Origin of the sequence: Mitsuaria sp. RG, from assembly GCF_028369275.1 — a bacterium.
Lineage (GTDB): Bacteria > Pseudomonadota > Gammaproteobacteria > Pseudomonadales > Pseudomonadaceae > Aquipseudomonas > Aquipseudomonas peradeniyensis.
The window spans coordinates 57,243-97,874 of record NZ_JAQMYQ010000020.1 but is presented as its reverse complement, the minus strand read 5'-3'; the positions used below and the strand labels follow the sequence as shown (position 1 = coordinate 97,874).

Sequence of the window (40,632 nt, the reverse complement as noted above, 5' to 3'; positions counted from 1 at the left end):
CCGCGATGACCATTACCGCCCCGGCATCAGGGCCATGGCCCGGAAATCCTTCGGCGACTGCTCGAAGTGCTTCTTGAATGCCCGGCTGAAATGCGCCGAGTCGGTGAACCCCCACTTGTAGGCGATCGAGGTGATCGACTCGCGCTTGAGGAACGGGTTGGACAGGTCGTCCGCGCTGCGCTTCAGGCGTGAGCGCTGGATGTAGCGGCAGACGCTGTCGCCCTCCTCCTCGAACAGGCGGTACAGGTGGCGTACCGAGATGCTCAGGCGTTCGGCCAAGTTGGCCGGGGTCAGGCCCGGCTGGCCCAGCGACTCGTCGATGACCTTCTGCACGTAGCCGCGCAGGCTGGCGCCGCTGAGCCCGGCGAGCGACCCGGGATTGTCGTCGCCGCGCTCGAACCCCGGCTCCAGCAAGGCGATGAACGCCGCCTGCAGCGCCTCGCCCTGGGTTGCCCCGGCCTCGTCGCCCTCGCGGCACAACTGGTCCATCAGCAGGTGCAGCATGCGCCCGCAGGCGTTGGTCGAGGAAATCTTGCCGAAGGTCGCGCCCTGCCCGGTCACGTGCTTGCGCACCTGCTCGCGGGACAGCGACAGCGAGACATGCTCGATCAGGCCGAACGGGGTGATCTCGCACGGGCCTACCGAATCCATCAGCAGCAGCTCGCCCGGTGACAGCTGGATACTCACGCCGTCCTGGGTGATCTGCGAGTAGCCCATGCGTTGGCTGACCAAAAAGCAATGCTGGTCGTCGTCGCGGTCGGGGTTGTCGCCAAAGCGGCGGATGGTGCCGGCGTTGGTACGCAGGTTGGCCAGGGCCAGGCCGGCGCGGTTGTAGGTCGAGATCTCGCCGATGAACAGCGAGCGGTTGAAGGCCAGTTCGGTCTGGAACCGGCCGCAGACCTTCTGCATGGCCGTGGTCCAGCGCTCCAGGCCGTCCAGGGCGGGTCTGGCGTTGCACTGAGTGACGGGTTGGGGCATGGCAACCTCCACACGCGGGCGTTGTTGTTATGCGCTAATTGTTAACATGTTATCAATGAGCGTACAACTATCATTGTTCGCGGGAGGCTTTAGGACGGTGGGAGCGCTTCGCGGCGCAAGGCCGCTCCTACACAAGGATGCGATCGTCTGTAGGAGCGGCCTTGTGCCGCGAAAGGGGCGCGAAGCGGCCCCAGGTTCAAAGATCGCGAAGCATGCGCTCCAACGCATCAAATACCTGCCAGAGGTGCTTGCGCTGTTCAGCGTCGAGGGGAATGTAGCGACGCAAGGCGGGCATCCGGTTGACCACCTCGCTGGCGCCCATGTGCTCCAGGGTGACCTGCCACAGGCCGTCCTGGCAATCGATGGCCAGGCGCTTGAAATCCAGGGGCATCAGGACGGTGTGAACCGCTGCGAGACGCGCGTCGAGGCGCTCGAACAAGGCCTGGTCGCCGCCCCGCCGTCGGCAGGTAACACCACTGCGGCGCAGCGCGCCGGTGTGGTGCAGTTCCGCCCGCAGCCTGCCCTGGTCGCGGGCAGGCACGCGCAGGATGAACTCGCACATCACCAGGTGCATCAGCAGATGACTCTCGGTGCGCTCACGCACTTCGATCCGAGGGCCATCCTCGCGGTAGGTAAACGATGTTGCGGATTGCAAATCCGTCAATCCCAGGTTTCGCCACACCCGCTGCAAGGTCGCCCCAGGCCGGTATCCAGCCGGGGCACGCGGCCCGGTCAGGCGTTCAAGCCAGCTTGCCGACATGCTGCACCTGCTCGTTGAGAGAATGACCGGGCTCGGCGGCGAACTCCTTCTCCAGCACGTCCTCGACCCGCGCCGGGCGGAACGGGTTGACCTTCTGCACGCACAGCGTCCAGAACAGCGCATAGGCCGCAGTGGCGCCGAGCATCACGGCGAACGGCTGGTAGACATCGGCCGGGTTCATCCCCGGCGGGGTGATGAACCACATGCCCAGCAGGATGCCGATGCTGGAGACGATCTGCGGCAGCGGGAACAGCGGCGAACGGTAGGCGCGCGGCAGGTCCGGGCGGCGGATGCGCAGGATCACCACCGACAGGGTCACCAGCAGGTACGCGGTGCTCCAGGCGCATACCGCCGCCAGCACCAGGTGCAGGATGTTGTCGGTGTTGCCGCCCAGGTACCAGGCGTGCAGGCACGGGATCAGCGCCACCACCAGGATGCACAGCAACGGCGTCTTGAAGCGCGGGTGCAGGTAGGTGAACACCTTGGGCAGCGCCCCGTCCACCGCCATGCCGTAGAGAATCCGCGGCACCCCGGCCATCAGCGTGTTGATGGTGGCGGCGCCGGCGAAGAGGAAGCCGATGCCCAGCCACACCGGGCCGATATCGCCCATCACCTGCTCGGCGAAACGCGGGATGGCCATGGGCGTGTCCAGCAGGTGCACGCCGCTGGCGGCGTCGAGCACGACGTTCTCCACCTGGCGCTTCATCGCCGCGCCGTAGATGAACATGCAGCTGGCCACGCCGAACAGGCCCAGGGCCATGGCCTTGGGCATGACCCAGGCCGAGCGGCGCAGTTCCGGGGCCAGCGGGGTGACGAATTCGCAGCCGACGAACATGAACATGGCCATGCCCACCAGCGACAGGATGGTCATCAGGTCGGTGCCAACCAGCGACACGCCGAACGGCCCGTCCAGCTCCACGGCCGGCGCGGCAATCAGGCCAAGCACGCCGAACACCATCAGCGTGGTCCACATGCCGAAGGTCAGCACCACTTCGGCGCGGCCAAAGGCGCTCACGCCGAAAGCGTTGAGCACACCGAACACCAGCACGAAGCCCACCCCCAGCAACCAGGATCCGCCAGCCGACTCGGCCAGGGTGTTGAGGTGCTCGAAGTTCACCAGGGCCATGACCCCGGAGAGGATGGTCTCGGCGGTGCCGGCGAACACATGCACGATCAGGTAGGCCGAGAGGGTGCCGGTGATGGCGAAGAAACGACCCAGGCCGCAGTTGATGTAGTCGTAGACGGAGCCGGTGGTCGGCAGGATCGCCGCCGCCTCGGCGAAGGTGGTCGACTGCGCCAGCATCATCACCGCGGCGATCACCATGGCCACGGCGAAGGCGCTGCCGCCAATGCCGAAACCCATGGTCGCGGTGAGGATCACGGGGCTGGCCATGATCAGGCCGACGGTGCTGGCCAGCGCGGTGGGAAAGCCGACGCTGCCACGGTTGAGGTGCTCGGTGAGCTTATTGTTTATTGTCATGGGTAGGCCCTGGGTGGACGAGGGAAAGATGATCGCTTGCCCGGCGCGCCGCAAGTGCTGGCGAACGCCGGGCCTGCCCCGCGATGAGCTTGACACCCATTGCCGGCATTACCCCTTCACTTTGCGGCCTCCTCCCAGGCGGGTCTTGCCACAGCCTGCCGCCGATCTTGCCGCTCCCTGCCAGCCCAGCTGCATGCCCTGGGGCCTGCGTGCCGACGATTGAACCTCGACGCGATCCTCGCCAGCTCTATTCCACCGCCTCGAATGGCAGCCCCACATAGTTCTCGGCAATATTGGCAAGGCCGACCGACGAGCCCAGGTAATACTCACGATCCGCCTCCTGCATCTTGCGCTCCCAATCATCCTGGTGCTCGCCAAAATCGTGCAGCAGCCGGGTCATGAACCAACTGAATCGCTCGCCCTTCCATACCCGTCGCAAGGCCATCGGCGAATACTCGGCCAGCAGGTCGGTGCGACCCTCGCGGTACACCTTGACCAGGATCCGGTACAGATAGTTGACGTCCGACGCTGCCAGGTTCAGGCCCTTGGCACCGGTGGGCGGGACGATATGGGCAGCGTCACCGACCAGGAACAGGCGGCCATGCTGCATGGGCTCGAGCACATGGCTGCGCAGCGGCGCGATGCTCTTCTCCAGCGCCGGCCCCGTGACCAGCTGCGCGGCCACCTCCGCCGGCAGGCGTGCCTTGAGCTCTTCCCAGAAGCGCGCGTCGGACCAGTCCTCCACCCGCTCCTGCAAGGGCACCTGCAGGTAGTAGCGGCTGCGGGTCTGGGAGCGCTGGCTGCACAGCACGAAGCCACGTTCATGGTGGGCGTAGATCAGCTCGTGGTTGACCGGCGGGGTGTCGGCCAGCAGCCCCAGCCAGCCGAACGGGTAGACCCGCTCGTACACCTTCAGCACATCGGCCGGAATGCTCTGGCGCGCTACACCGTGGAAGCCGTCGCAGCCGGCGATGTAGTCGCAGTCGACCCGCTGCTGGCGACCGTCCTTGTCGAAGGTGAGGTAGGGACGCTCACCGTCGATGGCATGGGGCCGGACATTGTCCGCCGAATAGATGATCGGCGCCCCGCTGGCCTGGCGCGCCTGCATCAGGTCGCGGGTGACCTCGGTCTGGCCGTACACCATCACCGTCTTGCCGCCGGTCAGCGCCTTCAGGTCGAGGCGCTGGCGACGGCCATTGACCAGCAGTTCGACGCCTTCATGCACCAGCCCCTCACGGTCCATGCGCTCGGCCACCCCGGCTTCGCGCAGCAGGTCGACCGTGCCTTGCTCGAGCACCCCGGCGCGGATGCGCCCCAACACATAGTCCGGGGCCTGGCGTTCGACGATCAGCGTGTCGATGCCCGCACGGTGCAGCAGCTGGCCCAGCAGCAGGCCAGAGGGGCCGGCGCCGATGATTGCAACCTGAGTCTTCATTGTTGTTGTCTCGCGATGACGATGCCGGCCGGTACTGGCAATGGCCGTACACCTGCTGTTAGGGTTTGCACCTGTATTTTTACTGGCTAACCTGGCGCGAAACGTGTGATATCTGCGCTAAAAACTGCACTTTTACAAAATTCGTTCGATTAACGGACAGCCTTTCATGAACACCCCGCTCCCCGGTATCCCGCTGTTCCAGCTGTACGGCGAACACCACGCCTGGCCGGACACCGACCTGCTGCACTGCGAGTCGATCCCGGCGCGCAGCCGCCTGCACCATTGGGAAATCAAGCCGCACCGGCATGCCGAACTGTTCCAGCTTCTTTATGTGCAACGGGGCGAGGCCCAGGTGGAGATCGAGGGTGAGCGCCGGGTGATTCGCGAGGCGGCGATCCAGGTGGTGCCGCCGCTCACCGTGCACGGCTTTCGCTTCAGCGCCGATATCCAGGGGCATGTGCTGACCTTCGGCACGGCCCTGGTGGTCGACCTGGAGCAGCGCCTCGGCGCGCCCTTGAGCGTACTGGCGGCCCCCCGCTGTTACCCGCTGGGCCAGGACCGTGTGCGCCTGCACGGGCTGATCGACACGCTGCAGCAGGAGTACCAGGGCAGCGCACCGGCGCGAGGACCCATGCTGCAGGCGCTGGTCACCGCGTTGATGGTCTGGATTCATCGCCAGCAGCGCGCCCTGCCGGCGCGCAATCAGGACGAACGGGACCAGCAACTGCTGGGGCGTTACCTGCGCCTGGTCGAGGCGCATTACCGCGAGCACTTGGCCGTGGACGTATTCGCCGGTCGGCTGGGCATCACCAGCCTGCAGTTGAACCAGCTGTGCCGCACGCTGGCCGGGCAATCGGCGTTGCAGGTGATCCACCAGCGCCTGCTGCTCGAGGCGCGGCGCAACCTGGCGTATACCCGCATGAGCATCGGCCAGTTGTCCGACAGCCTGGGGTTCAGCGATCCGACCTACTTTGCGCGGTTCTTCAAGCGGCTCGATGGCCAGACGCCCAAGGAATATCGCAGGTCGGTCAATACCTGAACTTGCGCAGTCCCGGTAGGAGCGGCCTTGTGCCGCGAAAAGGGCCGCAGAGCGGCCCCGGCGATCTTTGCTTAAAAGCTGAATCCTGGGGCCGCTCAGCGGCCCTTTCGCGGCACAAGGCCGCTCCTACAGAGAGCCAAATCCCTTGGCAGCCTGCTTGACGTATACGTCAACCTGGCATTAGGTTACTCGCATTCCCTCCCCCGAGCCCAAGCATGAGCAGCCAGACCTACAGCATCTCCGACCTGTCCCGCGAGCTGGACATCACCACCCGCGCCATCCGCTTCTACGAGGAACAGGGCCTGCTCAGCCCCGAGCGCCGTGGCCTGGAGCGCATCTACTCGGCACGCGACAAGGTCACCCTCAAGCTGATCCTGCGGGGCAAGCGCATCGGCTTCTCGCTGGCCGAGTGCCGGGAGCTGATCGAACTCTACGACCCCACCAGCGGCAACCAGAAGCAGCTCACCAGCATGCTGGCCAAGATCGCCGAACGCCGTGCCCAGCTCGAACAGCAGATGCTCGACATCCAGCAGATGCACCTGGAGCTGGACACCGCCCAGGAGCGCTGCGAGCAGGCCCTGGCCGCCACCCTGAACCCGTCGCACCCCCACCGTTGATCCGCCACAGGAAGCCCGCCATGTCATTGCCCAAGAATGTCCGCCTGGTCGAAGTCGGCCCGCGCGACGGCCTGCAGAACGAAGCCCAGCCCATCAGCGTCGCCGACAAGGTGCGGCTGGTGGACGACCTCACCGACGCCGGTCTCGGCTATATCGAAGTGGGCAGTTTCGTCTCGCCCAAGTGGGTGCCGCAGATGGCCGGCTCCGCCGAGGTGTTCGCCGGTATCTACCAGCGCAAAGGGGTCACCTATGCGGCCCTGGCACCCAACCTGCGCGGTTTCGAGGATGCCCTGGCCGCCGGGGTGAAGGAAGTGGCGGTGTTCGCGGCGGCCTCGGAAGCCTTCTCGCAGCGCAACATCAACTGCTCGATCAGTGACAGCCTCAAGCGCTTCGAGCCGATCATGGACGCCGCCCGCAGCCAGGGTGTGCGGGTGCGCGGCTATGTGTCCTGCGTGCTCGGCTGCCCCTACGAGGGGCGTATCAGTGCCGAGCAGGTCGCGCCGGTGGCCCGCGCCCTGCACGACATGGGCTGCTATGAGGTGTCGCTGGGCGACACCATCGGCACCGGCACCGCCGGTGATACCCGCCGCCTGTTCGAGGTGGTCGCGGCCCAGGTACCCCGCGAGCAACTGGCCGGGCACTTCCACGATACCTATGGCCAGGCCCTGGCCAATGTCTACGCCAGCCTGCTGGAAGGCATCAGCGTATTCGACAGCTCGGTGGCGGGCCTGGGCGGTTGCCCGTACGCCAAGGGTGCCACCGGTAACGTCGCCAGCGAGGACGTGGTGTACCTGATGCAGGGGCTGGGCATCGAGACCGGGATCGACCTGGACAAGCTGATCGCCGCCGGCCTGCACATCAGCGAAGTGCTGGGGCGCGCCACTGGTTCGCGGGTGGCGCGGGCACGTGGCGTGCGCTGAGTCATACGCCTGTCACACAGGTGTGGGCGGAGTGTTACCGCCTACACGCTTTGCAGAAAAAAATCGGGTAACAGGGAAACAATTCGACAGAATTTCACGTGCCAGCTTTCCCTCAAAAATCATCAAACCATTGATTTTAAAGGACTTTAAAAAGTTGGCACGCCACCTGCTATATCTTTTGGCATAACAAGAACAAAAAACGCGATACCCAATAAAAACAACAGTAAACGGCTCTGACATAACAAGAACAACACGGCAGAGGCGTAGCAAGCAGATTTTTTTGGAGTCGACGTGCTTTCCAGGGGTTTCGACCCCGCAGCCTGACACAGAACAATAAAACTACCTCCAAGGTAGCGGCAGTCAAGGTTGGATCACGTTGCATGAACGCAGGTCAGCGCTCAAAAAAATACGTTTGCTCTTGGCCCCGGTTGGGGGCCCCGCAATGCAGAGACAACCGCCGACAAAAACAACAACAGGCCCGTCTCCAATAATAAGAAAAGAGCAGGCAACAACGCTTATGAGGGGAGCTTCGGCTCCCCTCAGTGCTTCCTGCCCTCCTCGTCTTCCTCGCCTTTCTTTTCCCTCGCCTCGCCCTCGACCTTGTCCACCAGCAGCGGCATGCTGGCCAGTACCAGCAGCGCCAGCACGGTGCTCACCAGTGCCGTGGCCTCGCGCCCCATACCTGCGGCCGTACCGATGGCGGCAGTCATCCACAGCCCGGCGGCGGTGGTCAGGCCCTTGACGTGGCTGGCGTCCTGGCCGTTACCCTTGAGAATCGTGCCCGCCCCGAGAAAACCGATGCCGGCGACGATACCCTGGATCACCCGGCTCAACGCCTGCTCGTCGGCGCCGGCCATGCTCGGCGCCAGCACGAACAACGCCGCCCCCATCGACACCAGCATGTGCGTGCGCACTCCGGCCGCCTTGCCCTTGCTCTCGCGCTCGAAGCCCAGCACCGCCCCCAGCAGGGCCGCCATCAGCAGGCGGATCAGGATGCGGGCGACCTCGCGCTCGTCGGTGACATCGGCGAACTCGGTCTGCAAGGCCTCGAGCACCGATTGCCAGAATGTGTCCATCGCTTGCCTCCGGTGTCCCCGATCCTTGTGGAAGATCGCCTGTCGCGCAGTTCGCGCCCCTGTGGGAGTGGGTTTATCGGACCGCCGCGAACACCGGCGCAGCCGGTGCCATCCACCTCTTTGGATTCTTCGCGGGTAAACCCGCTCCCACAGGGTGTGCTTCCCTGTGCGATCTCCTACAGATGACCGCGGCACAAGCACCTCGTGCCTTGCACCCCGCCCAACGGCCCCAAGCACGCTGCGACGAAGGTGCGGTGGATAGCCGCAGGCATCTGCAACCAATTGCTCAAGGCTGCTAAATCCAAGGCCTGAGCAAATCAACCCATCATCTGATATGGTTTTTCTCTCAATACCTGGGCCTGTGCTGAAAACAGATCGGGGGCCATAGTGCCCTGGCCTGATCGAGGCCTGATGAGCGATGAACCATGAGCGATAGAATCCCCTTCCGAGTCATCGAGATTGCCCCCGCCGCCAACAAGAGCAAAAGCCAGGTGGCCGATGGCATCCACACCCGCAGCTTCACCGGCTTCTACCGCAACCTGCGGATCGCCTTCGCCGGGTTGCTGTTCGTACTGTTCTTCGGCACCGCCTGGTTGCAGTGGGGCGACCGCCAGGCCGTGCTCTGGGACCTGGCCGAAAGCAAGTTCCACATCTTCGGCGCGACCTTCTGGCCGCAGGACTTCATCCTGCTGTCGGCGCTGCTGATCATCTGCGCGTTCGGCCTGTTCGCCATCACGGTGTTCGCCGGGCGTGTCTGGTGCGGCTACAGCTGCCCGCAGAGCACCTGGACCTGGCTGTTCATGTGGTGCGAGAAGATCACCGAAGGCGACCGCAACCAGCGCATCAAGCTGGCCGCCGCGCCCTGGGGCGTCGAAAAGATCGCCCGGCGCGGCCTCAAGCACGGCCTGTGGCTGGCCATCGGCCTGCTCACCGGGCTGACCTTCGTCGGCTACTTCACCCCGATCCGCCCACTGGCCGCCGAGCTGTTCAGCTTCGAGCTGGGCGGCGTTGCGCTGTTCTGGATCCTGTTCTTCACCGGCGCCACCTACCTCAATGCCGGCTGGCTGCGCGAGGCGGTGTGCATGCACATGTGCCCCTATGCGCGGTTCCAGAGCGTGATGTTCGACAAGGACACCCTGGCGGTGGCCTACGACCCCAGCCGCGGCGAAGCCCGTGGCCCGCGCAAGAAAGGCAGCGACCCGCGCGGCCAGGGCCTGGGCGACTGCATCGACTGCACCCTGTGCGTGCAGGTCTGCCCCACCGGCATCGATATCCGCGAGGGTCTGCAGATGGCCTGCATCGGCTGCGCCGCCTGCATCGACGCCTGCGACGGGGTGATGGACAAGATGAACTACGCCCGCGGCCTGATCGGCTACAAGTCCGAGCACAACCTGCAAGGCGGCAAGACCCACTGGCTGCGCCCTCGCCTGCTGGGCTACGCCGCCGCGCTGACGGTGATGATCGGCGCCCTGGTGGTCGCCCTGCAGATGCGCCCGATGGTGTCGATGGACGTGATCAAGGACCGTGGCCTGTTCCGCGAGAACGCCCTGGGCCAGATCGAGAACATCTACCTGCTCAAGATCATCAACAAGACCCAGGAACCGCAGCACTATCGCCTGCGCCTGGTGGACGCCGATGGTTTCGAACTGCACGGGCGCACCGAGTTCACCATCGCCGCTGGCGAAATGAGCGAGCTGCCGGTGTCGGTGGCGATGCTCGCCGACCGCCCGAGCAGCAGCTCCCAGGAGCTGACGTTCGAGATCCAGGACAGCGACCAGCCGGGCATCCGCAGCACCGCGCACAGCCGTTTCGTCGCGCCGATGAATCGCTGATCCCTTAAACTGACCACCACCTTGCCTGCCCAGACCATAATGAAACGCTACGAACGATTCGCCGACGACATTGCCGAACTGATCCGCTCCGGGGTGCTTGGCCCCGGCCAGCGGGTGCCTTCGGTACGCTACGCCAGCCAGACCCACGGGGTCAGCCCGTCCACGGTGTTCCAGGCTTATTACCTGCTGGAGCGGCGCGGCCTCATCCGCGCCCGGCCGCGCTCGGGCTACTTCGTCAACGCCCATGCGCCGCGCCCGTTCAGCGAGCCGCAGCCCCAGGCGCCGGCCAGCGAGTCCACCGATGTCGATGTCAGCGGCCTGGTGTTCTCGATCCTCGACTCGATCAAGGATCCGCACACCGTGCCGTTCGGTTCGGCCTTCCCCAGCCCGACCCTGTTCCCCCTGCAGCGCCTGTCACGCTCGCTGGCCAGTGCCAGCCGGGCCATGGACCCGCGCATGGTGGTCACCGACCTGTCGCCGGGCAACCCGCAACTGCGCCGGCAGATCGCCCTGCGCTACATGGTCGCCGGGTTGATGCTGCCGATGGAGGAACTGCTGATCACCAACGGCGCCCTGGAAGCGCTAAACCTGTGCCTGCAGGCCGTCACCCAGCCCGGCGACCTGGTGGCCATCGAGGCACCGGCCTTCTACGCCTGCCTGCAGGTGCTCGAGCGCCTCAAGCTCAAGGCAGTGGAGATCCCGGTGCACCCGCGCGAGGGCATGGACCTCGGCGTACTGGCCCAGACCCTGGAGAAACACCCGGTCAAGGCCGTGTGGTGCATGACCAACTTCCAGAACCCGGTGGGCGCCAGCATGCCGGAGACCAAGAAGCAGGAACTGGTCGAGCTGCTGCGGCGCCACCAGGTGCCACTGATCGAGGACGACGTCTACGCCGAGCTGTACTACTCGCAGCAGGCACCGAAACCGGCCAAGGCCTTCGACACCGAAGGCCTGGTGATGCACTGCGGCTCGTTCGCCAAAAGCCTGGCCCCCGGCTACCGGATCGGCTGGGTGGCGGCCGGACGCTTCGCGCAGAAGATCGAGCGGCTCAAGCTGATGACCTCGCTGTGCGCCTCGATGCCGGCCCAGGCGGCGATTGCCGACTACCTGCAACATGGCGGCTACGATCGCCACCTGCGCAAGCTGCGCTACGCCCTCGAGGGCCAACAGGCCAACATGCTGGCCGCCATCGCCCGCCACTTCCCGGCGCAGACCCGGGTCAGCCAACCCTCCGGGGGCTACTTCCTGTGGCTGGAGCTGCCCGAGCAGATGGACGCCCTGAAGCTGTTCCACATGGCTTTGGCCCAGGGCATCAGCATCGCGCCGGGGCCGATCTTCTCGCCGACCCGGCGCTTCGGCAACTGCATCCGCCTGAACTACGGCAGCCCCTGGGGGGATGGCGCGGAACAGGCCATGGAGACCCTGGGGCGGATCGTGCGATCATTTTGACGGCTTGATGGCTGGGAACAAGGACCACAACTATAGTATTAGGGTCCATCGGATGGATCCAGCCTATGCCAGCCCCGTTGCCGCCTTCAGAGCAGTTGCAGGCCCGTATCCAGACCCTCGAGACGCAGGTGGCGAGGCACGAGCTGGAGTTGGTTTGTTTCGAGTTGTTACGCTCCTGCATGGCCGAAGGCTTCTGTGTTTTGGAACTGCTTGATGGCCCCCAAGGGCCATTGAGCGACTACCGCTACATCCTCAGCAACGACGCCTGCCTGCGCCATACAGGCCATGACAAGCGGATGGGGCAGACCGTACGCGAGCTGATCCCGGACGAAGCCGATGCCTGGGTGCCGCGCTTTGCCGAGGTGCTGCGCAGCGGCCAGCCGGTACGCTTCGAACAGCGCCTGGACATCACCGACCGTTTGCTCAACGTCACCGCCTATCGCTTGGGCCCAGCCAGTGACAGACGAGTGGCCGTACTGTTTACCGGTGTCCCGGCCAGCGAACAGGCGCGCCAGCTGCTGCACGAACAAACGGAAGAGCGCATGGACAAGGCCGAAACCAACAACAGGTTGCTCGGCGAGCTGGTGGACCACAGCCTGGCCAATGTGTTCGCCGCAGACTGCAACTTACGCCTGGTGGCGATCAACCGCACGGCGCGCGAAACCTTCGAGCGCCTGCATGGCATTTCGCCCAAGGTTGGCGACCATGTCCATGACATCCTGGCAGGTCTGCCACAGATCATGGAGAAGCTCCAACCGATCTGGCCCCGCCTTATCACCGGGGAGTCTTTCGTCGAGATGGTCAGCCTGGGCATGCCTGAGCAGCCCCGACATTACGAAATGCGCTACAACCCACTGCGCGACGGCAAAGGCCAAATCCGTGGCGGCTATCTGTTCGCCTACGACATCACCGCCCGCGTGCAGGAACAGGAGCGCCTGAGGCAGGCCGAGGAAGCCTTGCGCCAGTCGCAGAAGATGGAAGCCATCGGCCAATTGACCGGCGGCATCGCCCATGACTTCAACAACCTGCTCGGCAGTATTCTCGGCGCGCTGGAGCTGGCCGACAAGCGCCTGACGCAGGGGCGTCAGCAGGACAGCAGGCATCTGCTCGACATTGCCCGGCAGAACACCTCGCGCGCGGCTTCTCTGGTCCAGCGCCTGCTGGCTTTCGCCCGCCAGCAGGCGCTGACGCCACAGCCGCTGGATGTGCACCACCTGGCCGCCGGTATGCGCGAACTGATCCGCAGTTCCCTTGACACCCATATAACGTTCGTCGATGCCACCCGCGCCGGCCAATGGCTGGTCTGCGTCGATCCATCGCAGCTGGAAAGCACACTGCTCAACCTGTGCATCAACGCCCGGGACGCGATGGCGCGGGGCGGCACCCTGCGCATCAGCTCCGACAACTGCCAGCTGGATGCCGCGCAGGCTGCAGCCCTTCAGCTCGAAACCGGACAGTATCTGCACATTCAGGTCGAAGATACCGGCTGTGGCATGACCCAGCAGATCAGCGAGCGTGCCGCCGAACCTTTCTTCACCACCAAGCCCCTGGGGCAAGGCACCGGGCTGGGCCTCTCCATGGCTTATGGCTTCGTGCGCCAGTCAGCCGGCCAACTGAGCATCGACAGCTCACCAGAGCGCGGCACCTGCATCCACATGTATTTACCACGTGCTCATGCAGGCAGTGCAGCGCAAGCAGACGATATGCAGCAGGTGATCACGCAAGCAAGGCCCAGGCAACCGCTCATCCTGCTGGTAGAAGATCAAGCGACACTGCGCCTGGTGATACGGGAAACCCTCGAGGAACAGGGCTTGCAGGTTCAGGACTTCAAGGACGGCCGCACAGCGTTGTGCGCCTTGAATGAAGGTGTTCGACCAGACTTGCTGGTGGTGGATATCGGACTGCCGGGGAATATCGACGGATACCAGGTCGCCAGAGCCTGCCGGGCTATCGACGAGCATCTGCCCACCCTGTTCATCACTGGCTACGATGGTGCCATCGATACCCGCCGGATCATGGGCTCGCCCCCCATGCTCCTGTTGCACAAACCCTTCGAACTGAAACTGCTGACCTCCAAGGTGGAGGAGCTGCTGAACGCCACGCGAAGCAAGCCCGTGCAAGACCGTGAGCCGCGTGACTGGACAGGCACACCAGCAGGCGATTAGCGTATCTGACCCCACCTCAACGGATGCCCGCATGCCCTCGCGCGAACTGCAGTCCCTGCGCCTGGAAGTTGAACGCCTACGCCAGCGCAATGCCTTGCTGGAGGCCGAACTGGCCAATCCACCACGGCATGATCCCGACCTGTTCCGCTTTCTCTTCGACACGATGGACGAAGGGTTCTGCGTCATCGAATTCTTCGACGGCCCGCACGGCCCGCTGAGCGACTACATCCATATCCTCGCCAACGCCGCCTATGCCCGCCACGCGGGGATTCCCAACGTGGTGGGGCAGAAGCTGCGCGAGATGGTGCCGGACGAGGCCGACGACTGGGTGGCCCGCTATGGCCAGGTGCTACGCACCGGTGAGCCTCTGCAGTTCGAGCAGGAATTGATTGCCACTGGCCGGGTGCTGTCGGTCACCACCTTCCGGATCGAGCCCGCCGGGAAACACCAGGTGGCGGTGCTGTTCAAGGATGTCACCGAACGACGCCGCGCAGAAACCGCCTTGCAACAACTCAACGACCAGCTCGAGCAACGGGTCACCGCAGCCCTGGCCGAGCGCAGCCTGTTTGCCGAGCTGGTCGAACACAGTGTCGCCCGGGTGCAGGTGGTGGACACCGCGTTGCGCTTGCTCGCGATCAATGCCCGTGCAGTCAAGGATTTCGAGTACCTGTTCGGACGCAGGATCAAGGCGGGCGACAGCCTGCTCGAAGGCCTGGAGGGATTCCCCGAGGAATGCGAACGATCAGTGGCGCTATGGCGCAGGGCATTGTCCGGTGAAAGCTATACCGAAGTGATCGAATACGGTCGCGGCAATGACAGGCGGCATTTCGAACTGCGCTTCACCCCCTTGCGTGACCACACCGGCGGGATTGTCGGTGCCTATCTGTTCGTCTACGACATCACCCGCCAGGTCAGCGAGCAGAAGCGGCTGCTCGAGGCCGAGGAGGCCCTGCGCCAGGTCCAGAAGATGGAGGCCGTAGGCCAGCTCACCGGCGGCATCGCCCATGACTTCAACAACCTGCTTGGCGGCATACTCGGTGCCCAGGAACTGATACGCCAACGCTTGCAACAGGCCCGTCACGCTGAAATCGCGCCCTTGTTGAACAGTGCCTGTGAATCCGCGCAACGGGCCGCCACGCTGGTGCAACGCCTGCTGGCGTTCTCCCGCCGCCAGACCCTGCTGCCCCAGGCCACCCGCCTGAGCACACTGGTAGGGGGCATGGAAGACCTGATCAGCCGCAGCGTCGGCCCGGCCATCGAGGTGAGCAGCGATTTCGAGCAGGAAAACGGCACGGTGTTCATCGATCCACCGCAACTGGAAAGCGCCCTGCTCAACCTGTGCATCAATGCCCGCGACGCCATGCCTGCCGGCGGTCGCATCGACATCCGCTGCGTCGCGCTGGAGGTGACGCAGGTTACAGCCCAATCACTGGACCTGCCTTCCGGGCCCTACCTGCGCTTGAGCGTCAGCGACACCGGACGCGGCATGCCAGCGGAGGTGATCGATCGCGCGATCGAACCCTTCTTCACCACCAAGCCCATGGGGCAAAGCACCGGACTGGGCCTTTCCATGGTCTATGGCTTCGTCCGTCAGTCAGGTGGGCAACTGCAGATCTGCTCCCAGCCGGGCGAAGGGACCTGCATCCACCTCTACCTGCCCAGGCATGACACCGTTGCCCAGCCTGCGCCTGCAAAAGCTGCGTCACTGCTGTCCGCTCGCGGGCCCGGAAAGCGGGTACTGCTGGTCGAAGACCAGGCCGCGTTGCGCCTGGTGATCGCTGAAGTGCTCGAGGAGCTGGGCCACCAGGTCGATGGCTACGCCACCGGACCTGCGGCACTCGAGGCAGACCTGGGGTTCGACCTGCTGATCACCGACATCGGCCTGCCCGGCGGCATGAACGGCCGCCAGGTCGCCCAGGCCATGCGCGGGCGACTGCCTTCGATCCCGGTGCTGTTCATCACCGGCTACGATGCCAACGCGGTGCTTGAGGATGGGCCCCTGCCGCAAGGCATGCGTGTACTGACCAAGCCCTTCGACCTCGAAAAGCTGGTGGATCAGGTCGATCTGTTGCTGCGCGACTGACGAGCCTAGGGTCTGTACGAAATGTGTCTGCGCGAAGGCCAGACAAGGCGAAACGGGGGGAGGAACGGCCGGGGTCGCGCCCGACTGTACTGGAGTACATGAGCATTCCGAGCCCCGTTTCAACGCAGTATGGGCGAGTGCAGATACATTTCGTACAGAGCCTAACGTCCGCCACTCAGGTCGATGAAGGTGCCGGTCGCGTAGGACGCCTTTTCCGACAGCAACCACAGGATCGCCTCGGCCACTTCCTCGGGCTGGCCACCGCGCCCCATCGGCAAGCCCGGCTCGAGCTTGCTGACGCGGTCCGGGTCGCCGCTCAGGGCATGGAAGCCGGTGTGTATGTAGCCCGGCCGCACGCCGTTGACCCGCACACCCTCGCCGGCTACTTCCCTGGCCAGGCCCACCGTGAAGGTGTCCAGGGCGCCCTTGGAGGCGGCATAGTCGACGTACTCATTGGGCGAGCCCAGCCGCGCGGCCATCGACGACACGTTGACAATCGCCCCGCCCTGGCCGCCATGGCGGCGGGCCATGCGCAGCAAGGCGTGCTTGGCGCAGAGGATCGGGCCGACCACATTGGTCTTCATCACCTTGAGCAGGCGGAACTCGGACATGTCCTCGACGCGACTCTGCTGGCCGATGGTGCCGGCATTGTTGACCAGCGCGGTAACCGGCCCGAGCTCCTGGTCGACGCAGCGGAACAGCCGCACCACTTCGTCCTCGACGCTGGCGTCGGCGCGCACAGCAATGGCCTCGGCGCCCAGCGCACGGACCTGCGCCAGCATCGCCTCGGCGGCCTGGTCGTCAGCGTGGTAGTTGATGCAGATGCGGTAACCCTGTTGCGCCGCCAGCAATGCGGTGGCGGCGCCGATGCCCCGGCTGGCGCCGGTGATGACGATGACCTTGTCCATGAGTCTGCCAAGTAGCCAGGTAAAGGCCTACAAGATTAGGGGAAATGCCATCATTTGAAAACGGGGCAGGTGCTGCATGGACAGGATCATTGGTTCAATGCCCCGCCGAAGCCGGCCCGGCCTTGGCGGTAAAGGGCGGCTTGGCCAGCCATACCAGCAGGATCAACCCGGCGAACACCCAGGTGAGCAAGGTGAAATAGTCCACCGTCGACATCATGTAGGCCTGGCTGTTGAGGATCTGTTCCAGCTTCGCGTAACTCTGCGGAGTGGCCCCGCCCAGCTGCTCCAGGGTCTGCCGGGTGGCCGGATCGAAGCTGCTGATGTGCTCGCTCAGGTAGGCGTGGTGCTGGTCGGCCCGGCGAATCCAGATCCAGGTGGTCAGCGACGCGGCAAAGCTGCCGCCCAGGGTGCGCAGGAAGGTGGCCAGCCCGGAACCGTCGGCGATCTGGTGCGGCGGCAGGTCCGACAACAGGATGCCCAGGGTCGGCATGAAGAACAGCGCCACGCCGATGCCCATGAACAACTGCACCAGGGCGATGTGCAGGAAGTCCACCTCGTTGGTGAAGCCGGCACGCATGTAGCAACTGGTACCGATCGCCAGGAAGGCGATGCCGGCCAGCAAGCGCAGGTCGAAGCGATGGGCGTACTGGCCGATGAAGGGCGACATGAGCACCGGCAGCAGGCCGATCGGCGCCACCGCAAGGCCTGCCCAGGTGGCGGTGTAGCCCATCTGGGTCTGCAGCCATTGCGGCAGGATCAGGTTGATGCCGAAGAACCCCGCGTAGCCGCCCACCAGCACCAGGGTGCCGATGCGGAAGTTGCGGTGCACGAACAAACGCAGGTTGACCACCGGATGGCGATCGGTCAGCTCCCAGATGACGAACACCGCCAGGAACACCACCGAGATCAGCGTGCCAATCACGATGAACGACGACTCGAACCAGTCCAGGTCGTTGCCTTTGTCCAACACCACCTGCAACGCGCCGACACCGATGATCAGGGTCAGCAGGCCGATGTAGTCCATCGGCTGGCGGCTGGTGACCACCGGCCGCGCACGCATCTGCTGGCGTACCACGGCGGCGGCGAACAGGCCGATCGGCACGTTGATGAAGAAGATCCACGGCCAGCTGTAGCTGTCGGTGATCCAGCCACCGAGGATCGGCCCGGCAATCGGCGCGACCACCGTGACCATCGCCAGCAGCGCCAGGGCCATCCCCCTTTTCGCCGGCGGGTACACGGCGATCAGCAGGGTCTGGGTCATCGGGTACAGCGGACCGGCTACCACGCCCTGGACCACGCGGAACAACACCAGCTCGGGCATCGACTGGGCGACGCCGCACAGGAACGAGGCCAGCACGAACAGCAGCGTGGCCCAGATGAACAGCTTCACCTCGCCGAAGCGCCGGCTGAGCCAGCCGGTCAACGGCAGGGCGATGGCGTTGCTCACCGCGAACGAGGTGATCACCCAGGTGCCCTGCTCCGAACTCACGCCGAGGTTGCCGGAAATGGTCGGCAGCGCCACGTTGGCGATGGTGGTGTCGAGCACCTGCATGAAGGTCGCCAGCGACAGGCCGATGGTGGTCAGCAGCAGGCTCGGCGGGGTGAACTGCGCGGGGGCCTGCTGGCTCATCGCTGAGCCGTCTTGCCGGTGGCGCTGTTCTCGTGGATCAGCCGGGCGATCAGGTCGTCGGCCTCGACCAGCTGACGGTCATACACCTGGGTGGTGTAGCTGGCCTGCTGCGGTGGCTGCTGGGCCAGGGCCGGGCCGCTCTGGTCGTGCAGGTCGACCTCGGTGACGGTGGACAGGCCGATGCGCAGCGGGTGCTTCTTCAGTTGCTCGGGATCAAGGTGGATGCGCACCGGTACGCGCTGGACAATCTTGATCCAGTTGCCGGTGGCGTTCTGTGCCGGCAACAGGGCAAAGGCGCTGCCGGTGCCCGCGCCGAGGCTGTCGACGGTGCCGGTGTACCTGACTTCGCTGCCGTACAGGTCGGCGGTGATCTCGACCGGCTGGCCAATGCGCATGTCGCGCAGCTGGGTTTCCTTGAAGTTGGCGTCGATCCACACCTCGTCCAGCGGGATCACCGCCATGGTTGTCGTGCCCGGTTGCAGGCGCTGGCCCAGTTGCACGGTGCGTTTGGCGACATAGCCGGTCACCGGCGCCACCAGCGTGGTGCGGGCATGGTCGAGGTAGGCCTGGCGCAGGTCTGCTGCGGCGGCCATCACTTCCGGATGCGAGGACACCACGGTGTCGTCGACCAGCGCGGTGCTGGTGTTGAGCTGTTGGCGAGCGCTGTTGACGGCGGCCTGGGCCACGGTCAGGTCATCGCGGGAGTGGGCCACTTCCTCGGCGGCAATGGCGCCGCTGTCGGCCAGCACCTTGCGTCGGTTGTAGTCCTGCTGGGCCTTCTGCAACTCGGCCTGGCGGGTCTGCAGTTGCGCCTTGAGCGAGTCGACATTGCTGTACAGCCCGCGCACCTGGCGCACGGTACGCGCCAGCTTGGCCTCGGCCGACTGCAGGGCGACTTCGCTGTCGGCCGGGTCGAATTGCAGCAGTACCTGGCCGGCATGGACCAGGTCGCCGTCATCGGCGCCGATACTGGTGACGGTGCCGGTCACCAGCGGGGTGATCTCCACGACATTGCCGTTGACGTAGGCGTCGTCGGTGCTTTCGTACCAGCGCCCGACCAGGCTGTACCAGGCCCAGGTGCCTGCACCGGCAAGGACCAGTATCAGCAACAGGGCGAGCAGCCAGACCTTGCGCTTGCGTGTGTTGTCAGGCGCGGGGGCCGGGGTGGAGGTGTCAGCGGGAGTGGCCATGACAATACCTTGGAAGATGCGTGACAGGGATCAACGATCGCCGAAGCGGCGGATCGTCAGGGGGTCGCCGGCGTTGATCAGGACCTTGGCGAGCAGTTGCTCGAGGGTCTTGAGTTCCTCGGGCTGCAGCACGCCGACCAGTTCGTTCATCGCCGCCGCGCCGACCTGCGGGAGGCGGTCGGCCAGGCGCTGGCCATCGGCGGTGAGGGCCAGGCGCACCTGGCGGCGGTCGTCGGGGCAGCGGTTGCGCAGGATCAGGCCCTTCTGCTCGAGGCGATCGAGCATGCGGGTCATCGAGCCGCTGTCCAGGCCCAGGTAGCGGCACAGTTCGGCCGGGGTGTCGACCTGGTACTGGGTGACGATGATCAGCACCTTGAACTGGGCGGCGGTGACGCCGTCGGCTTCCAGGTGCCAGTCGAGGATGCGGTCCTTGAGGAGTGCGGCGCGGCCGAGCAGCATGCCTATGGCGCAGGTCTGGAAGGTTTCCGGAGTGTAGTGGGGCATTGGGGCTGCTCGTTGAATTGTGTGAAAATATTACTGCTTAGGCAGTGAATGTCAAAGCTTTGATTAGGGGGCTAAAGGAATTTTTTTGTTTGGAGTCAGGATTGGATGTGATTGTTTTGAATTTTGCATTCATATTCTTTGAATATGTCGACATCTAGTCACCTTTCCGCCCTTACGGCGGGTCCCTTTTTGAAGGATCAAAAAGGAACCAAAAAATCCTCGCTCCATTCATACGGCCCCTACGCTTCGCTCCGGGGTTCCCTCGCTCCGTTCTTGCTCCCGGGAGGACCGCGCTGAACGCCCCATCCTGGGGCGCAGCGCTTGACGGCCATCCATGGCCGTCACCTCCCTCCGCAAGAACTCCGCTCGGCCTCCTGAAGTCGCAATTGGCGGCGCCTGAACTACCGCGCGCTTAGAAGCAAGAGCAAGAGCACCCCCGGTGTCAGGATAGTTGTCGCGTCTCCGAACAGACCTGAAACCAGCTCCGGGGGCGGAAAGAGAGCCGATGTGCCGTACTATTCACCCGAACGCAAAGCCGAACTACTAAAGATGCTGCTCCCTCCACATAACCTGACAATGGCCGAGGTTGCGAGGCGCGAGGGAGTGACTGAAATGACACTACGTACCTGGCGTAAACGAGCCAGTCCTGAAGGAGGTGTGGTGACCGATCCCAACCACCCGACCGAAAGCTGGTCGGCAGAAATGAAGTTCGCAGCTGTCATCGAATGTGCCAGCCTGTCTGAAATTGAGCTGGGCGAGTACTGTCGGCGCAAGGGTTTGTACCCCGAACAGATCATGGCGTGGCGACAAGCGTTCCTGAGCGGAATGGTGGCCGAAAAGCTTCAACCGAAGGCTGATCGGGAACAGGGTCGCCAGGATAAGCAACGTATTCAACAGCTGGAGCGCGAACTGCGCCGTAAAGAAAAGGCGCTGGCTGAAGCAGCGGCGCTGCTGGTCCTTCGAAAAAAGCTCAACGACTACTGGGGAGTCGACGACGAGGACAATTGACCGCTCTGCCGGAACGGCAACTGTTGGTCGACTGGCTAAACGAAGCGATCAGTGCTGGAGCACGAAAGCGGATGGCATGCCAGGAAGTCGGCCTGACACTCAGGACACTACAGCGCTGGACTCAGACCGAGGAGGTTCGAGCTGACGCTCGAACCACAACGACTCGGACAACGCCTGCGAATGCCCTGAGCGAGCAGGAGCGCCAGGCAATTCTTGATCTATGCAACAGTGCTGAATACGCGCATTTGCCACCGAGCCAAATTGTCCCGCGCTTGGCGGACAAACAGTGCTATCTAGCCTCGGAGTCAACCTTTTACCGGGTGCTGCGCGCGGCCGGACAGCGACAGCATCGGGGCCGGAGCCAGCAGCCTGGACGCCAAGCTGCTCCAACCACCCATGCGGCACATGCACCTAATCGGGTCTGGTCGTGGGACATTACGTATCTACCTACAGCGGTACGCGGGAAGTATTACTACCTGTACCTGATCGAGGACATCTACAGCCGGAAATGTGTCGGCTGGGAAGTGCACGAGGATGAAGACGGAGCGAAGGCCGCGACCTTGCTACAGCGAAGCGTGATCAGCGAGCAATGCTTGCGTGAGCCGTTGGTATTGCACTCTGACAATGGAACTCCAATGAAATCATCAACCTTGCTCAGCAAGATGCATGAGTTGGGTATCACCCCTTCCAGGGGCAGACCAAGAGTGAGTAACGACAACCCATACTCGGAGGCTTTATTCAGAACACTGAAGTACTGCCCGCAATGGCCAACCAAAGGTTTCAGTAGCCTGGAGGCAGCCAGGCGCTGGGTAAGAGACTTCATCAGCTGGTACAACCAGGAACACCGACATAGCCGCATTCGTTTCGTTACGCCAGCAGAACGACACCGAGGCGTGGACAAACAGATCCTTGCCCGACGTCATGAGCTGTACCTACGGGCCAGAGAAAGAAATCCTGCGCGTTGGTCAGGCCAGACACGCAACTGGCAGCCTGTGGGGACCGTACTGCTGAACCCTGATCGAGAGCAACAATACGATAAGCAAGCAGCGTGATTTAGAGGTCAGACGCGACAACCACCTTGAAAAACGCCGAGCAAGAGCAAGAGCAAGAGCAAGAGCAAGAAATGCGAATTTAGTTGTTTGACAGTTAGTTATGCATTGACTGTTCCATCCCTTTCGCGGGGCAAGCCCGCTCCTACAGGGTTATATATAACGGCGACTATTGCGTGGGAGCGGGCTTGCCCCGCGATGCGATCGAGAGATTAATTAAGTTTAAACTAGCGACAGCTGCGCCAGTTCAGGCGCCGCTCGTAACTTCGCGACTTCAGGAGGCCGAACGTAGGACTTGCGGAGGGAGGTGACGGGCATGGATGCCCGTCAAGCGCTGGGGCCTAGGATGGGCCCTGCAGCGCGGTCCTCCCGGGAGCAAGACCGGAGTGAGGGAACCCGGAGCGAAGCGTAGGGCCGGATGAATGGAGCGAGGATTTTTTGGTGACTTTTTGATCCTTCAAAAAGTTACCCGCCGTAAGGGCGGAAAGGTGAATAAGCGTCGACATCGCAAATGAATGCGCATAAAGCTTCAAAAACAAACACCAACCAACCAACTAATAAACAAACGCCAGAGATCCATAAACACCCCCCCGGCGCAAAACACAAAACCCACGTCAACCAAACGGCCGTAACCCCTGCCTCATCCCAAACAAGAACAACAGAAGATCATGATCCGGCTCAGCCCGCCCCTGCTCCACCTTGGCCACCCGTGGCAACGGACACACCCCACCGACCTCAGCCTTGCTGAACACCGTAGGCCGCGGCTGTTCCCAGGCCGCCGCCGCCGCCGTGGTCACCGCCAACGCCGCGACCAGGAACAAAGCTCGAGCGATTTCTAGTTTCATTGCTCTAAACCTTTGACCGCGCTGCCAAACGCCATTTGGTAAAAATAGAGCAAGGTCTGCCATTCCGCCTCGTTGAACGACGAGTGGCGGCGCAACTGCCGCAGGTCGTTATAGGCCGCCCGCTGGCAACTGATCCGCCGCCGGCACTTCTCCAGGTCCAGCAACGCCACTTCCACCCGCGCCTGTTCACCCTCGCCCAGCACCTTGACGAACACATGCTTGCCGTACAGGCAGCCATGCTGCCAATGCCCCAGGTGCATGCGCGCCAGGTTGTCGGCCAGATCCTTGAGCATGCGCTCGTGCACCGCCTGCGGGTAATGCTCGCGGGCCCCGGCGGCATGCCAGGCATCGAGGTCGACGAAACCATCGAGCGCCTCGCTGACCAGCAAGGCCCGCCACTGATGATCCGCGTCCCGCTCGGCCCCGGCATAGACAATCCGCGGTACCCGCACACCCAGTTGCTCGAAACTGTTCAGCGCATCGAGTTCGCGCAACACCGTGGGGCGCCCGAACGGATGCAGCAGGCTGCGGTAGATGTGCCCGACCTGGCGTTTGGCATACAGCAGATGCCCATCACCGTCGCTCAGGCGCTGCACGCCACTCTCGCCACCACGCCGCTGGTTGGGCTCCTCGACCCACTCCCCCTGCTGCTGCCAGTAGTAGTCGAACTGCCTGGACTGATTCTGGGCTACCGCCATCACTCATTACCCCTTGCGCAATACGTACACTCGCCACATGGCATAGAACGGCAGAAAGTCGAGTCGTTCCTGGATTCTGAATCCCGCTGACACAAATTCTTCTTCAACTGTAGCCGCCGGTAACACGAAGCGGTTCTGGTAGCTGTCCTGCGCGGCCCGGGCACTGCGCCTGGCTTCGAGCTTGCGGCGGCGCCAGGCCTTGAAATTGCCATCCACCCACAGTGAAAGGATCACGCTGTCGCGGCTAACTCGTTGAAACTCAGAAAGAATTGTCTTCCGATGGGCCGGATCACCGATATGGTGGAACAGGCGCATGCAAAAGATGCTGTCGACCGCGTTGTCCGGCAGGTCGATGGCGAACGCGGAAGTCTGCAAGGGGCGTACCCGTGCAACCACCTCTGGCGGTTGTGACGCACAGGCTGTCTCGATCATCGCCGCCGAATTGTCGGCACCGATGATCACGCGGTTGGCCTTTTCCGCCAGCAGCGGCCAGAACCGCCCGGCACCGCAGGGCAGGTCGAGCACCAGGCCAGGCTCACCGGCCAGCGCCAGGGCGCGGCGGGCCAGTTGCTCGTCACGCTGGTGGGAAAGGCGTCGAGCCAGGCCATCCTGATGCTTGAGGAAGTATTCCCGGGCGTGGTTGCGGTCGTACTTGTCCGAGAATTCGAGTTTGATGGGGCTACGCATTGGACATCTCCTGACTCCAGTGCGCTCACCTTAGGCAGGCAAGCGTTGGAATCAGGTCATGTCCGTGTGAAAAATCTGTCAGCGACCAATGCAGGTGTTACTGGACGTTAATCAGGATCCAATAGCCCATCCCGGCCTTCACCATCCTGCACCACTTTCGTGCCTTGGCTCAGGTCGACCTGGAAGCGGCAGCCATGGGGAAGCGTCGCGGTCAGGGTTACGCGCCAGCCCTGGTCGTCACAGATGCGTTGCACCAGCGACAAGCCCAGGCCCAGGCCCTCGCCACGGCGCTCGTCGCCACGCACGAACGGCCGGAACATCGCCTCGCGCTGCTCCTCCGGAATCCCCACGCCACTGTCCTCGACACTGAAGCCATTGGCCTCCAGGCTAAGGCGAATGTAACCGCTGTCGGTGTAGTGCGCCGCATTGCGCAGCAGGTTACCCATCACCGACTGCAGGAACGTGGCGTTGTACAGCACCGGGCTGGCACTGATCCGACCATCGTAGTAAAGCGCCAGCCCCTTCTGCTCGATGGTGTCGCGCCATACGCCGATCAGATCGTCGCCCACCTCGCGCAAGCTTGCCCGTGAAGCGACGGCACCTTCATCGCGCTGGGCACGGGCCAGCATCAGGAAGGTCTTCACCAGTTCGCGCATTTCCTCGGTTGCCCGGGCAATACGTTCGACCTGGCTGCGCGCCCGCCCATCGAGGCCGGGGTTTTCCATCAACAGCTCGCACGAGGTCGCCAGGACCATCAACGGTGTGCGCAGCTCATGGCTGACGTCACTGGTGAACAGCCGCTCGCGGGTCAGGGCATCGCGCAGGCGCCCCAGGGTATCGTCGAAGGCAACGGCCAGCTGGCCGACCTCGTCCGCCGCGTAGTCCGGCGCCAACGGCGGCGCCAGCCCCAGCAACTGGTCACGGTGACGCACCTGGCGCGCCAGGCGGATCACCGGCGCCATCACCCTTCGTGCCAGCAACCAGCCGAGGATCACCGCCAGGGCCAGGCTGAGCACGAAGCCGACCACCACCACGGCGAACAGTACCCGTTCACGCTCCTCGAAATCGCTCTGGTCCTGCAACAGCACATAGCGCCGACCGTCGACGATCTCGACCATGGCATGGTACGAGAGCTGGTCGCGAAACACCTCGTGGAAACCCGCCTCCAGGTGACGCAGGTCCTTGGGCAACTCGAAGTCATCGCGCCCGCCGCTGAAATAGAACAGCTGGTCGGGGCGTGGCCGGTGGCTCCAGTCACTGACGCTGTCCATGCGCAGCAGGCGCTGCAGGTCGCCACCGAGCACCGACGAGATCAAGCGTTCCTCGACCAGGTGTACCGTGGCGACGATGCCGAAGGCGAAGGCCCCGGCCACCAGCGCGCTCATCAGCGCGAAGGCGATGATGATGCGCTGGGCAAGGCTCTGCTTAAACTCCATCGCGGCCCTCGGCGAGGCGATAGCCGACGCCATGGACGGTATGCAGCAGGGGCTTGTCGAACGGTTTGTCGATCACCTGGCGCAACTGGTGGACGTGACTGCGCAGGCTGTCGCTGTCCGGGCAGTCGTCGCCCCACAGGGCTTCCTCCAGCACTTCCCGACGCAACACATGGGGGCTCTTCTGCATCAGCACGGCCAGCAGCTTCAAGCCGACCGGGTTGAGCTTGAGCAGGCGCCCCTGGCGGGTCACCTCCAGGGTATCGAGGTCATAGCTCAGGTCGGCGACCTGCAGGGTACGCCGGCCACCGCCCTGGGCGCGACGCAGCACCGCCTCGATACGCGCCGCCAGCTCGGACAGCGCGAACGGCTTGAGCAGGTAGTCGTCCGCACCCGAGCGGAAGCCTTGCAGACGGTCGTCCAGCTGGTCGCGGGCGGTGAGCATGATCACCGGCGTGTCACGACGAGCATCCTCGCGCAGGCGCTTGCACAGCGTGTAGCCATCGATGCCGGGCAACATGATGTCGAGCACGATCAGGTCGTAGTGTTCGGTCGCGGCCAGATGCAGGCCGGACAGGCCATCCTGGGCACAGTCGACGGTGTAGCCCTTCATGCCGAGGTAGTCGGCCAGGTTGGCCAGAATATCGCGGTTGTCTTCAACCAAAAGAATGCGCATCGAGGTCTCCTGTGCGGCGCTTCGCCGGGCGCGGCAGGCGCAGCTTACGGCCAATGCCTGCATGGTGCCATGCCCTGGCTCGAAATCTCCGAACTTGACAGTTTTTTCACCGATCATTCACGCACACAGGATAGCGGGCACCTGACAATGCACGGTCTTTTCCATCCTCTGGAGTCACCATGCAGGCATCCGTGCGCCCTCGCCCGATCAACCCGTGGCTGTACCTGGGCATTCCTTTCGTCACCGCCGTGGCCTTGGTCCTGCTTGAATGGACATCGCTGGACATGGACGTGGCCAACCTGTTCTACGACCCGGTTGCCAGTCAGTTCATCGGTCGCCACAGCTACCTGCTGGAGACCATTCTGCATGACCGGGTCAAGCAGGGCGTGATCGTCTTCGGGCTGCTGGCCGTGGTCGGCTTCGCCTTGAGCTTCTTCTGGAAACGACTGGTAGGCTGGCGCCGCGAGCTGGGTTGCCTGGTGTTGGCGCTGGGGCTGTCGACCGCCTTCGTCACGCCGCTGAAGAAGGTGACCCAGGTGCAATGCCCGTGGAGCCTGACCCAGTTCGGCGGCAAGGAGACCTACAGCAAGCTGCTGGAGCCACGCCCGGCCACCGACAAGCCCGGACTGTGCTGGCCGGGTGGACACGCCGCGACCGGGTTCTGTCTGTTCGGCCTGTTCTTCATGCTGCGCGACCGGCGTCCGCGCCTGGCGCGGGTGGCGCTGGCGGTAGCCTTCGTGGCCGGCTCGGTGCTGTCAGTCGGACGGATGATGCAGGGCGCGCATTTCCTGTCGCACAACGTGTGGACGGCGGTGTTCTGCTGGTTGATCGGGCTGGGGTCGTATTACCTGGTGTTGTATCGCCGGGGCCGCTTTGCGGCCCTTTCGCGGCACAAGGCCGCTCCTACAGGATAATGCGATTTCCTGTAGGAGCGGCCTTGTGCCGCGAAAGGGCTGCAAAGCAGCCCCACTGCACCTCGAGGTAAATGAAAAAGCCCCGGCTCTCGCGAACCGGGGCTTTCCTTGGTGCAGGGGGTGAGGCTGGCTTACATCATGCCGCCCATGCCACCCATGCCACCCATACCGCCCATGTCTGGCATGCCGCCACCAGCAGAGGCTTCTACAGGAGCGTCAGCGATCATAGCTTCGGTGGTGATCATCAGGCCACCGATCGAAGCGGCAGCTTGCAGCGCCGAACGGGTAACCTTGGCCGGGTCCAGGATGCCCATTTCGATCATGTCGCCGTACTCGCCGGTGGCGGCGTTGTAACCGAAGTTGCCCGAACCTTGCTTGACCTTGTCAGCGACAACGCTTGGCTCGTCGCCGGCGTTGGCAGTGATCTGGCGCAGTGGCGCTTCAACAGCACGGCGCAGCAGGGCGATACCGACGTTCTGCTCTTCGTTGTCGCCTTTGAGGTCCTTGATGGCTTCCAGGGCGCGCACCAGGGCAACGCCACCGCCAGGCACCACGCCTTCTTCGACGGCTGCACGGGTAGCGTGCAGGGCGTCTTCGACGCGGGCTTTCTTCTCTTTCATCTCGACTTCGGTGCCGGCACCGACCTTGATCACGGCAACACCGCCAGCCAGCTTGGCCAGACGCTCTTGCAGCTTCTCACGGTCGTAGTCCGAAGTGGTGTCGGCAACCTGGGCGCGGATCTGGGTGACGCGAGCCTGGATGTCGGACTCTTGGCCAGCACCGTCGATGATGGTGGTGTTTTCCTTGGACAGGATCACGCGCTTGGCGTTACCCAGGTGCTCCAGGGTGGCGGTTTCCAGGGACAGGCCGATCTCTTCGGAGATCACGGTAGCGCCGGTCAGGACGGCGATGTCCTGCAGCATGGCCTTGCGGCGGTCGCCGAAGCCCGGGGCCTTGACCGCGGCAACCTTGACGATGCCGCGCATGTTGTTGACCACCAGGGTGGCCAGGGCCTCGCCTTCGACGTCCTCGGCAACGATCAGCAGCGGACGGCCGGCCTTGGCAACGGCTTCCAGTACTGGCAGCAGCTCACGGATGTTGGAGATCTTCTTGTCGACCAGCAGCAGCAGCGCGCCTTCAAGCTCCGCAACCATGGTGTCCGGCTTGTTGACGAAGTACGGCGACAGGTAGCCACGGTCAAACTGCATGCCTTCTACGACGGACAGTTCGTTTTCCAGGCCCGAGCCTTCTTCAACGGTGATCACGCCTTCTTTACCGACTTTTTCCATGGCTTCGGCGATGATTTCACCGATGGAGTTGTCGGAGTTGGCGGAGATGGTGCCGACCTGGGCGATGGCCTTGGAGTCGGCGCATGGCTTGGACAGGTTTTTCAGTTCGGCAACAACGGCAGCAGTGGCCTTGTCGATACCGCGCTTGAGGTCCATCGGGTTCATGCCGGCAGCGACGGCTTTCAGGCCTTCGTTGACGATGGCCTGGGCCAGGACGGTAGCGGTGGTGGTGCCGTCACCGGCAGCGTCGTTGGCCTTGGAAGCGACTTCCTTGACCAGCTGGGCGCCCATGTTCTCGAAAGCGTCCTTGAGCTCGATCTCTTTGGCGACGGAAACGCCGTCCTTGGTGATGGTCGGCGCGCCGAAGCTCTTGGCCAGGACCACGTTACGGCCTTTCGGGCCCAGGGTCGCTTTTACCGCGTCAGCCAGAACGTTGACACCAACCAGCATTTTCTTACGGGCGGAATCGCCGAATTTTACGTCTTTAGCAGCCATGATCGTTTAATCCTTGGAATTCTTTGGAATAACGGGAAGTCGGGGAGAAATCAGGCTTCGATAACGGCCAGGATTTCGTTCTCGGCCATGACCAGCAGGTCTTCGCCATCGACTTTCACGGTGTTGCTGCCCGAGTAAGGGCCGAAAACCACTTTGTCACCCACTTTCACGGCCAGCGCGCGTACTTCGCCGTTGTCCAGGATACGACCGGTGCCGACGGCAACGACTTCGCCGCGGTTTGGTTTTTCAGCGGCCGAACCCGGCAGGACGATACCGCCAGCGGTTTTCGATTCTTCTTCGCTGCGACGGATGACGACGCGGTCATGCAGAGGACGAAGCTTCATTGTCGATCTCTCCCAAATTGTGGTTTTCATCGGCCGGTGTCGACACCGGCGGGTTGATTCGATCCGGCGTTGCCGGTCAGGGCTCGCCTTCAGCGAACCCTGTGTGTCATGCCCGGTGAACTCACCGGAAACCTTGCGGTGACCACTACATGCGGCCAGTGAAATCAATTACAAGGCTTTGCATGGAAATTTTTTTGAATGCGTCGTCGTGGGAGCGGGCTTGCCCCGCGACGGGGTAGGCAGATGCGAGCGCCTATCGCGGGGCAAGCCCGCTCCCACGCCTTCCAAGCCCTTTTCGGGGGTTACTTGTCGCGGCGTTCGTACTCGCCCTCGATCACGTTCGGACGATGGCCACCATCGCGGGGCTGGGCCTGGAATGGGTCATCCTGGAACGCCCGCTGGCGCAGGGTCTGCTCCTCAGCACGGCGACGCAGCTTGCCGGCCACCAGGCGGCGGGTAAACGGCAGCAGGCAGAGCAGGCCCAGCACATCGCTGATGAAGCCTGGCAACAGCAGCAGGCCACCACCGACGGCGAGCATCAAGCCCTGGAACATGTCCTCAGCTGGCAGCTCGCCGCGCTGCAGGCTCGCCCGGGCACGCAGGGCGGTGGCCAGGCCGGCCACACGCATCACCAGCACACCCAGGGCGGAACCGGCGATGATCAACAGCAGCGCCGGAAAGAAACCGATGGCCGCGCTGACCTTGACGAAGACGAACAGCTCCAGCACGGGGAAAAGCAACAACAGCAGTAGAAAAGCACGCATCAAGGGTTCCTCGACGGAAGAGAGTCTTCCTGTAAGACCATCAGATGGATGCCTCGATGCCTGTTTTCAACCCTCGACCTGCGTCGAATCCGGCCATTTGTCAGCGCGCGCCAGCAAAACCAGGGCCTCACGGACTTGTGTCGGCGTATTGCAACTAGACGGGAAAGGCAGCCAGTAAATGCCCTGGCCAATACGCAGGTGCATGCCCTCGCTGTCGATGCCGACCATGTGCGCCGAGCGCGGCAACCCCGCCAGTTTTACGTAGTGATCAATGGCATTGGCATGGTCATCGTTCATGTGCTCGATCATGCTTTTTTCGGCCTCGCCCGCAAACGGGTTGGCCAGGGTCACCTGGTCGAGCCAGTGGATCGCACCGAAACCGCCGATGTAGCGGTGGCGTACCGGCTCGAGCACCCAGAAATCGAAGTCGTGAGCCTTGTGGTAATTGGCCGATTCAGGGAAGTACCGGTAGTAGCGGGCCGCGGCAGCCTCGATGGCCGCGTCGTCGCTCAGCTTGCGCGCCTCGGCCATCACCGTCAGGCGCCCGACTGCCTGGACGTCCTCGGCATCGCGCTCGCCCACCAGCAGCGAACATTTGGGGTCTTTCTGCAGGTTGTGGGTGTGCTGGGCGATACGGCTGATGAGGATCAGCGGATGGCCCTCGGCGTCCAGGCAATAAGGCACCACCGAGCCGAAGGGATAGCCGGGCATGGACTTGGAGTGGGTCGAGAGAACGCCACGATATTCCTTGAGCAGCAGTTCCCGGGCGGGGCGGAGGGCGTTGGTACTCACTGGAGAGTCTCCTGGCGACAGACTGGATGGGTGACAAGATAAGCATTATCACCCGCCGCTGCCACTGGGTCCGCTGCCGTGTAGATCTACGCATACCCCTGTAGGAGCGGCCTTGTGCCGCGAAAGGGCTGCATAGCAGCCCCAGGATCTCAGCGATGAGGCAGACATCGCCGGGGCCGCCTTGCGGCCCTTTCGCGGCGCAAGGCCGCTCCTACAAAGAGCACGCGCAGCGCGTTACCGGATCGACTTACCAGGTAACACCAAACCCGGCGGTATAGCGGGTCTTGTCCAGGTCGCTGTCGCGGGTGCCCTTGATCAGGTCCTTCTCCGCCTTCAGGTTGAGCGAAGCCCACTCGGTCACCTTGTAACGCAGCCCCATCTCGGCATCCAGCGCGTACTCGGCCACACCGCCCAGCGGCTTGCCGACCTCGCCATTGGTGAAGAACTCCACCTTCTTGCCGATCAGGTAGCGGTTGTAGTCCCACTTCACCGCGGCGGAATAGAAGTTGTCCTTGCCGCCATCGCGGTATTCGAAATCGGTTCGGTTGATCAGCGAACCGAGCGAGAACGCGCCCAGCTCGTCATCCCAGAACTGGTAGCCTGGGCCGGTACCAACGGTACGCTGGCGCGCCAGGTCCTCGATATGGTCGCGCTTGTACTCCAGGCGCCCCTGCCAGAACCACTTCTCGGTGATGAAGCGGTCCAGGGCGTACTCGGCGCTCCAGTTGTTGGTGGTGGTGACGTCGTCCTTGGTCTCGCGGTTGTACTCGCCCTCGGCGTTGTGCCGCCAACGACCGTGGCGGGCGGTGGTCTTGAAGCTGACGTCGTAGTCGTCGGTATTGTTCTCGGCGCGCTTGTAGTCCATGGCCACATCGACATTGCCCTTCCACAGGAAGTCCTCGACCACCGGCCGTGGCTTCATGATCTGCTCGATGCTGGCCAACTCGACGGTCTTCGGCGCATCGCCGTTGGCCAGGGTCACCTTGCCCGGTTCGGCGGCCTTGAGCGACTTGGCCTTCTCGCCGGAGTAGGCGTCCTGCTTGACCAGCAGTTCCTGGTCGCTCTCCAGCGTCTTCACCTGTTTCCAGTCCAGGGCGATCGAACCGCCGTAGGGCGTCTCCAGCAGCAGCCTGCCGCCGTCGAAGACCTTGATCTTGCCGCTCAGGCGGTCACCGTTCTTCATCCACACGGTGTCGGCGAGCACGGGAGTACAGAGGGACGCGGCGATGAGGCAAAGCAGGGTTCTAGAAGACATAAGCGCAATATGGGTTCGATTCGACGAAAAAGCCGGGCATTATCCAGATACCGACAACCTGAGCAAGGACAGACCCAGAGCATGCCGATGAGTTCCACTCGCATTTGCCCGGACCGCCTGTCCGGTTTCATCCGCAGGCCAGGTACCCCGTGATGTCCATGCCACCACCCTCCCCGCCGGAAGACGCAGAGGCCCGACGAATGGCACTGTACTCGGTGCTGGGCCAAGTGCCCGCCGGCAAGGTGGTCAGCTACGGGCAGCTGGCCGAACTGGCCGGCCTCGGCCGTGCCGCACGCTGGGTCGGGCGTACCCTCGGGCAGTTGCCGGCGGACACCCGCCTGCCCTGGCACCGGGTGCTGGGTGCCGGCGGTCGGCTGAGCCTGGCCCTGGGCACGCCGTCGGGCGACGAACAACGCGCCCGTCTACGCGCAGAAGGGGTGAATGTGGCCAATAATCGTGTGGATATGGCGCGCCATGGCTGGCGTCCAATGGAGCACAGCGGTTAGAGTGCGCGCTTTGTTTTCGCAAACCTTGAGGCAGATGTTGGCCCATGCCCCGTAAAACCTGGCGCGCTGCGCTCGCTGCCTATGCCAGCCCGTCAACTTTGGTGCTTTTGCTGCTCGGATTCGCCGCCGGCCTGCCGTACATGCTGGTGTTCTCGACGCTTTCGGTCTGGCTGCGCGAGGCGGGTGTGGCGCGCGAGACCATCGGCTATGCCAGCCTGATCGGCCTGGCGTACGCCTTCAAGTGGGTCTGGTCGCCGCTGCTCGACCAATGGCGCCTGCCGCTGCTCGGCGGCATGGGCCGTCGTCGTTCGTGGCTGCTGTTGTCCCAGGTGCTGGTGGTGCTCGGGCTGATCGGCATGGGCTTCTGCGACCCGCAGAAGCACCTGTCGTGGCTGATTGCCCTGGCGGTGCTGGTGGCCTTCGCCTCCGCCACCCAGGACATTGCCGTCGACGCCTACCGCCTGGAGATCGCCGACGATCAGCGCCAGGCCGCCCTGGCCGCCAGCTACATGGCCGGATACCGGGTTGCCGCCCTGCTCGCCACCGCCGGTGCGCTGTTCTTCGCCGAGTGGTTCGGCTCCACCGGATTCAGCTACCTGCACCAGGCCTGGACCGGCACCTACGTGCTGTTCGGCGTGCTGATGCTGCCCGCGCTGTTCACCACCCTGGTGATGCGCGAACCGCCGGTGCCCCTGCGCACCCAGCTGTCGGCGGCCCGCTACGGGCTTATGCACCAGCTGGCCTCGGTGTTCGTGCTGATCATCCTGCTGGTCTCGGTGCCCGCCAGCTTCACCCAGCTGTTCAACACCGACTGGGCCAGCGTGGTGTTCGGCGACTCGACCATGCTCGACCTGCTGCTCGAGGACCGCGCCTTCCTGCGCCTGATCCTCTACGTGCTGCTGACCTGGGCGTGCCTGTCGTCCCTGGGCCGACGCGGCCTGGCACCGGTGCTCACACCGGTCAACGACTTCATCGCGCGCTACCGCTGGCAGGCCCTGCTGCTGCTCGGGCTGATCGCCACCTACCGCATGTCCGACACGGTGATGGGCGTGATGGCCAACGTGTTCTATATCGACATGGGCTTCACCAAGGACCAGATCGCCAGCGTCAGCAAGATCTTCGGCCTGATCATGACCCTGGTCGGCGCCGGTGCCGGTGGCCTGCTGATCGTGCGTTTCGGCATCCTGCCGATCCTGTTCATCGGCGGCGCGGCCTCGGCGGCGACCAACATCCTGTTCCTGATGCTGGCCGACATGGGCCCGAACCTGGAAATGCTGGTGGTGACCATTTCGCTGGACAACTTCAGCTCGGGGCTGGCCACGTCGGCCTTCGTCGCCTACCTGTCGAGCCTGACCAACCTGAAGTTCTCGGCCACCCAGTACGCCCTGCTGAGCTCGATCATGCTGTTGCTGCCGCGCCTGATCGGTGGCTATTCCGGGGTGATGGTGGAGAAGTTCGGCTACCACGACTTCTTCCTGATCACCGCGCTGCTCGGCGTGCCGACGCTGGTGCTGATCGCCCTGCACTGGCGGCAGGAGGTTGGTCGGGGAAAGCCGGTGCCGGTGAATAACTCGACCGCCGAGCAACCCTGACCTGTAGGAGCGGCCTTGTGCCGCGAAAGGGCCGCATAGCGGCCCCGGCACTCAGAGCGTCCACATGACTATTGCAGGGGGCGCGCTGCGCCCCTTTCGCGGCGCAAGGCCGCTCCTACAGGACTCGGGTTTACTGAGTGACAGCCCCTTCCCCCGAACGCCTGCCCACCACGAACCACAATGGCCACAACGCCAGTGCCCCCGCCACGCCCGCCGCCACGGCAAAGTGCATCAGGCTCGCACCCGCGCCGAGCATCGCCAACACCGCGCCGCCCAGCCCCAGCAAGGCGATGGTGATCATCCCCAGCATCGCCGATACCAGGCCCTTGCTCTGTTCGCTGGAGAACAGCGTCATGCGGTACAGCACGGCGTTGGCCACGCCCAGGCCCAGCGCGTACAGCGACATGCCGGCCACCACGCTGGGAACCGTCGGCCAATACCAGGTCGCCGCGACCATCAGCGACAGCCCCGCCAGGTATGGCCACAGGGCCCCGCGCACCAGTGCCGGCAGCGGGTAGCGATCGGCGATGCGGTTGATGATCAGGTTGCCCATGATCAGCCCGCCGAACACCGGCAGCTGCCACAGCGCGTATTCCAGGGTGCTCAGGCCTTCGTCATGGATCAGCAACACTGGCGACAGGCCGATCCAGCCAATCAGCGGCAGCCCCACCAACCCCAGCGCCGCACTGCCGGCCACGAAGCGCCGATTGCCCAGCAACTGGCCGTAGCCAGCCAGCAACGGCAGCAGGTGGATGGGCGTAAACGGCAGGCGCGAACCGTCGCGCCGCTCCACGCCAAGGGTTTCCGGCATCAGCCGGTAGAGCAGCAACCAGCACAGCACCGCGCCTGCGGCAAACGCCACGAACAGCCAGCGCCAGTCCAGCCACTGCAGCATCAGGGTACCCACCAGCGGGCCGAGCAGCGGCGACAGCAGGGCGATATTGGCCAGCAGGGCCATCATGCGCACCGCATCGGCCTCGCTGAACGCCTCATTGAGCGCCGGATAGCTGACCGTGACCACGAAGCCCAGACCGATGCCCTGCAGCAGGCGCAGCAGGTTGAACAGGCCGATGTCCTGCGCCCAGAAGGTTGCAAGGCAGGCCAGGCCGAAGAAGATGCAGCCGACCAGCAGCAAGGGGCGCCGGCCATAGCGATCCGCCAGCGGGCCGATCAGCCATTGCAGCAGCACCCCGCCCAGCAGGTAGAGGTTGAGGGCGTGGGGAATGTATTCGGGACTGGCCTGAAGATCGCCAACCACCACCGGCATGGCGGGCATGACCGCGTCGCTGGCGAGGTAGGTCAGCAGTTCGAACAGCGCCAGGGTCAGACCGAACAGCAAGGCGCGCAAGGGAGTGATATACAGCAAAGGTTTCATGGCGGACATCGGGTTTGTAGGCAGGATCAAGGTATATGCCAGAAATGACAGTACCCGGCTGTGAACAAGTGTAAGGGTCTTGAAAAGCATCGCGGGGCAAGCCCGCTCCCACAAGACCGTTGCTGGCCATGAGGGAGCGGGCTTGCCCCGCGATAGGAAGCGACGCGGCGTTACTGGACCGCCGCCTCCTGCACCACGCGGATCACCCGCTGCGGAAACGGAATGTCGATGCCTTCGGCCTTGAGACGGTCGCGGGCATGCTCGTTGAGCATGAACAGCACGTCCCAGTAGTCGGCAGTCTTGACCCAGATACGCAGCGACACGGTGATCGAGCTGTCACCCAGGGTCGAGATCACCGCCTGTGGCGCCGGATCCTGCAGCACGCGCGGATCCTGGGCCAGCTCCAGCAGCACGTTGCGCGCCTTCTGCAGGTCGGCGTCGTAGTCCACGCCCACGTCGAACACCACCTTGCGGGTCGGCTGGCGGTTGGTGTTGGTGATGATGCCGTTGGACAGGCTGCCGTTGGGCATGATCACGGTCTTGTTGTCACCGGTGCGCAGCACGGTGTGGAAGATCTGGATGCTGTCCACGGTGCCACTGACACCTTGCGCCTCGATCCAGTCACCGATGCGGAACGGACGGAACATCAGGATCAGCACGCCGCCGGCGAAGTTCGCCAGGCTCCCCTGCAGGGCCAGGCCGATGGCCAGGCCCGCGGCACCGATGGCGGCGACGAACGAAGTGGTCTCGATGCCGATCATCGAGGCCACGCTGACCATCAGCAGCACCTTCAGCACGATGTTGGCCAGGGTGCTGATGAAGCCCTGCAGCGCCGCATCGGCACGCAGGCCGACCAGCTTGCCCAGGCGGGCGCTGAGCTTGTTGATGATCCACCAGCCGATGGCCAGAGTCAGCAGCGCCAGCAACAGGCGGCTGCCGTACTCCATGATCAAGGGAAGCCAGGTTTGCGATTGGCGGACCAGCTGATCGACTTCAGCGTTCAAATCCATGTTTATCTCCTGATGCCGAACGGCAAGTACACAATGAGGCGGGCAACGCAAAGCAAGCGGCCCGGACCCCGATGGACATCACTGCGCCATCAAGGTTCCGGGCCGCCGCGGATCAGTCGCGGAAGTTGTTGAACTGCAGCGGCATGTCGAATTCCTTGGCGCGCAAGGCAGCAATGGCCTCTTGCAGATCATCACGCTTCTTGCCGGTAACACGTACCTGCTCGCCCTGAATGGCGGCCTGGACCTTGAGCTTGGCGTCCTTGATGTGAGCGACGATCTTCTTCGCCAGCTCCTTGTCGATGCCTTCGCGGAACTTGGCTTCCTGCTTCATTTCCTTGCCGGAGGCATAGGCGTCCTTGGCTTCCAGGCATTTGACGTCGATCTTGCGCTTGACCAGCGCCAAGCGCAGGATCTCGATCATCGCCTCGAGCTGGAACTCGGCCTCGGCAGTCAGCAGTACGGTCTGCTCCTTCTCCTTGAACTCGAAGCTGCCCTTGCCTTTGAGGTCGTAACGGCGGTCGAGCTCCTTGATGGCGTTTTCGACGGCGTTCTGCACTTCGTGCTTGTCCAGTTCCGATACCACGTCGAACGAAGGCATGGTTGTTCTCCATAAAAAAAAGCGCGCTCGGCCTGAAGATGGAGCGCGTCGGGTTTGATGGTTAAAATGCGGACTCATTATAACGGGTTGCGAAACGCAGATGAGCAGCACCTGGCATATTCTCGGCGCCGGCAGCCTCGGCAGCCTCTGGGCCTGTCGCCTGGCCCGCGCCGGCAAGGCGGTCCGCCTGATCCTGCGCGACCAACAGCGTCTGGCCGCCTATGAGCACGGCGGTGGGCTGACCCTGGTCGAACAGAACGGCGCCCACCACTACGCGATCCCCGCGGAGACTGCCGACGCCCGCGGCCCGATCCATCGCCTGCTGGTCGCCTGCAAGGCCTACGACGCCGCGCCCGCCGTGGCCCGTCTGGCCCCGCGGCTGGCCAACGGCGCCGAGCTGGTGCTGTTGCAGAACGGCCTGGGCAGCCAGGACGAAGTCGCCGACCAGGTGCCCCACGCCCGCTGCATCTTCGCCTCCAGCACCGAGGGCGCGTTCCGCGAGGCCGACTGGCAGGTGCGCTTCGCCGGCCACGGCTTCAACTGGCTGGGCGACCCGGCCAATCCCAACGTCCCGTCCTGGTTCACAGACCTGCACGACGCCGGCATCCCGGCCCAATGGGCGCTCGACATCCCTACCCGCCTGTGGCGCAAGCTAGCGCTCAACTGCGCGATCAATCCGCTCACCGTACTGCACGACTGCCAGAACGGCGGCCTGCTTGGCCACCTGGCCGAAGTCGACCAACTGTGCGACGAACTGGCCGACCTGCTGCGCCGCTGCGGCCAGCCCGAGGCCGCCAACGACCTGCACGAGGAAGTGCAGCGGGTGATCATCGCCACTGCGGCCAACTACTCTTCCATGTACCAGGACGTTCGCCATGGCCGGCGCACCGAGGTCCACTACCTGCTCGGCCACGCCTGCCGCGCCGCCGCACGGCATGGCGCCAGCGTGCCGCATCTGGAAAAGTTGCGCCGGCGCCTGGCGGTAAACCTCGAGGCGCGCGGTTTGCGCAGCGACTGACGCCCCTTATCCACAGGACAGGACACCTCTTCACCCATGACCTTGCGTCAACGCCTGGAAAACCTCCCGGTCGGGCAGAAACTGCTGGCGGCCCTGCTGGTGCTGCTGGTGACCATCCTGCTGGTGGCCAACCTTGCCTTCATCAGCGCCGCCTACTGGATCACCCAGGAGAGCATGGCGCCCCAGGCCCTGCAGACCATCGGCCGGCTGGTCTCCAACCCGCAGCTGTCCGCGCGCGCCGGCGACTCGACACAGAACGCCACGGCGCTGCTCAAGGAGCTCGACAGCTACTCGCCGTTGCGCGCCGCCGCAATCTATGGCGGCGACGGGCAGATGCTGGCCCAGCTGCAGCACGGCGACCCGCTGACCCTGCCCAAGCGCTACCGCAACATCGATGGCTGGCGCCTGATGGAGTTTCGCAGCACCCAGCTGATCCGCCTGCCGCGCAGCGCCGCCCCGCCCGCGCACCTGCTGCTGGTGGCCAGCAGCGAGCTGCCCACCGCGTTCTACACCGGCACGCTCTCCGCCAGCCTGGCCATCCTGGTGTTCAGCATACTGCTGTGGCTGGTCATCGCCCGGCAGATCAAGCGCCTGATCACCGTGCCGATCAATCGCCTCGAAGAGCTGACCCGCCAGGTTACTCGCGAGGAGAGCTATGCCCTGCGCGCCAAACGCGGCAACGATGACGAGATCGGCAGTCTGGCCGAGGCGTTCAACACCATGCTGTCGCGCATCGAGGCCCGCGAGCAGCAGCTCAAGCGCACCCGCGACGAGTTCCAGGACGCCTACGACCAGGCCCAGGGCCTGGCCGAGGAAACCCGTCACACCAACCGCAAGCTGGAACTTGAAGTCCAGGTGCGCAGCAAGATCGAGAAAAAACTCACGGGCTTTCAGAACTACCTGAACAGCATCATCGACTCCATGCCCTCGGCACTGATTGCCCTCGACGAGCAGCTCTACGTCACCCAGTGGAACCACGAGGCCACGGTGCTCTCCGGCACACCGCTGGACGAAGCGCTGAACCAGCCGGTGTTCCTCGCCTTCGAGCCGCTCAAGCCCTTCCTGCCGCAGCTCAAGGAGAGCGTGGAGAAACACCGGGTGGCCAAGATCGAGCGGGTCACCTGGCCCAAGGGCGAGGACCTGCGCCACTATGCCCTGACCTTCTACCCGCTGATGGGTGGCGCTGGACGTGGCGTGGTGATCCGCATCGACGACATCACCCAGCGCCTGTCCCTGGAAGAAATGATGGTGCAGTCGGAAAAGATGCTCTCGGTCGGCGGCCTGGCCGCGGGCATGGCCCACGAGATCAATAACCCGCTGGGCGCCATCCTGCACAATGTGCAGAACATTCGCCGGCGCCTGTCGCCAGACCTGCCGCGCAACCAGGAACAGGCCGACGAGCTGGGCATCGACCTGCCGGCCGTCAACCGCTATCTGGAGAGCCGCGAAGTGCCGCAACTGCTCGACGGCATCCAGCAGGCTGGCGCCCGGGCGGCCAAGATCGTCACCCACATGCTCAGCTTCAGCCGCCGCAGCAACCGCCAGTTGGCCCCCTGCGAACTGCCGGCGCTAATCGACCAGGCCGTGGAAATTGCCGGCAACGACTTCGACCTGGCCATCGGCTTCGACTTCAAGGGCCAGGCCATCGTCCGCCAGTTCGACCCGCAACTGGGCCCGGTGCCCTGCACCGCCAACGAGCTGGAACAAGTGCTGCTCAACCTGCTGAAGAACGCCGCCCAGGCCATTCACCAACGCCCGCAGCCCAGCGAACCGGGGCGCATCACCCTGCGCACCCGCCTCAATCCGCCGTGGGCGGAAATCCAGGTCGAGGACAATGGCGTCGGCATGCCCGAGACGGTGCGCAAGCGCACCTTCGAGCCGTTCTTCACCACCAAGGAGATCGGCCAGGGTACCGGCCTGGGTCTGTCGGTGTCGTACTTCATCATCACCAACAACCACAAGGGGCAGATGGAGGTGCAGTCCACCCCCGGCCAGGGCACCTGCTTCACCCTGCGCCTGCCCCTGAGCCCGGCCCAGCCGAGCACTACTCAGACGGAGACATGACATGGGCTATCGCCTGTCGAAGATCTACACCCGCACCGGCGACAAAGGCGAAACCGGCCTGGGCGACGGGCGCCGAGTGCCCAAGGACCATCCGCGGATCGAGGCGATCGGCGAGGTGGACAGCCTCAACAGCCAGTTGGGCGTGCTGCTGGCC

Annotated in this window: 36 protein-coding genes (1 of these 36 cut by a window edge); 14 read left to right on the top strand and 22 right to left on the bottom strand. The window is 64.0% G+C overall.

Going from position 1 to position 40,632, the window contains the following annotated elements; translation table 11 throughout:
• Positions 1–12 precede the first annotated feature (12 nt).
• From feaR to pobA, 4 genes are all read right to left on the bottom strand, one after another.
• Positions 13–978 (bottom strand): transcriptional regulator FeaR, encoded by a 966-nt coding sequence (gene feaR / locus POF53_RS13480; protein ID WP_203646983.1) that lies wholly within the window; start codon positions 976–978, stop codon positions 13–15.
• Between the two features lie 196 nt (positions 979–1,174).
• Positions 1,175–1,633, bottom strand: coding sequence for a DUF3156 family protein (locus POF53_RS13475; RefSeq protein WP_498968076.1), 459 nt, complete (start codon positions 1,631–1,633; stop codon positions 1,175–1,177).
• Positions 1,634–1,718: 85 nt separating this feature from the next.
• Positions 1,719–3,218, bottom strand: coding sequence for an APC family permease (locus POF53_RS13470; protein WP_498968074.1), 1,500 nt, complete (start codon positions 3,216–3,218; stop codon positions 1,719–1,721).
• A gap of 247 nt (positions 3,219–3,465) precedes the next feature.
• Positions 3,466–4,653: a 4-hydroxybenzoate 3-monooxygenase gene (gene pobA / locus POF53_RS13465; RefSeq protein ID WP_498968072.1), complete on the bottom strand. Its 1,188-nt coding sequence runs from the start codon at positions 4,651–4,653 to the stop codon at positions 3,466–3,468.
• A 166-nt stretch (positions 4,654–4,819) separates the two neighbouring features.
• On the opposite strand from pobA, the gene POF53_RS13460 reads away from it, so the two are divergent.
• The 3 genes from POF53_RS13460 to POF53_RS13450 all read left to right on the top strand — a co-directional run bounded on the left by POF53_RS13460 (position 4,820) and on the right by POF53_RS13450 (position 7,229).
• Positions 4,820–5,692: a helix-turn-helix domain-containing protein gene (locus tag POF53_RS13460; protein WP_234562912.1), complete on the top strand. Its 873-nt coding sequence runs from the start codon at positions 4,820–4,822 to the stop codon at positions 5,690–5,692.
• A gap of 215 nt (positions 5,693–5,907) precedes the next feature.
• Positions 5,908–6,309: a MerR family transcriptional regulator gene (locus POF53_RS13455; RefSeq protein WP_028692177.1), complete on the top strand. Its 402-nt coding sequence runs from the start codon at positions 5,908–5,910 to the stop codon at positions 6,307–6,309.
• Between the two features lie 20 nt (positions 6,310–6,329).
• Positions 6,330–7,229 (top strand): hydroxymethylglutaryl-CoA lyase, encoded by a 900-nt coding sequence (locus tag POF53_RS13450; protein ID WP_232855374.1) that lies wholly within the window; start codon positions 6,330–6,332, stop codon positions 7,227–7,229.
• 539 nt (positions 7,230–7,768) lie between these two features.
• On the opposite strand, the gene POF53_RS13445 is transcribed toward POF53_RS13450, so the two are convergent.
• On the bottom strand, positions 7,769–8,305 hold the full coding sequence (locus POF53_RS13445) for an MgtC/SapB family protein (protein ID WP_232855375.1): 537 nt from the start codon (positions 8,303–8,305) through the stop codon (positions 7,769–7,771).
• 425 nt (positions 8,306–8,730) lie between these two features.
• On the opposite strand from POF53_RS13445, the gene ccoG reads away from it, so the two are divergent.
• The 4 genes from ccoG to POF53_RS13425 all read left to right on the top strand — a co-directional run bounded on the left by ccoG (position 8,731) and on the right by POF53_RS13425 (position 15,834).
• Positions 8,731–10,137, top strand: a complete 1,407-nt coding sequence (gene ccoG, locus POF53_RS13440) for a cytochrome c oxidase accessory protein CcoG (protein WP_498968069.1) — start codon at positions 8,731–8,733, stop codon at positions 10,135–10,137.
• A gap of 39 nt (positions 10,138–10,176) precedes the next feature.
• On the top strand, positions 10,177–11,586 hold the full coding sequence (gene mapR, locus POF53_RS13435; RefSeq protein ID WP_267812217.1) for a GntR family transcriptional regulator MpaR: 1,410 nt from the start codon (positions 10,177–10,179) through the stop codon (positions 11,584–11,586).
• A gap of 65 nt (positions 11,587–11,651) precedes the next feature.
• Positions 11,652–13,751 (top strand): PAS domain-containing hybrid sensor histidine kinase/response regulator family protein, encoded by a 2,100-nt coding sequence (locus POF53_RS13430; RefSeq protein WP_498968066.1) that lies wholly within the window; start codon positions 11,652–11,654, stop codon positions 13,749–13,751.
• A 31-nt stretch (positions 13,752–13,782) separates the two neighbouring features.
• Positions 13,783–15,834, top strand: a complete 2,052-nt coding sequence (locus POF53_RS13425) for a hybrid sensor histidine kinase/response regulator (RefSeq protein WP_498968064.1) — start codon at positions 13,783–13,785, stop codon at positions 15,832–15,834.
• A 161-nt stretch (positions 15,835–15,995) separates the two neighbouring features.
• Here the strand turns inward: POF53_RS13425 and POF53_RS13420 are convergent, their stop codons facing one another.
• From POF53_RS13420 to POF53_RS13405, 4 genes are all read right to left on the bottom strand, one after another.
• Positions 15,996–16,742 carry an SDR family oxidoreductase gene (locus tag POF53_RS13420; RefSeq protein ID WP_203646991.1) on the bottom strand — a complete coding sequence of 249 codons (747 nt, stop codon included), beginning with the start codon at positions 16,740–16,742 and terminating at the stop codon, positions 15,996–15,998.
• A gap of 94 nt (positions 16,743–16,836) precedes the next feature.
• Positions 16,837–18,372, bottom strand: coding sequence for a DHA2 family efflux MFS transporter permease subunit (locus POF53_RS13415; protein WP_254465261.1), 1,536 nt, complete (start codon positions 18,370–18,372; stop codon positions 16,837–16,839).
• Entirely contained in the window at positions 18,369–19,562 is a 1,194-nt protein-coding gene (locus POF53_RS13410; RefSeq protein ID WP_203646993.1) for an HlyD family secretion protein, read from the bottom strand. The genes POF53_RS13415 and POF53_RS13410 overlap by 4 nt, the downstream gene beginning before the upstream one ends.
• A gap of 30 nt (positions 19,563–19,592) precedes the next feature.
• Positions 19,593–20,066 (bottom strand): MarR family winged helix-turn-helix transcriptional regulator, encoded by a 474-nt coding sequence (locus POF53_RS13405; RefSeq protein WP_186714554.1) that lies wholly within the window; start codon positions 20,064–20,066, stop codon positions 19,593–19,595.
• Positions 20,067–20,573: 507 nt separating this feature from the next.
• On the opposite strand from POF53_RS13405, the gene POF53_RS13400 reads away from it, so the two are divergent.
• Positions 20,574–22,126, top strand: a protein-coding gene (locus POF53_RS13400) for an IS3 family transposase (RefSeq protein WP_498968060.1) whose coding sequence is annotated in 2 segments (ribosomal slippage) — positions 20,574–21,036 and positions 21,036–22,126 — 1,554 coding nt in all. Because the reading frame shifts where the segments join, the coding sequence is not laid out codon by codon here.
• Between the two features lie 611 nt (positions 22,127–22,737).
• On the opposite strand, the gene POF53_RS13395 is transcribed toward POF53_RS13400, so the two are convergent.
• The 5 genes from POF53_RS13395 to colR form a co-directional block, all read right to left on the bottom strand.
• Complete coding sequence (locus tag POF53_RS13395) at positions 22,738–22,968, bottom strand: hypothetical protein (protein ID WP_028689699.1); 231 nt, start codon at positions 22,966–22,968, stop codon at positions 22,738–22,740.
• Positions 22,965–23,666: a lipopolysaccharide kinase InaA family protein gene (locus tag POF53_RS13390; protein WP_203647888.1), complete on the bottom strand. Its 702-nt coding sequence runs from the start codon at positions 23,664–23,666 to the stop codon at positions 22,965–22,967. Before POF53_RS13390 ends, POF53_RS13395 begins: the two co-directional genes overlap by 4 nt.
• Positions 23,667–23,672: 6 nt before the next feature.
• Complete coding sequence (locus tag POF53_RS13385) at positions 23,673–24,353, bottom strand: class I SAM-dependent methyltransferase (RefSeq protein ID WP_050703871.1); 681 nt, start codon at positions 24,351–24,353, stop codon at positions 23,673–23,675.
• A 107-nt stretch (positions 24,354–24,460) separates the two neighbouring features.
• Complete coding sequence (locus POF53_RS13380; protein ID WP_232854657.1) at positions 24,461–25,789, bottom strand: sensor histidine kinase; 1,329 nt, start codon at positions 25,787–25,789, stop codon at positions 24,461–24,463.
• Positions 25,779–26,462: a two-component system response regulator ColR gene (colR, locus tag POF53_RS13375; RefSeq protein WP_028689695.1), complete on the bottom strand. Its 684-nt coding sequence runs from the start codon at positions 26,460–26,462 to the stop codon at positions 25,779–25,781. The genes POF53_RS13380 and colR overlap by 11 nt, the downstream gene beginning before the upstream one ends.
• A gap of 179 nt (positions 26,463–26,641) precedes the next feature.
• On the opposite strand from colR, the gene POF53_RS13370 reads away from it, so the two are divergent.
• Positions 26,642–27,376: a phosphatase PAP2 family protein gene (locus POF53_RS13370; RefSeq protein ID WP_498968057.1), complete on the top strand. Its 735-nt coding sequence runs from the start codon at positions 26,642–26,644 to the stop codon at positions 27,374–27,376.
• Between the two features lie 131 nt (positions 27,377–27,507).
• On the opposite strand, the gene groL is transcribed toward POF53_RS13370, so the two are convergent.
• The 5 genes from groL to POF53_RS13345 form a co-directional block, all read right to left on the bottom strand.
• A complete protein-coding gene (gene groL / locus POF53_RS13365) occupies positions 27,508–29,160 on the bottom strand; it encodes a chaperonin GroEL (protein WP_203647890.1) in 1,653 nt (550 codons plus the stop codon).
• A 50-nt stretch (positions 29,161–29,210) separates the two neighbouring features.
• Positions 29,211–29,504, bottom strand: a complete 294-nt coding sequence (locus tag POF53_RS13360; protein ID WP_028689692.1) for a co-chaperone GroES — start codon at positions 29,502–29,504, stop codon at positions 29,211–29,213.
• Positions 29,505–29,806: 302 nt separating this feature from the next.
• Entirely contained in the window at positions 29,807–30,268 is a 462-nt protein-coding gene (locus POF53_RS13355) for an FxsA family protein (RefSeq protein ID WP_254464489.1), read from the bottom strand.
• A 66-nt stretch (positions 30,269–30,334) separates the two neighbouring features.
• On the bottom strand, positions 30,335–31,060 hold the full coding sequence (locus tag POF53_RS13350; protein WP_232854660.1) for a HugZ family pyridoxamine 5'-phosphate oxidase: 726 nt from the start codon (positions 31,058–31,060) through the stop codon (positions 30,335–30,337).
• 247 nt (positions 31,061–31,307) lie between these two features.
• Complete coding sequence (locus POF53_RS13345) at positions 31,308–32,264, bottom strand: DUF481 domain-containing protein (protein ID WP_498968053.1); 957 nt, start codon at positions 32,262–32,264, stop codon at positions 31,308–31,310.
• A gap of 251 nt (positions 32,265–32,515) precedes the next feature.
• Here POF53_RS13345 and POF53_RS13340 point away from each other — a divergent pair, with 251 nt between their 5' ends.
• Positions 32,516–32,821, top strand: a complete 306-nt coding sequence (locus POF53_RS13340) for an MGMT family protein (RefSeq protein WP_050703864.1) — start codon at positions 32,516–32,518, stop codon at positions 32,819–32,821.
• 44 nt (positions 32,822–32,865) lie between these two features.
• Positions 32,866–34,413 carry an AmpG family muropeptide MFS transporter gene (locus POF53_RS13335; protein WP_203647893.1) on the top strand — a complete coding sequence of 516 codons (1,548 nt, stop codon included), beginning with the start codon at positions 32,866–32,868 and terminating at the stop codon, positions 34,411–34,413.
• A gap of 130 nt (positions 34,414–34,543) precedes the next feature.
• Here the strand turns inward: POF53_RS13335 and POF53_RS13330 are convergent, their stop codons facing one another.
• From POF53_RS13330 to POF53_RS13320, 3 genes are all read right to left on the bottom strand, one after another.
• Positions 34,544–35,788 (bottom strand): MFS transporter, encoded by a 1,245-nt coding sequence (locus POF53_RS13330; protein ID WP_232854662.1) that lies wholly within the window; start codon positions 35,786–35,788, stop codon positions 34,544–34,546.
• Positions 35,789–35,958: 170 nt separating this feature from the next.
• Entirely contained in the window at positions 35,959–36,798 is an 840-nt protein-coding gene (locus POF53_RS13325; RefSeq protein WP_203647895.1) for a mechanosensitive ion channel family protein, read from the bottom strand.
• Positions 36,799–36,910: 112 nt separating this feature from the next.
• Positions 36,911–37,396: a YajQ family cyclic di-GMP-binding protein gene (locus POF53_RS13320; RefSeq protein WP_203647896.1), complete on the bottom strand. Its 486-nt coding sequence runs from the start codon at positions 37,394–37,396 to the stop codon at positions 36,911–36,913.
• Positions 37,397–37,496: 100 nt separating this feature from the next.
• On the opposite strand from POF53_RS13320, the gene POF53_RS13315 reads away from it, so the two are divergent.
• The 3 genes in view from POF53_RS13315 to POF53_RS13305 are tightly spaced (at most 36 nt apart) and all read left to right on the top strand, a layout consistent with a single transcriptional unit that may run on beyond the window.
• Positions 37,497–38,414 (top strand): putative 2-dehydropantoate 2-reductase, encoded by a 918-nt coding sequence (locus POF53_RS13315; RefSeq protein ID WP_203647897.1) that lies wholly within the window; start codon positions 37,497–37,499, stop codon positions 38,412–38,414.
• A gap of 36 nt (positions 38,415–38,450) precedes the next feature.
• Complete coding sequence (locus POF53_RS13310; protein WP_232854663.1) at positions 38,451–40,478, top strand: sensor histidine kinase; 2,028 nt, start codon at positions 38,451–38,453, stop codon at positions 40,476–40,478.
• A gap of 1 nt (position 40,479) precedes the next feature.
• Positions 40,480–40,632, top strand: the start of a protein-coding gene (locus tag POF53_RS13305) for a cob(I)yrinic acid a,c-diamide adenosyltransferase (protein ID WP_254464491.1). The gene runs 411 nt beyond the window's last position; the window shows 153 of its 564 coding nt (coding positions 1–153); its start codon is at positions 40,480–40,482; the stop codon falls past the right edge of the window.

Bases quoted from the DNA above. Each gene is read 5' to 3' on its own strand.
- feaR (WP_203646983.1), bottom strand. From the start codon at position 978: ATGCCCCAACCCGTCACTCAGTGCAACGCCAGACCCGCCCTGGACGGC.
- POF53_RS13470 (WP_498968074.1), bottom strand. From the start codon at position 3,218: ATGACAATAAACAATAAGCTCACCGAGCACCTCAACCGTGGCAGCGTC.
- pobA (WP_498968072.1), bottom strand. From the start codon at position 4,653: ATGAAGACTCAGGTTGCAATCATCGGCGCCGGCCCCTCTGGCCTGCTG.
- POF53_RS13460 (WP_234562912.1), top strand. From the start codon at position 4,820: ATGAACACCCCGCTCCCCGGTATCCCGCTGTTCCAGCTGTACGGCGAA.
- POF53_RS13455 (WP_028692177.1), top strand. From the start codon at position 5,908: ATGAGCAGCCAGACCTACAGCATCTCCGACCTGTCCCGCGAGCTGGAC.
- POF53_RS13450 (WP_232855374.1), top strand. From the start codon at position 6,330: ATGTCATTGCCCAAGAATGTCCGCCTGGTCGAAGTCGGCCCGCGCGAC.
- POF53_RS13445 (WP_232855375.1), bottom strand. From the start codon at position 8,305: ATGGACACATTCTGGCAATCGGTGCTCGAGGCCTTGCAGACCGAGTTC.
- ccoG (WP_498968069.1), top strand. From the start codon at position 8,731: ATGAGCGATAGAATCCCCTTCCGAGTCATCGAGATTGCCCCCGCCGCC.
- mapR (WP_267812217.1), top strand. From the start codon at position 10,177: ATGAAACGCTACGAACGATTCGCCGACGACATTGCCGAACTGATCCGC.
- POF53_RS13430 (WP_498968066.1), top strand. From the start codon at position 11,652: ATGCCAGCCCCGTTGCCGCCTTCAGAGCAGTTGCAGGCCCGTATCCAG.
- POF53_RS13425 (WP_498968064.1), top strand. From the start codon at position 13,783: ATGCCCTCGCGCGAACTGCAGTCCCTGCGCCTGGAAGTTGAACGCCTA.
- POF53_RS13420 (WP_203646991.1), bottom strand. From the start codon at position 16,742: ATGGACAAGGTCATCGTCATCACCGGCGCCAGCCGGGGCATCGGCGCC.
- POF53_RS13415 (WP_254465261.1), bottom strand. From the start codon at position 18,372: ATGAGCCAGCAGGCCCCCGCGCAGTTCACCCCGCCGAGCCTGCTGCTG.
- POF53_RS13410 (WP_203646993.1), bottom strand. From the start codon at position 19,562: ATGGCCACTCCCGCTGACACCTCCACCCCGGCCCCCGCGCCTGACAAC.
- POF53_RS13405 (WP_186714554.1), bottom strand. From the start codon at position 20,066: ATGCCCCACTACACTCCGGAAACCTTCCAGACCTGCGCCATAGGCATG.
- POF53_RS13395 (WP_028689699.1), bottom strand. From the start codon at position 22,968: ATGAAACTAGAAATCGCTCGAGCTTTGTTCCTGGTCGCGGCGTTGGCG.
- POF53_RS13390 (WP_203647888.1), bottom strand. From the start codon at position 23,666: ATGGCGGTAGCCCAGAATCAGTCCAGGCAGTTCGACTACTACTGGCAG.
- POF53_RS13385 (WP_050703871.1), bottom strand. From the start codon at position 24,353: ATGCGTAGCCCCATCAAACTCGAATTCTCGGACAAGTACGACCGCAAC.
- POF53_RS13380 (WP_232854657.1), bottom strand. From the start codon at position 25,789: ATGGAGTTTAAGCAGAGCCTTGCCCAGCGCATCATCATCGCCTTCGCG.
- colR (WP_028689695.1), bottom strand. From the start codon at position 26,462: ATGCGCATTCTTTTGGTTGAAGACAACCGCGATATTCTGGCCAACCTG.
- POF53_RS13370 (WP_498968057.1), top strand. From the start codon at position 26,642: ATGCAGGCATCCGTGCGCCCTCGCCCGATCAACCCGTGGCTGTACCTG.
- groL (WP_203647890.1), bottom strand. From the start codon at position 29,160: ATGGCTGCTAAAGACGTAAAATTCGGCGATTCCGCCCGTAAGAAAATG.
- POF53_RS13360 (WP_028689692.1), bottom strand. From the start codon at position 29,504: ATGAAGCTTCGTCCTCTGCATGACCGCGTCGTCATCCGTCGCAGCGAA.
- POF53_RS13355 (WP_254464489.1), bottom strand. From the start codon at position 30,268: ATGCGTGCTTTTCTACTGCTGTTGTTGCTTTTCCCCGTGCTGGAGCTG.
- POF53_RS13340 (WP_050703864.1), top strand. From the start codon at position 32,516: ATGGCACTGTACTCGGTGCTGGGCCAAGTGCCCGCCGGCAAGGTGGTC.
- POF53_RS13335 (WP_203647893.1), top strand. From the start codon at position 32,866: ATGCCCCGTAAAACCTGGCGCGCTGCGCTCGCTGCCTATGCCAGCCCG.
- POF53_RS13330 (WP_232854662.1), bottom strand. From the start codon at position 35,788: ATGAAACCTTTGCTGTATATCACTCCCTTGCGCGCCTTGCTGTTCGGT.
- POF53_RS13325 (WP_203647895.1), bottom strand. From the start codon at position 36,798: ATGGATTTGAACGCTGAAGTCGATCAGCTGGTCCGCCAATCGCAAACC.
- POF53_RS13320 (WP_203647896.1), bottom strand. From the start codon at position 37,396: ATGCCTTCGTTCGACGTGGTATCGGAACTGGACAAGCACGAAGTGCAG.
- POF53_RS13315 (WP_203647897.1), top strand. From the start codon at position 37,497: ATGAGCAGCACCTGGCATATTCTCGGCGCCGGCAGCCTCGGCAGCCTC.
- POF53_RS13310 (WP_232854663.1), top strand. From the start codon at position 38,451: ATGACCTTGCGTCAACGCCTGGAAAACCTCCCGGTCGGGCAGAAACTG.